This window comes from Streptomyces sp. NPDC001914, assembly GCF_042891215.1.
In the GTDB taxonomy this organism is placed as follows: domain Bacteria; phylum Actinomycetota; class Actinomycetes; order Streptomycetales; family Streptomycetaceae; genus Streptomyces.
Genome location: NZ_JBIASW010000017.1, coordinates 111,420 through 167,622, shown reverse-complemented (window position 1 = coordinate 167,622; position 56,203 = coordinate 111,420). Strand labels below are relative to the sequence as shown.

The following is a 56,203-nucleotide window of genomic DNA, read 5'->3' as shown; positions in this document are numbered from 1 at the left end:
TACGGAACGGCCAGGACCAGAGCGACAGCGGCGAACACCGGAGCAAAGCGGCGGGACAGGCGCACAAGGGGACCTCCTCGGCCGAACGGCTGCGGGGCGGGCGGTGCGTACTCCCAGCGTGCCGCGCGCGAGGTCCCGGCCGCCCGGCCGACTGGGCCGAACGGGGGACGCCCCGCTCCCCGCGCGATGCGGGAAACGGGGCGCCGGTGCCGTGCGTGAGCCTTTACGCGCCGATGGCGTGCAGACCGCCGTCCACGTGGATGATCTCGCCCGTGGTCTTCGGGAACCAGTCGCTCAGGAGCGCGACGACGCCCTTGCCGGCCGGCTCCGGGTCCTTCAGGTCCCACTCCAGCGGGGCGCGGGTGTCCCACACGGAGGCCAGCTCACCGAAGCCCGGGATGGACTTGGCGGCCATGGAGCCGATGGGGCCGGCGGAGATGAGGTTGCAGCGGATGTTCTGCTTGCCCAGGTCGCGGGCCATGTAGCGGCTGGTGGCCTCCAGGGCGGCCTTGGCCGGGCCCATCCAGTCGTACTGCGGCCACGCGTACTGCGCGTCGAAGGTGAGACCGACGACGGAGCCGCCGTTCTGCATCAGCGGCAGGCAGGCCATCGTCAGCGACTTCAGGGAGAACGCCGAGACGTGCATGGCGGTGGCGACCGACTCGAACGGCGTGTTCAGGAAGTTGCCGCCGAGGGCGTCCTGCGGCGCGAAGCCGATGGAGTGCACGACGCCGTCGAGGCCGCCCAGCTCCTCGCCCACGACGTCCGCGAGACGCCCCAGGTGCTCTTCGTTCGTGACGTCGAGCTCGATGACCTTGGTGGGCTTCGGCAGCTTCCTGGCGATGCGCTCGGTCAGCGTGGGCCGCGGGAACGCGGTCAGGATGATCTCGGCACCCTGCTCCTGGGCCAGCTTCGCGGTGTGGAAGGCGATGGAGGACTCCATCAGCACACCGGTGATCAGGACGCGCTTGCCCTCAAGAATTCCGCTCATGGTGATCAGTGACCCATTCCCAGTCCGCCGTCAACGGGGATGACGGCTCCAGTGATGTACGAGGCGTCGTCCGAGGCGAGGAACCGCACCGTCGCGGCGATCTCCTCCGGCTGCGCGTAACGGCCGAGCGGCACCTGAGACACGATGCCGGCGCGCTGCTCGTCGGTGAGCACCTTGGTCATGTCGGTGTCGACGAAGCCGGGCGCGACGACGTTGAACGTGATGTTGCGCGAGCCGAGCTCGCGGGCGAGCGAGCGCGCGAAGCCGACGAGGGCGGCCTTGGAGGCCGCGTAGTTGGCCTGGCCGGGACCGCCGAGGAGGCCGACGACCGAGGAGATCAGGACGACGCGGCCCTTCTTGGCACGCAGCATGCCGCGGTTGGCCCGCTTGACGACGCGGAAGGTGCCGGTGAGGTTGGTGTCGACGACCGAGGTGAAGTCCTCCTCGGACATCCGCATCAACAGCGTGTCCTTGGTGATGCCGGCGTTGGCGATCAGGACCTCGACCGGGCCGTGGGCGTCCTCGATCTCCTTGTAGGCCTGCTCCACCTGCTCGGTGTCGGTGATGTCGCACTTGACCGCCAGGCACCCCAATTCCGTCAGGGCGGCCGGCGGCTCACCGGACCGGTACGTGATCGCGACCTTGTCGCCTGCGTCGGCGAATGCCCGGGCGATGGCGAGGCCGATGCCCCGGTTGCCTCCGGTGACGAGAACCGAGCGGCTCAACGGATCACCCTTTCGTTAGCGGACTGAAACCCCTGCAATACAGGCGCCTTCCTCGAAAACCTATCGGTCCGCCCGGCCTCCGGGAGAATCGGGCACCGACAGTGGGTTCGGGTGACTGCTGTCGGGTCCCTACAGAAAGCCGGGGTGGCAGGGCCGGAAGACGGACGCCCCGCGGCCCGAGGACGCGCCCGGTCGCGGCAAAGGCGTGGCCGCCGGGCCCGCGGGCGCGACATGATCGGACCCGACGGGCCACGACAGCAGGGAGACCTCGGTGCCTCATTCCATCGACGAAGCCTTCACGGCGCTACCGCTGCGCGCACTCGCCGACGCCGCGCTCGCGCGGGCGCGGGCGCTGGGCGCCGACCACGCGGACTTCCGGTTCGAGCGGGTGCGCAGCGCTTCCTGGCGGCTGCGCGACGCCAAGCCGGCCGGATCGTCGGACACCACGGATCTCGGGTACGCGGTACGGGTCGTGCACGGCGGGACCTGGGGGTTCGCGTCGGGCGTGGACCTGACGATGGACGCGGCCGCGAAGGTCGCCTCGCAGGCCGTGGCGATGGCGAAGCTGTCGGCCCAGGTGATCAAGGCGGCGGGGTCCGACGAGCGGGTGGAGCTGGCCCGGGAGCCGGTGCACGCCGAGAAGACGTGGGTCTCCTCGTACGAGATCGATCCCTTCTCCGTGCCGGACGAGGAGAAGGCGGGGCTGCTGGCCGACTGGAGCGCGCGGCTGCTGGCGGCCGAGGGCGTCAACCACGTCGACGCGTCCCTGCTGACCGTGCACGAGAACAAGTTCTACGCGGACACCGCCGGGACGGTGACCACGCAGCAGCGGGTGCGGCTGCACCCGCAGCTCACCGCGGTGGCCGTCGACGACTCCAGCGGCGAGTTCGACTCGATGCGGACGATCGCGCCGCCGGTCGGGCGCGGCTGGGAGTACCTGCTGGGCACCGGCTGGGACTGGGACGCCGAGCTGGAGCGGATTCCGGGGCTGCTGGCGGAGAAGATGCGGGCGCCGAGCGTGGAGGCGGGGGTGTACGACCTCGTCGTGGACCCGTCCAACCTGTGGCTGACCATCCACGAGTCCATCGGGCACGCCACCGAGCTGGACCGCGCGCTCGGCTACGAGGCGGCGTACGCCGGGACCTCCTTCGCCACCTTCGACCAGCTCGGCAAGCTGAAGTACGGCTCCGACCTGATGAACGTGACCGGTGACCGCACCGCCGAGCACGGCCTGGCGACCGTCGGGTACGACGACGAGGGCGTCGAGGGCCAGTCCTGGGACCTGGTGAAGGACGGCACGCTCGTCGGCTACCAGCTCGACCGGCGGATCGCGGACCTGACCGGCTTCGAGCGCTCCAACGGCTGCGCGTACGCCGACTCCCCCCGGCACGTGCCCGTGCAGCGGATGGCCAACGTCTCGCTGCGGCCGGACCCGGGCGGCCTGTCCACCGAGGACCTGATCGGGGGCGTCGACCGGGGCATCTACGTCGTCGGCGACCGGTCCTGGTCCATCGACATGCAGCGCTACAACTTCCAGTTCACCGGCCAGCGCTTCTTCAAGATCGAGAACGGCCGGATCACGGGCCAGCTCCGTGATGTCGCGTACCAGGCGACGACCACCGACTTCTGGGGTTCGATGGCCGCCGTCGGAGGCCCCCAGACGTACGTCCTCGGCGGTGCCTTCAACTGCGGCAAGGCCCAGCCCGGCCAGGTCGCCGCGGTGTCGCACGGCTGCCCCTCCGCCCTCTTCAAGGGCGTCAACATCCTGAACACCACGTCGGAGGCCGGTCGATGAGCGCCCGTACGAACAAGCCGCACGAGATCGTCGAGCGGGCCCTCGAACTGTCCCGGGCCGACGGCTGTGTGGTGATCGCCGACGAGCAGTCCACCGCCAACCTGCGCTGGGCGGGCAACGCGCTCACCACGAACGGGGTCACCCGCGGGCGCACGCTCACCGTGATCGCCACCGTCGACGGCCGCGAGGGCACCTCGTCCGGTGTCGTCTCGCGCTCGGCCGTGACCGCCGACGAGCTGGAGCCCCTGGTGCGGGCGGCCGAGGCGGCGGCGCGCGGCGCCGGTCCCGCCGAGGACGGCCGGCCGCTGGTGACGGGCGTTCCGGAGTCCCCCGACTTCACGGACGCGCCCGCCGAGACGTCCTCCACCGTCTTCGCCGACTTCGCTCCGGCGCTCGGCGAGGCGTTCGCACGCGCGCGTGCGGGCGGCCGGGAGCTGTACGGATTCGCCAACCACGAGATGGTCTCCAGCTACCTCGGCACGTCGACGGGGCTGCGGCTGCGGCACGACCAGCCGAACGGCACGCTGGAGGTCAACGCCAAGTCCCCGGACCGTACGCGTTCGGCGTGGGCGGGGCGCTCGACGCGGGACTTCAAGGACGTCGACCCGGCCGCGATGGACGCGGAGCTCGCGGTGCGGCTCGGCTGGGCCGAGCGGCGCGTCGAGCTGCCGGCCGGGCGCTACGAGACCCTGCTGCCGCCGACCGCGGTCGCGGACCTGCTGATCTACCAGATGTGGTCGGCGGCGGCGCGGGACGCCGCCGAGGGCCGGACCGTCTTCAGCAAGCCGGGGGGCGGCACCCGGATCGGCGAGCGGCTGAGCGAGCTGCCGCTGACGCTGCGCAGCGACCCGAACGAGCCGGGCCTGGAGTCCGCCCCGTTCGTGCTCGCGCACTCCTCGGGCGACGACGCCTCGGTGTTCGACAACGGGCTGGCGCTGAAGGCCACGGACTGGATCCGGGAGGGCGAGCTGCGGCACCTGTCCACCACCCGGCACAGCGCGGACCTGACCGGGCTGCCGGTGACGCCGTCGATCGGGAACCTCATCCTCGACGGCGGCGAGGACCGTTCCCTGGAGGAGATGGTCGCCGCGACCGGGCGCGGTCTGCTGCTGACCTGCCTGTGGTACATCCGCGAGGTCGACCCGGCGACCCTGCTGCTGACCGGGCTCACCCGCGACGGCGTCTACCTGGTCGAGGACGGCGAGGTCGTGGGCGAGGTGAACAACTTCCGGTTCAACGAGTCGCCGGTGGGCCTGCTGGGACGGGCCACGGAGGCGGGGCGGACGGAGAAGACGCTGCCCCGCGAGTGGAGCGACTGGTTCACCCGCACCGCGATGCCCGCTCTGCGGGTGCCGGATTTCAATATGAGTTCTGTCAGCCAGGGCGTATAACCTCGTACCTGATTCACGAGACCACCCGAGGAGATACGAGAACCGTGACGGACATCGTCGACGAGCTGAAGTGGCGGGGCCTGTTCTCCCTGTCCACCGACGAAGATGCTTTGCGCAAGGCGCTCGCGGACGGTCCCGTCACGTTCTATTGCGGCTTCGACCCGACCGCGCCGAGCCTGCACGTCGGCCACCTGGTGCAGGTGCTCACGATGCGCCGGCTCCAGCAGGCGGGTCTGCGGCCGCTCGCCCTGGTGGGCGGGGCGACGGGCCAGATCGGCGACCCCCGCCCGACGGCCGAGCGCACGCTGAACGACCCGGAGACGGTCGCGAACTGGGTGACGCGGCTGCGTTCGCAGATCGAGCCGTTCCTGTCCTTCGAGGGCGAGAACCCCGCGGTCATGGTGAACAACCTGGACTGGACGGCCGGGCTGTCGGCCATCGAGTTCCTGCGGGACATCGGCAAGCACTTCCGCGTCAACAAGATGCTCACCAAGGACTCCGTGGCCCGGCGCCTGGAGTCCGAGGAAGGCATCAGCTACACGGAGTTCAGCTACCAGCTGCTCCAGGGCATGGACTTCCTGGAGCTGTACCGCCGGTACGGCTGCACCCTCCAGCAGGGCGGCAGCGACCAGTGGGGCAACCTCACGGCGGGCCTCGACCTGATCCACCGCCTGGAGCCGGCGGCGCACGTGCACGCGCTGGCGACGCCGCTGATGGTCAAGGCGGACGGCACCAAGTTCGGCAAGACCGAGGGCGGCGCCGTCTGGCTCGACCCCGAGATGACGACGCCGTACGCGTTCTACCAGTTCTGGCTGAACGTGGACGACCGTGACGTGTCGACGTACATGCGCATCCTGTCCTTCAGGTCCCCCGAGGAGCTCCAGGAGCTGGAGAAGCAGACGGAGGAGCGTCCGCAGGCCCGTGCCGCCCAGCGCGCGCTGGCCGAGGAGCTGACGACGCTCGTGCACGGCGCCGACCAGACGGCCGCCGTGATCGCCGCGTCCAAGGCCCTCTTCGGGCAGGGCGAGCTGACCGACCTGGACGAGCGCACGCTCGCCGCGGCCCTGTCCGAGGTGCCGCACATCCAGGTCGCCGAGGCGGGCCTGGTCGTGGACCTGTTCGCCGAGGTCGGTCTGGTGGCCAGCAAGTCGGCCGCCCGGCGCACGGTCAAGGAGGGCGGGGCGTACGTGAACAACGTGAAGGTCGGCGCCGAGGACGCGGTCCCGGCCAAGGAGGACCTGCTGCACGGGCGCTGGCTGGTGCTGCGCCGGGGCAAGAAGAGCCTGGCCGCGGTGGAGGTCACGGGCGGCTGAGCGTTCCGACGACAGCGAGGGCGCGGGCCGCTTCCCGATCGGGAGGCGGCCCGCGCCCTTCGTGCGTCCGGGGTCACGCCCGCTGCTGCATCTTCTTGTTCCCCCACAGGGCCATGTACGCCATGTCGCCCAGCGCCACGATGACGATCGCGGCGATCAGCTGGAACAGGTGACGGGTCCAGTCGATGCCGGACGTCGCCTCGACGCCGAAGGCCCGCGCGATCGCGTTGCCCACGATGGCTCCGAGGATGCCGAAGATGGTGGTCAGCCACAGAGGGCTGTGCTGCTTCCCCGGAATGATCGCCTTGGCGATCAGGCCCAGCACGAACCCGACGATGATCGCCCACAACCAGCCCATGTCCGCCTCCTCGTACCGCTCCCCGTGAACCGCTCCCCGTGAGCGGTACCGTCAGTCTCTGGCTGTCCGCCATACGGCGCATGTCGGGCGGAGCCGTACGCGCTACGGCGCACCGCGCCCGCCCGGACGGGACCTGCCCCGGTCTCGAAGGCGACGCAGACGCGGCGTACCGTGGAAGCAGTCCGGGCCCGCTTCCTCGACGGGTTCGTGACGGGTACGGACCGGGAGTCCGACACAGGCAGGTGGTGGAGCGTGATCAGGAAGCAGAGCAACGTCCAGGTCTTCCGGATCACGGGAGCCAGACAGAGCCTGGACGACGACGTGCGCGGCCGGCAGCGCCGCTATGTCATCTCGATGTCCGTCCGTACGGTGTCTGTGATCCTCGCCGCGACCCTGTGGAACGTCGAGCGGCCCGTCGCTCTGGTCGCTCTGGTCCTCGGGATCCTCCTCCCGTACATCGCGGTGGTCATCGCCAACGCCGGACGCGAGAACGCGCCCTCGCTCCCCTCGACGTTCGTCACCGCTCCGCTGCGTCCGATGATCGCGGCGCCCCGGCAGGACGGCGCCGAGGAGCCCGCCGCCGGGGACCCCGCGACCGGTCCCGAGGCGCGTTCGGGGGCCGAGCCGCGCAACCCGGCCTGAGGCCGGACCGGAGCCGGAACACGGGCGAACTCGCCCTGGGGCAAAGCCGGTTCAGCTCCGGACGGACGCCGGCGCATGCTCCGAAAACGGAATATCCCCGCGCGGGCAAGCTCAAGAAAAGCTCAGATCAATCATGTTGTTCCGGTGCCGGGCGACGGGTTACCCGTGACATACTTCGTACGCGCTCCGCATCCCCCGTCGGAGCGACAGACCGACGCCGGGCAGCTCCCCCCGTGGCTGCTCGGCGTCGCCTTTGCGGGGTCCAGGAGCCCGGTTCGCGGTCGGTTCGACCACCGCGCGGAGCGCTCGCCGCGAGGCCTCGGCTAGGGTCGGCAGGGTGATCTCGAACGCCCCCGGCTCCGGTCCCGGCTCCCCCGTCTGCTCGGCCAAGGCCTGCCGTGCGGACGCCGTGTGGGTCCTCGCCTGGAACAACCCGAAGCTGCACACGCCCGAGCGCCGCAAGACCTGGCTCGCGTGCGAGGAGCACCGCGAGCACCTGTCGTCGTTCCTCGGGGTGCGCGGGTTCCTGAAGGACGTCGTGCCCCTCGCCGAGTGGGAGGCCTCCCGGCCCGCGGAGCACGGGCAGGACTAGCCGATCCCGTCAGCCGCCGATCGCCGACATCGGGCGGTCGGGCTGCACGAACGACGGGTCGTCCAGGCCCGCTCCCGCCTTCTTGCCCCACATCGCGGCACGCCAGAGGCGGGCGATCTCCTCGTCGGGCGCCTCCGAGCGCAGGGCGCCGCGCAGATCGGTCTCCTCCGTGGCGAACAGGCAGGTGCGCACCTGGCCGTCGGCGGTGAGGCGGGTGCGGTCGCAGGCCGCGCAGAACGGGCGGGTGACCGAGGCGATCACCCCGACGCGGTGCGGGCCGCCGTCGACGATCCAGCGCTCGGCGGGTGCGGAGCCCCGCTCGCCGGAGCCCTCCTCGGTGAGCTCGAAGCGGGTGCGCAGCGAGGTGAGGATGTCGGCGGCGGTGACCATGCCGTCGCGCTTCCAGCCGTGCTGGGCGTCCAGGGGCATCTGCTCGATGAAGCGGAGTTCGTAGTCGTGCTCCATGGACCAGGCCAGCAGGTCCGGGGCTTCGTCGGCGTTCAGGCCCGGCATCAGCACCGAGTTGACCTTGACGGGGGTCAGGCCGGCGTCGCGGGCGGCTTCGAGGCCCTCGATGACGTCCTTGTGCCGGTCGCGGCGGGTGAGGGTCTTGAAGACGTCGGGCCGCAGGGTGTCCAGCGAGACGTTCACCCGGTCGAGGCCGGCGGCCCTCAGGGCGCTCGCGGTGCGCTTGAGGCCGATGCCGTTGGTCGTGAGGGACGTCTGCGGGCGGGGGTCGAGGGCCGTGACCCGCTCGACGATGCCGGGCAGCCCGGGGCGCAGCAGGGGTTCGCCGCCGGTGAAGCGGACCTCTTCGATGCCGAGGCGGGTGACCGCGATCCCGATCAGGCGGACGATCTCGTCGTCGGTGAGCAGGTCGGGCTTGGCGAGCCACTGCAGGCCCTCTTCGGGCATGCAGTAGGTGCAGCGGAGGTTGCACCGGTCCGTCAGTGAGACACGCAGGTCGGTGGCGACCCGGCCGTAGGTGTCGATGAGCACGTGGGCCCCCTCCCTCGTTGCCGATCTCTTTCTCCGATACCTGTGAGCCTACGTGACGGGGCGGGCGGGGACAGCGGCCCGATCCCACGAGAGACGGCGCGGGCCCGTCGTAGGGTCCTACCAGTGGTGATCCACCGGTGGTCCGCGACGGGCCCGCGCGATGCCGGAGCCGAGGGCCTGGCTAGTGGGCTCCGGTGCCGGTCAGGGCACGGACCTCCAGTTCGGCGAACTTGCCGGCGTCGGGTTCCTCCTTGGACAGGAGGGTGCCCAGCCAGCCCAGCAGGAAGCCGACCGGGATGGAGATGAGGCCCGGGTTCTCCAGCGGGAACCAGTGGAAGTCGACGTCGGGGAACATCGAGGTGGGCTTGCCCGAGACGACCGGGGAGAAGAGCACCAGGCCGACGGCCGTGACCAGGCCGCCGTAGATCGACCAGAGCGCGCCCGCGGTGGTGAACCTCTTCCAGAACAGGCTGTAGAGGATCGTCGGCAGGTTGGCGGAGGCGGCGACCGCGAAGGCGAGGGCGACCAGGCCGGCGACGTTGAGGTCGCGGGCGAGGGCTCCCAGCAGGATGGACACGGCGCCGATGCCGACGGTGGCGTAGCGGGCGGCCTTCATCTCCTGCTTCTCCGACGCCTGCCCCTTCTTGATCACGTTCGCGTAGATGTCGTGCGCGAAGGAGGAGGACGAGGCGAGCGTCAGTCCCGCGACGACCGCGAGGATCGTGGCGAAGGCGACGGCGGAGATGGTGGCGAGCAGGATCGCGCCCCAGTTGGAGTCCACGCCGCCGAGATGGAGGGCGAGCAGGGGTGCCGCCGTGTTGCCCGCCTTGTTGGAGGCGACGATCTCGTCCGGCTTGATCAGCGCGGCGGCGCCGAAGCCGAGGGCGAGGGTCATCAGGTAGAAGGCGCCGATGAGGCCGATCGCCCAGATGACCGACTTCCGCGCGGTCTTGGCGGTGGGCACGGTGTAGAAACGGATCAGGATGTGGGGCAGGCCCGCGGTGCCGAGGACCAGCGCCAGGCCGAGCGAGATGAAGTCGAGCTTGGTGGTCGAGGTGGCGCCGTACTTGAGTCCGGGTTCCAGGAAGGGCGAGCCCTTGCCGCTGTTCTGGGCCGCGCTGCCGAGCAGGTCGGAGATGTTGAAGTGGAACTTCAGCAGGACGAGGAAGGTGAGCAGCAGGGCGCCGGCGATGAGCAGGACCGCCTTGACCATCTGCACCCAGGTGGTGCCCTTCATGCCGCCGATGGTGACGTACACGATCATCAGGACGCCGACGAGCGCGACGATGCCGATCTTGCCGCCGTCACTGGTGATGCCGAGGAGCAGCGAGACGAGGACGCCCGCGCCCGCCATCTGGGCCAGCAGATAGAAGATCGACACGACGATGGTGGAGGTGCCCGCGGCGGTACGGACCGGGCGCTGGCGCATGCGGTAGGCGAGGACGTCGCCCATCGTGTAGCGGCCGGAGTTGCGCAGGGGTTCGGCGACCAGGAGCAGGGCCACCAGCCAGGCGACCAGGAAGCCGATGGAGTAGAGGAAGCCGTCGTAGCCGAAGAGGGCGATCGCGCCGGCGATGCCGAGGAAGGACGCGGCGGACATGTAGTCGCCGGAGACGGCGAGTCCGTTCTGGAAGCCGGTGAACTGGCGGCCGCCCGCGTAGAAGTCGGCGGCGTCCTTGGTCTGGCGGCCGGCCCAGACGGTGATGACGAGCGTCGCGGCGACGAACACCGCGAACAGGGTGATGATCAGCGGGCGGTGCTCGCTCGCCTCGCCCGCGGCCAGCACGGTCGTGTGCGCGGTGGTCTGTACGGGGCTCATGCGCCGCCCTCCATCCGGGACTTGATGGCGTCGGCCTTGGGGTCGAGTCGAGTGGCCGCGTGCCGCGAGTACCACCAGGCGATGAGGAAGGTGGTGAGGAACTGGGCGAGGCCGAGCACCAGGGCGACGTTGACGTTGCCGAACAGCTTGGTGCCCATGAAGTCGCCCGCGTAGTTGGAGAGCAGGACGAACAGCAGGTACCAGAGGATGAATCCGACGGTCAGCGGGAAGGCGAAGGAGCGGTGCGAGCTGCGCAGTTCACCGAATTCGGCGCTCTCCTGCATCTCGACGAACTTTTCTGTGGACGGGAGCTCGGCTCCGGTCCTCGCGGGCGGTGGTGCGTCGGTGGCCACGGTGTCTCCTCGCGTTGCGGGTGCGGTTACGACGGTGGACGGGGGCAGGTCGGGGCCCGCGGACGGGGACGGTTCGGGTACGGACATGGGACTTCGACCTCACATCGACGTGCGTCACGTGACGGAGCGCTGTCGATCGCGTCCGCTCCGTGATCAGGGCCGGGGGCTCGATCGTCCACGGGCTCCCTGTCCAAGGTCACGGCGCCACGCGTGGCGCGGTTCAACTCGCCCGGCTTCTTTCGGAAGTCGCCGCCGCACGCCTCCGGCTTCTTTCTGAAGTCGTCGCCGCAAGTCATTGCTGGCCCGGCCGGCGGGAGGATAGCTTCGGCCTGCACCATTCCGTCATGTACCTGCCCGAGCACCATCCGTGTTCGGGCAGCTCCGTTTTCCGGATGATGTGGAGATCCCATGGCTCATCTGCGTTCCAGACACCGTCTCGCCCTCGCCGTGCCGGTCGTTCTGTCGCTCACCGCCTCGCTCGGCTTCCTGCCGGGCGTCGCGACGGCCACACCTCTCAGCACGCCCGCGGCGACGACCGCGGACGGACCGAACCTCTCCTACGTGGTCAACACGGCGGCGGACCACCGGACGATCGCGTCGGTGAAGAAGGCCATCGCGGCGGCCGGCGGCAGTGTCGTGATCGCGTACGAGCAGATCGGCGTGATCGTCGTCCACTCCGCGAACCCGGACTTCGGCCGGCAGATGCGGGCGGTACGAGGAGTGCAGTCGGCCGGTGCCACCCGCACCTCGCCGCTGAAGGCCGCGGGCACGACGGACGAGGGCGCGGCGCAGGTGCTGTCCGCCGCCGAGGCCGCCAAGGTGGCGAAGAGCGCCGACGCGGGCCAGGAGCCTCTCGAGGCCGACCAGTGGGACCTGCGCGCGATAGGCGCCGACAAGGCGGCCACGGTCAACCCCGGCAGCAAGAAGGTGACCGTCGCGGTGATCGACGTCGGCGTCGACGACACGCACCCCGACATCGCGCCGAACTTCTCCGCCTCGCAGTCCGCGAACTGCGTGGGCGGCAAGCCGGACACCACGTACGGGTCCTGGCGTCCGGTGGACGCCGACCACTACCACGGTACGCATGTCGCGGGAGAGATCGCGGCGGCCCGCAACGGCGTCGGGGTCGCGGGGGTCGCGCCGGGTGTGAAGGTCTCCGGCATCACCGTCGCCGAGCCCGACTCCACCCAGCTCTTCTTCCCGGAGAGCGTCGTGTGCGCGTTCGTGTTCGCCGCCGACCACGGCGTCGAGATCACCAACAACAGCTACTACGTCGACCCGTGGCTGTACAACTGCCTCGACGACCCCGACCAGAAGGCCATCGTCGACGCCGTCAACCGCGCCCAGCTCTACGCCCAGCGGAAGGGCACGCTGAACGTCGCGGCGGCGGGCAACTCCAACGACGACCTCGACTCGGACGCGCTGACCGACGACTCCAGCCCCGACGACTCGACCGCCACGACGCGGACGGTCGACCCGCACAAGTGCTTCGACATTCCGACCCAGTTGCCCGGTGTCGTCACGGTCTCCTCGACCGGCGTCAAGGGCGCCAAGTCCTACTTCTCCAGCTACGGCAAGGGTGTCGTCGACGTCGCGGCGCCCGGCGGCGACCGCTACCAGATCCCTGACACGCCCTCGGGCAACGGCCGCATCCTCTCCACGCTGCCGAACAACACGTACGGCTTCCTCCAGGGCACCTCGATGGCGACCCCGCACGTCGCCGGAGTGGCCGCTCTGCTGAAGTCCAAGTACCCCTGGGCGACGCCCGCCCAGCTCCAGCTCCTCCTCAAGGTCCAGGCGGACAACCCGGGTTGCCCGGCCGAGCCGTACGACGGCAACGGCGACGGTGTCGTCGACGCGACCTGCGTGGGCGGCAAGCACGTGAACGGCTTCTACGGAGCCGGCATCGTCAACGCCCTGCGGGCCGTCAAGTAGCGCCTGCCGAAACCCCCGTGGCCCCGGCCGCCGCCTTGTGCGGCGGCCGGGGCCACGCGCCATCGGCCACGCGCCGTCGGCCACGCGCCGTCGGGGCCGCCTCCCGTGTTGATCGCGTCCACACCGCATAGTGCCGTCATGACGCATACACCGACCGCCGCTGTGTGGGACGAGCTGGGCGGAGACCCCACGCTGCTCTCCGGGATGTCGACCGTGGCACGGGCGGGGGCGCTGGAGGCCGTCCTGCCCGTACGTGAGCTGGCGCGGGCCTGCGTGGGTGCCTGCGCGCTGGCCGCCGCCGAGCTGGGGGCCCTGCGGGCGGGGCTCGCGCGGGTTCCGCGGGTGAGCGTGGACGACGGCGCCGTCGCCACCGCCTTCGTCAGCGAACGGCATCTGCGCGTGGACGGGCGCGCGCCGCTGAACTTCGCGCCGCTGTCCCGGTTCTGGCGGACCGCGGACGGCTGGGTGCGGACGCACGCGAACTATCCGCACCACCGGGCCCGGCTGCTGGCCGCGCTGGGCGCCGCGGACGGCGCGAGCCCGGAGGACGTGGCCGCCCTGCTCACCGGGCGCTCCGCGCGGGAGATCGAGGAGACCGTGTACGCGGCCGGCGGTCTGGCCGTCGCGCTGCGCACGCCGCAGGAGTGGGCGGCGCACGACCAGGGCCGCGCGCTGGCGGAACGCCCGCTGATCGAGTGGGGCGGGCCGGTCGGCGGCCGCGGGCGAGGGCTCGGTCCGCTGTCCGGCGGGGGGCCGCTGTCGCCCGCCGCCGGGGTGCGGGTGCTGGATCTGACGCGGGTCATCGCGGGTCCCGTCGCCACCCGCACGCTCGCCCTGCTGGGCGCCGACGTGCTGCGCGTGGACGGGCCGCGGCTGCCCGAGGACCCGGACGCCCACGCGGACACGGGCTTCGGCAAGCGGTCGGCGCTGCTGGACCTGGCGGCCGACCGCACCGCCTTCGACGAGCTGCTGGCGTCGGCGGACGTGGTCGTCACCGGATACCGGCCGGGCGCCCTGGACCGCTTCGGACTCTCCCCCGAGGCGCTGGCCGAGCGCCGTCCCGGCCTCGTGGTGGCCCAGGTGTCGGCGTGGGGCGCGTACGGGCCCTGGGGCGGGCGGCGGGGCTTCGACAGCCTGGTCCAGGTGGCCACCGGGATCGCGGTGACGGAGGGTTCGCCCGGACGGCCGGGCGCACTGCCGGCGCAGGCCCTCGACCACGGCACCGGGTACCTGCTGGCGGCGGCCGTCCTGCGCGCGCTGACCGAGCGGGAGCAACGAGGCCACGGCCGCGTCGTACGACTGGCCCTGGCCCGCACGGCCCTGTGGCTGACGAACGGGATCGGGCGGGAGCAAGTGCCGGAGGGCTCTGTGGGTGAGGCGTACGGGGGTCCTGACTTCTGGCTGTCGGAGCGGGACAGCCCCCTCGGCCGCCTCGTCCACGCCCTGCCGCCGGTCTCCTTCGCGGGCGGACCCGCCGACTGGTCACGCCCCCCGGGGCGCTGGGGGACGGACACGGCCCGCTGGAGCTGAGGGATCGCGGGCGCCGGGCGGAGCTGCCGGCGCCCGCGATCGCCGCGGGTCAGGAGGTGACGAGGACCTTCAGCGCGGTGCGCTCGTCCATCGCCTTGTAGCCCTCCGGCACGCCGTCCAGGCCGACGGTCATGTCGAAGACCGGCGACGGGTCGATGGTGCCGTCCAGGACGTCGGGCAGCAGCTCGGGGATGTACGCGCGCACCGGGGCGACCCCGCCGCGCAGGGCGATGTTCCGGTCGAACATGACGCCCAGGTCGAGGCCCGTTCCGCTGCCGTGGGGCACTCCGACGAAGCCGATCGCGCCGCCGTCGCGGGTGATGTTCACGGCCGTGCTCATGGACTGCTCGGTGCCGACCGCCTCGACGACGCAGTGCGCGCCCTGGCCGCCGGTCAGCTCGCGGACGGCCGCGATCGCCGCCTCGCCGCGCTCGGCGACGACGTCCGTGGCGCCGAAGCGGCGCGCGATGTCGGTGCGGACCTGGTGACGGCCGAGCGCGATGATCCGCTCCGCGCCGAGCCGCTTGGCCGCGAGCACGGCACACAGGCCGACGGCGCCGTCGCCCACGACGGCGACGGTCGAGCCCTTGCGGACACCGGCGCCCAGGGCCGCGTGGTGGCCGGTGCCGAGGACGTCGGAGAGCGTCAGCAGAGCGGACAGCAGGTGGTCGTCGGAGGCCGCCTCCTTGGGCAGCTGGACGAGGGTGCCGTCCGCGAAGGGGACGCGTACGGCCTCGCCCTGGCCGCCGTCGTAGCCGACGGAACCCCAGAAGCCGCCGTGCACGCACGAGGTGGTGAGCCCGTCCCGGCAGTAGTCGCACACGCCGTCGGACCACATGAACGGCGCCACGACCAGGTCGCCGCGCCGGACGCCGGTCACCGCGGAGCCCGTCTCCTCGACGACGCCGAGGAACTCGTGCCCGATCCGCTGGCCCGGCTGCCGGGCCGCCTCGCCGCGGTAGGCCCACAGGTCGCTGCCGCAGATGCAGGAACGCAGCACCCGCACGATCGCGTCGGTGGGCAGCTGCACCATGGGCTCGGGCACCTCCTCCACACGCATGTCGAACGGGGCGTGGATGGTGGTGGCGCGCATGGCGAGGATCCTTCTCGTCTGGAGCGTGGGTGAGATGCGCTCAGGGGGTGGTTGAGCGCATCTCACCGTACGCCGCCGCGGGCACGCGTCGCGCGCCGAGGGGGTCGAGCACGCCGCGTACCAGGAGAAACTGGGCCGCGATGTACGTGAGCATGATCCAGAAGGCAGCCTGCGGAAGCTGCGGCCAGTCGGCGACGCCGGTGGCGATCAGCGTGTCCGAGAGCATGAAGAGCGCGCCGCCGAGCGCCGCGACGGGCCCGAGGCGCGTGGCCCCGTACGCCATCGCGGTCAGCAGGAGGCTGTAGCCCGCGACGGGGACGCGCAGCCCGGCCGGCAGCCCGGGCCACAGCAGCACGACGAGGACGACGAGCGCGGTGGCGTAAGCGCCGGCGAGCCGCAGGTCCCGTACGCGTGCCGTCCGGCGGAAGAGCACGAGGTAGCAGACGTGTCCCGCCGCGAAGGAGGCCATGCCCGCGAGGAAGGCGGGGTCGGCGTCGGACATGAGCGCCAGGTCGCCGCACCAGCCGAGGAGCAGGGCCGCGAGGAGCAGCCGGGGTGCGCCGCGCACGCCCGCGTGGGCGGCGAGCAGCGGCATCAGGAGCGGCTTGGCGATCCGGTGCCCGGGGTCGAATCCGGCGAGCAGCGAGAGGAGGTCGGCGGCCGCCGCCAGCGCGAAGCAGACGAGCAGGACGCGCGCGGTGCGCGGGCTCACGCGACGGGCTCCGCGGCCGGGGCCTCGGCGGCGGCCGACGGCGCGGGCTGCCAGCCGGGCCCGCCGAGGAGCCGTCCGGCGCGCTCGCGCCAGTTCGCCGCCGCCCGCAGGTCGCGGGCGATGGCGGTGTACTCGTGGGTGGCCACGCGCAGCGGGTTGTACGTGGAGATGTTCTTGGTGAGCCCGTAGACGGGCCGTTCGGTCTCCGCGACGAACGATCCGAAGAGCCGGTCCCAGACGATGAGGATGCCGCCGAAGTTGCGGTCCAGGTAGCCGCCCTGGGAGGCGTGGTGGACGCGGTGGTGGGAGGGCGTGTTGAGGGCGAACTCGAACCACCGGGGCAGCTTGTCGATGCGCTCGGTGTGGATCCAGAACTGGTAGACGAGGCTCACCGACGAGCAGAACGCGAGCGCGGCCGGGTGCACCCCGAGCGCGACCATCGGGAGGTAGAACGGCCACGACGTCCAGCCGGTCCAGGGCTGGCGCAGCGCGGTGGTGAGGTTGAACTTCCTGCTGGAGTGGTGCACGACGTGGCAGGCCCACAGGAGGCGGATCACGTGGTGGCCGCGGTGGGACCAGTAGTAGAAGAAGTCCTGGGCGAGCAGCATCAGCGGGATCGTCCACCACAGGACGGGCACCCGCAGCGGCGTCAGTTCGTAGAGCGCCGTGTAGATCGCGACGATCGGGATCTTCCACAGGAAGTCGAAGAACAGGCTGCCCAGTCCCATGCCGAGGCTCGTCGCGGCGTCCTTCTTCTCGTATCCCGCGGCGTCCTCGTCCGGATGGATCCGGACGCTGATCATCTCGATCACGGCGAGGAGGATGAACGCGGGTATCGACCAGAGCACGACATCGGGCAGGTTCGGCATGGGTGAACCGTAGATGCGCTGGTGGGCCGCGTACAGAGGCTGTTACCAACAAGTATTACCGGCGGTACGCGCTTACTTCTCGGCGATCTCCGCCAAGTGCGGTCGCGCGGGGCGCCGTACGCGCTCACCACACGCGCACCGAGCCTCCCCTCGCGAACACCGGGCTCGTCGCGTCGGCGGGCGGGGTGTCCAGCGGTTCGGCGATCTCGGCCACCGTCGGGCCGGACTTGGCGGCGATCTCGTCGAGGTACGCCAGGTCGAAGCCGTAGACGCGGGCCGCGTTGCCGCCGACCATGGCGGCGACCTCGGCGCGTGGCAGCCCCGCGTAGGCGAACCGCAGTCCCTCCCGGGTGTAAGGGTGGGTGCCTTCGTCGTGCGGGTAGTCGCTGCCCCACATGATCTTGTCGAGGCCGATGCGGTCGCGCAGCGGCACCTCGTGCGGACGCATGAAACTGGCCCCGACGAAGCAGTTCTCGCGCCAGACCGCGGAGGGGCGCTCGCCCATAGTCGCGGCCAGTCCCGCGCCGAACTTCGACTCGGCCGTCGACGCCCGGCCCGCCGCCGCGACCAGCCGCCGGTGGTAGTAGTCGAGCATGTCGAGCACCCCGGGGATCCAGCCCGAGCCCTGCTCGGTCAGCACCAGTCTCAGACCGGGGTGCCGGCGGAACGCGCCGCCGAACACCAGGTGCCACAGCGCGCGGTGCGAGAACCAGGTCGTCTCCACCATGTAGACCGCGCGGGCGGCCGGTTCGTCCCCGAGCGGCGGCGAGGCGGAGCCCGCGTGGTGGTTCACCGGGACGCCCAGTTCGGCGCAGGCCGCCCAGATCGGGTCGTACGCCGACGAGTACAGCTCGGGCAGGCCCGAACCCGGGGGTGTGCCGGGCAGCAGCAGGCCGCCCTTGAGGCCCGCGGCCGCCGACCGGTGGATCTCCTCGACCGCCGCGTCGGCGTCGTTCAGGAGGATCTGGAAGACGCCCGCGCGCCGGCCGGGCGCCGCCGCGCAGAAGTCGGCGAGCCAGCGGTTGTGGGCCCGCAGCCCCGCCCAGCGCCGCTCGAACTCCGCCGCCGTCGGGGCCGGTGCCATGAGGGAGCCCGACGGGAAGAACGGCGGGATGGTGTTCGGGAAGACCACCTCCGCGACGACGCCGTCCTCCTCCAGTTCCGCGAGCCGCCGGGCGGAGTTCCAGTTCCGGTCGGCGGTGTCGGCGAGCAGGTCCTCGTAGGGGTTGACGTAGACGGCGGCCCAGGCGTCGAAGTCGTCGTGGTACCGGCGCTCCAGATACGGCTTGTAGTCGAGGAGATCGGCGCCCGCGTGACAGTCGGCGGAGATGACGGTGTAGCGGTCCTCGACGGCCGGGCGGTCTCCGGCGGCCGGGCGCTCCCCCGCGGACGTACGGTCCCCCGCGGACGTACGGTCCCCCGCGGACGTACGGTCCCCCGCGGTCGTACGCTCCTCGGCCGCCGTGCGGTCTCTGGCCGCCGTGCGCTTCCCGGCTGTCATGGGGTCACCCCCAGTACGGGGAAGTCGTGGTCCGTCAGCCAGTGGCGGCCCACCTCGCGCGAGCGCGCCCAGGACGCCTCGACCGCCGACTGGTCCTCGTCCTGGCCCAGTTCGGCCGGGGTCGGTCCGATCCGCCGGGCGATCGGGGCCAGTTCGCCGACGTCGAAGCCGAACACCTCGGCCGCCGAGAGGCCGAGCATGCGGCGGGTCTCCGCCACCGGGATGTCGTGGAAGGTCCTCGCCAGCCAGGCCCGGGTGTCGGGCCAGGTGCCCTCGGGGTGCGGGAAGTCGCTGCCCCAGAGGATGTTGTCGACGCCGATCTCGTAACGCTGGGCGAGTTCACGGCGCTTGGTGTTGGTCGCGCAGACGAAGACCTGCCGGTCCAGGTACTCGTGCGGGGGCCGCTTCAGCTCCGCGAAGGGCGACAGCTTCTTGCCGCCGTGCGCGCCCAGATACAGCCGGTCCATGAACCACAGCAGGTTGGGAAGCCACCAGCAGCCCGACTCGGCGACGCCGAACCGCAGCCCCGGGTGCCGTTCGAAGACCCCCGACCAGAGCAGGAACCACAGGGGGCGCGCGGGCCACCAGGTCACCTCGGAGACGTAGATCCCGAGGTGGTCGCCGTACTCGTGGCGCGGCGCCGCGCCGGAGTGGGTGAGCACGGGCATCGCGCACTCGGCGGCCGCCGCCCACACGGGGTCGTAACGGCGGTCGTGGTAGGGCTCCTTGTCGACCCACATGGAGGGGATCATCAGCGCGCCGAGACCCGACTCCTTGGCGCGGTACACCTCGGCGACGACCCGTCCGGTCTCGCCGGTGACCGGCAGCAGGGCGACCCCGCAGTGCCGTTCGGGGTGCTCGGAGACGAAGTCGGCGAGCCAGCGGTTGTGGGCCTGCGCGCCCGCCATGCCGAGTCCGGGGTCCTGGTCGCCGGACAGGCCGAGGCCCACGCCGAACGGGGCCGCGGTGCGGCTGTCCACGGCGTCCGCGTCGGGGAAGACGACCTCGGCCGCCACTCCGTCGCCGTCCAGCTCCTTCAGGCGCTGCGCGGTGTCCCAACCTCCGCGCAGACCTTCCTCGTTGTCCTGGAACCACTTGTCGGCGAACGCCTCGTTGCGGATGCCGAGGCGGTTCATCTCCTCACGGCGCCGGCCCTGGCCCGCGAGGAACTCGTCGAAGTCCCGGTGGAACCGGGAGTCCAGATAGGGCCGGTACTCCTCGGTGGGAAGCCCGGCATGGCAGTCGGAGGAGATGATCAGATACGGGTCCTGTTCGCTCACCGCGCCCCCTCAGTCGAGGATGAAACTTTCCAGGTACGACGGATCGGCCCTCTCGAGCATCGACCGCGACCGCGCCCGGATCTGCCGGTCGCTGTGCTCGCTCTCGGGCAGCAGCCAGAAGCGGCCCGCACGGATCCCCTCGGCGACGAGGTCGGCGACCTCCTCGACGGGGGTGAACCGCACCTCCTGGCCCGCCTCGTTCATCGCGGCCTCCCACTGGTCGAGGCTGCGGTACGGGGTCCTGCGGGGCCGCTCCTTCGCGTACCGCGCTGGCCGGTTGCGGTGCGACTCCCACAGACCCGTGCGCAGCATGTGCGGTCCCGGGAACAGCACGGAGGCACCCACGCGCGCGTGCTCCGCCTTCAGATGCGCGTACAGCGACTCGGTCATCGTCACCACGGCCGCCTTGGTGACGGCGTACACGGAGGCGGTGGGCAGCGGGGCGATCCCGCCGTCCCCGGACGAGGTGTTGACCACGTGGCCGGGCTCGCCGCCGGCGAGCATCCGGGGCACGAACGCCTGGACACCGTGGAAGACACCCCACACGTTGACGGCGAACGCCCACTTCCAGTCGTTCGGGTCGTGCTGCCACATCCGGCCCTCGGCGCCGGAGCCGACACCGGCGTTGTTGCACAGGACGTGCACCGCGCCGTACGTGGCGTACACGTCCTCGGCGAGCGCGAGGACCTCGGAGCGCTCCGAGACGTCGACCACGCGCGCCAGGACGTCGGCACCGTCCTCGCGCAGCTCCCCCGCGGCCTTGTCCAGCGCGCCCTCCTCGACGTCGGCGAGGACCACTCTCAGACCGTCCGCCGCGAACCGCCGGGCCATCGCGAGCCCGATGCCGCTCGCCGCGCCGGTGACGACGGCGATCTGTCCCGCGCGCAGCTCCATCAGACGCTCCCCTCGGGAGGACCGTCGAGGATCTGCCGCGGATCGTCGTAGCGCTGGTGGATGTACGGCAGCAGGGCCCGCGCGCTGACGCGTTCGGCGACCCTGCCCTTCTGGTCGGTGGTCTTCTCGCCGACGGTGATCTCCAGCAGCCTGCGTACGGGCAGATCGGCGACCGGGTCGTACATCGACTCGCGCAGGACGACGTCCCCGGTGACGCGCTCCAGCCTGCGGACCTTCTCGTCGCGTACGCAGTGCACGAGGACGGGGTCGGCGTCGAATCCCGAACCGTCCACCGCGGGGAGGAACTTGAAGTAGAAGTCGGTCTTCCGCGCGGGTTCGGGCAGCGGCAGGGACCCGCTCACCGCGCCGCGCACCTCGACGAAGGCGATGCCGTGCCGGGCGAGGACGGCCCGTACGACGAGCCCGTCGCGCTCGACGGTCACCTCGCCGAGCTTCTTGGGCTCCCCGAAGACCTCGCGGCCGCCGGTCAGGGCCCGCTCGTGGGTCATCGGCATGACGAGCGGATACCAGCCCTCGACGTCCTCGTGCGCGGCGGCGACGGCGAACGATCCGGCGCCCAGCGGGTATCCGGGCAGATCGACCTTGCTGATGTTCACCCGCACCAGCGGGCGCGCGGTGGGCTTCAGCGGGGGCGGCAGGACCGCCGCGACCGCGTCCGGATCGCTCTCCCAGAGGGCCACCACACCGGTCGACCAGATGTCCGGCAGCCGGGAGCCCGCGGCGCGCGCGGCCTCGATCTCCGCCTCGGTCCGCGCGCCGTACCTCACTCGTGCCATGTCCGTACCGCCCTTCGTAGGCGCTACCTGCTGGGGCGCGGAGCACGCTTGCACCGCACGGGTAAAAGGTCCATAGCCGTGCGCCGCCGGAAGCTCAACGACCCTTCGTGCGAACCCTGTTCGGAGGCGGGTCGGCCGCTCGCCGGGGCCCGTCCGGAACCGGAACGGCCGCTCGCGGAGGCCTGTCCGGGAACGTCCGCTCCCGGGGCCCGTCCGCGAGCCGAAGGCCCTGGCGCTCGGGAACCTTCCGCTGGACCGGCGCACGCACGCGGCCGTGCGCCCGCTGCCCGCCGCGCACCTCACCACGGCGACGGACGTGCTGCGGCTGCTGCAGGTCTGGCCGGGCCGCGAGGCCGACCTCCTCGAACCGCGCCGCCTGCTTTCTCTGCCCCGCCCGCTGCGCCGCGAACTGCTCGCCGTGCTCGACGGGTTCACGGCCGCGTCGCTGGTCGAGGACGTGCTGCGGCATCCGCTCGGCTGGAAGCGCGCCGCCGGGATCCTGCACCCGTACGAGCACCACGAGCGGCATTCGAAGGCCGCCCTCGCCCTCGCCGTGCTGCGTGCCACCGACACCTCGGCCACACCCCTGGGCGAGGCCCTGCTCCGCACCGCGGCCGCGTACCCGGAGGCGGTGCGGATCGACGGCACGCGAATCAGGCCGGAACAGGCCCTGCGGGACGGGGACTTCCCCGGCGCGCTCGGCCTGCTCGCACGGCGGCCGGGCGAACTGCTGCGCAGGCTCGACCACCTGCTGCGCCTGCACGACCGGGAGGAGCTGCCCGCCGGGTTCGCCGACACCCTGCGGCGGGTGCTCCCGGGGGCCGGTCCCGGTCCGCCGCCGGCGGCGCTCGGCCGGGAGGGCGACTCGCGCATCCACGTGCCCCTGCTGGTCGACCTGGAGCGCCGCACGTTCCTGTGGACGGACCTGCATCTGCCGGCCTCCGAGGGCTTCCACGGCGTGTACCGGCACGGCGCCGACCTCGGCCGCGTCGGCCGGGACCTGTTCCAGTACTTCACGACCGGCCGTACGTCGCTGTGGGACCTGGCGGTGTGGCACGCGGCGGCCCGTACGGAGGAGGCCGTGGTGGTCCGGCGGGCACGGTCGGGCGGCGAACTGTGGCACTACGCGCGCGGGAGGGCGAGAGCGCCCGGCCTTCGCCGCCCGCGTACGCGCCCTGGAGCGCACCGAGCGGCGGAGCCCGGCCGGGGACGCCGACGCGCTCGCCGCCGGGGAGGCCGCGAAGAGGCACGTCCTGCTCGCCCTGGTGCACGGCGGCGTCGCCCCCGAGGGCACGAGCGGATCGGTGTACCGGCTGCTGCCCGGACCGGTCGACGGCTGCGGTCGGACTCCGCTGACGGCGGGGGACCTGGTGGCGGCGCTGGGCTGAGCGCGTCAACACCGGTCCCGCCGGACCCGGTTGCGGGGCCCTGGCGCGCCCGGCCCGGTGGAGGGCCGACCGGGGTGTGTGATCCGGAAGGCGGGGGCTGGTATGTCAGTCGGGGCCCGTATCCTCATTGACCATGCTCGAAGACCTCACGACCGCAGCGTCCCCTGCCTCCTGGCCGGCCGCGTATCCGCAGGGATACGCGGTCGTCGACGTGGAGACCACAGGACTGGCCCGCGACGACCGGATAATCTCCGCCGCCGTCTACCGCCTGGACGCGCGCGGCGAGGTCGAGGACCACTGGTACACGATGGTCAACCCGGAGCGGGACCCGGGCCCGGTGTGGATCCACGGTCTGACGAGCGACATGCTCGAAGGCGCGCCGCTCTTCCGGGACGTGGCCGAGGAGTTCGCCGACCGGCTCGCGGGGCGCGTGCTGGTCGCGCACAACGCGGTCTTCGACTGGTCGATGATCGCGCGGGAGTACGCCCGTGCGGACCGTGAGGCACCGGTGCGTCAGCGCCTGTGCACCATCGCGCTCTCCAAGGAGCTGGGCCTGCCGCTGCCCAACCACAAGCTGGAGTCGCTGGCCGCGCACTTCGGTGTCGTGCAGCAGCGGGCGCACCACGCGCTGGACGACGCGCGCGTGCTGGCCGAGGCGTTCCGGCCGAGCCTCGCGGCCGCCGCGGAGGGCGGGGTGCGGCTGCCGCTCCTCGAATGCCTGCCGCTCAAGGAGTGGTCGGACAGCCCCGCGGCTCCGCGGATCGGACGGCAGTCCGGGGGGTACGGGTCCGGCGGCTACCCGTCGGGGAGTTGGCGTCCCTCCCGCAAGCGCCCCGCCTGCCCTTATCCGAACCCCGGGCGGTACACGGCGGACAAACCGCTCAAGCAGGGCATGCGGGTCGCGTTCTCCGGGGACACCTCCGTCGACCGCGAGCTGTTGGAGGACCGTGCCGTCGAGGCCGGGCTGCATGTCGCGACGAGCCTGTCCCGGCTCACCAGCCTGCTGGTGACCAACGACCCCGACTCCGGCACCTCAAAGGTGGCCAAAGCGCGGCAATTCGGTACACCCGTGGTCGACGAGGCCGCGTTCGGGCAGCTCCTGCGTGACGTCGAACCCGCATCGGAGGAGTGACGGGCGTACGGGTGATTGACGGACGACTCGCCCCGCGCCCGCTCGCCCCCACCGCCCCGGCACCCCACCCTGTGGCGCATGGCGAGATGCGAAGTATGCGGCAATGACTACGGAATGACCTTCGAGGTGCACGCGCAGGGCGCCGTGCACGTCTTCGACTGCTTCTCCTGCGCGATCCACCGGATGGCCCCGATCTGCGAGCACTGCCGTGTGCAGGTCATCGGCCAGGGCGTCGAGGTCGAGGGCCACTGGTACTGCGGCGCGCACTGCGCCCGCGCGGAGGGGAAGGCGGGGATCGTCGACAAGGTCTGAGCCCCGGCCCGTCCCCCCGGACGGGGCGGCGCGCGGCCCCCGACGGGACCCTCCCGTCGGGGGCCGAATCGTGCCGAGTACCGTCAATGGGGTGTACCGCTTCCTGTTGACCCGCCAGTGGGTGATCCTCACCCTCGTGGCCCTCGCGCTCATCCCGACGATGATCGAGCTGGGCTTCTGGCAGCTCCACCGGCACGAGCACAAGGTCGCCCTGAACAAGGTGATCTCCGACTCGCTCGCCGCGAAGCCGGTGCCCGTGGAGACGGCCACCACGCCGGGCCGGCAGATCCGGGACGACGACCTGTACCGCCGGGTGACCGCGAAGGGCCGCTTCGACACCGCGCACGAAGAGGTCGTCCGCCGCCGCACCAACGCGGACGGCGAGGTCGGCTACCACGTCCTGACCCCGTTCGTCCTGACCGACGGCCGCGTCCTCATGGTCAACCGGGGCTGGGTCCCGGCGGACGGCGCGCAGACCGCCTTCCCGAAGATCCCGGCCCCCGCCGCGGGCGAGATCACCGTCACCGGCCGGCTGATGGCCGACCAGACGACCGCCGACAGCGGCATCAAGAACGTCCGGGGCCTGCCCGACCGTCAGGTCATGCTGATCAGCAGCGAGCAGGAGGCACGGCGGCTCGGCAAGCAGGTCCTCGGCGGCTACATCGAGCAGACCGCGCCCGCGCCCCGGGGCGGCTCCCCCGAGCTGATCCCCGACCCCGAGCACAGCGACATCGGCCCGCACATGGCCTACGCGATCCAGTGGTGGCTCTTCTCCGCGGGCGTTCCCTTCGGCTGGGTCGTCCTGGTCCGCCGCGAGCGCCGCGACCGGGCGGAGGCCGCCGCCGCCGCGCAGAGCGCACCGGAGGCGGAACCGGCGGGCGTGTAGACCGGCGGGCCTGCAGACCGGCAGGTGTGCAGACCGGCAGGCTCGTAGACCGGCGGGGGTACGCCGCGGGGGCCCGCGGTTGCCCGTCCGGCCGCGCCCCGGAAGGCCACGCCACTCTGGCGGCCCGATTGACCGTCACCCCGGTCGGGAACCCGTCCAGCGTGCACCGACACATCGAGGACTACGCGCTCATCGGGGACGAACAGACCGCCGCTCTGGTGAGCCGCGACGGCTCCGTCGACTGGCTGTGCCTGCCCCGCTTCGACTCCGCGGCATGCTTCGCGGCCCTGCTGGGCGACGAGGACAACGGTCACTGGCGGATCGCGCCCGAGGGTGCGGGCGCGTGCACCCGGCGGGCCTACCGCCCGGACACCCTCGTGCTCGACACCGAGTGGGACACCGACGAGGGCTCGGTCCGGGTGACCGACCTGATGCCGCAGCGCGAGCACGCCCCCGACGTCGTACGCGTCGTCGAAGGCCTCAGCGGCCGGGTCCGGATGCGCAGCCTGCTGCGGCTGCGGTTCGACTACGGCTCGGTCGTGCCGTGGATGCGCCGCTCGGACGGCCACCGGGTCGCGGTCGCCGGGCCGGACTCGGTGTGGCTGCGCAGCGAGCCGCCCGTGCACACGTACGGCAAGGACTTCCGCACCCACTCGGAGTTCACCGTGGAAGCCGGCGACAAGGTCGCCTTCGTCCTGACCTGGCACCCCTCGCACCGGCCCCGGCCGCCCCTGTGCGATCCCTTCGAGGCACTGGAGACCAGCGTCCAGGACTGGAGGGCGTGGGCGGCGCGCTGCCGCTACGACGGGCCGCACCGGGACGCCGTCGTCCGCTCCCTGATCACCCTCAAGGCCCTCACCTACGCACCGACCGGCGGGATCGTCGCCGCTCCCACCACCTCACTGCCCGAGGAACTCGGCGGCGTCCGCAACTGGGACTACCGCTACTGCTGGCTGCGCGACTCCACCCTCACCCTCGGCGCGCTCCTGTCGGCCGGCTACCACGAGGAGGCCGAGGCCTGGCGCGACTGGCTGCTGCGCGCGGTCGCCGGCGACCCGGCGGCCCTGCAGATCATGTACGGCCTCTCGGGTGAACGCCGGCTGTCGGAGTACGAGATCCCCTGGCTGTCCGGCTACGCGGACTCCTCACCCGTCCGGGTCGGCAACAGCGCGGTCGAGCAGTTGCAGCTCGACGTGTACGGCGAGGTCATCGACTCGCTGTCGCTCGCCCGGCGCTCGGGCCTGCCGTCCCGGCCCCACATGTGGCGGGTGGAGTGCGCCATGATGGAGTTCCTCCGGGTGGCGTGGCGGCAGCCGGACGAGGGAATCTGGGAGGTCCGCGGCCCGCGCCGGCACTTCGTGTACTCGAAGGTGATGGCCTGGGTGGCCGCCGACCGCGCGGTACGCACCCTGGAGGACGACCCGAGCCTCGACGGCGACATCGAGGGCTGGCGGGCCATGCGCGACGAGGTGCACCGGGAGGTGTGCGAGCGCGGCTTCGACCCCGTCAGGAACACCTTCACGCAGTCCTACGGCTCGCCCGAACTGGACGCCTCCCTGCTGCTCATCCCGCGCGTGGGCTTCCTGCCGCCCGACGATCCGCGGGTGGTCGGCACGGTCGACGCGGTGCGCGCGGAACTCGCCCGCGACGGTTTCCTGGTGCGTCGCTACAGCACCACGACGACGGCCGACGTCGACGGGCTCCCCGGCGACGAGGGCACCTTCGTCGTCTGCTCGTTCTGGCTCGCGGACGCACTGCATCTGACGGGCCGTACGCGGGAGGCGCGCGAGCTGTTCGAGCGGCTGGTCGGTCTCACCAACGACCTGGGGCTGCTGTCCGAGGAGTACGACCCCGTCGCGGGCCGGCAGCTCGGCAACTTCCCGCAGGCCTTCAGCCACATCGGCCTGGTGGTGTCCGCCCTCAGTCTGTTCGGCGTCGACGAGACGGCCGACGGGACAGGTGGAGCGCCGGGAGCCGCGTCACCTGGATAGGGGAGGATGGGGCCATGGATCTTGGACTGAAGGATCGTGTGTACGTCGTCACGGGAGCCACCCGGGGCCTGGGCAACGCCGCCGCGCGCGAACTCGTCGCCGACGGCGCCAAGGTGGTCGTCACCGGACGCGACGAGAAGACTGCGGCCGACGCCGCCTCCGCGCTCGGCCCGAACGCGCTCGGCCCGAACGCGGTCGGCGTCGCGGCCGACAACGGCGCCGCCGGGACCCCGGCCCGGCTCGTCGCGAGCGCCCGTGAGCACTTCGGCGGCTTCGACGGCATCCTGATCAGCGTCGGCGGACCGCCGCCCGGGTTCGCCGCGGACAACACCGACGAACAGTGGACGGTGGCGTTCGAGTCGGTCTTCCTCGGTGCGGTGCGGCTGGCCCGTGCGGCCGCCGAGGAGCTCGGCGAGGGGGGTGTCATCGGCTTCGTGCTCTCCGGCTCGGTGCACGAGCCCATCCCCGGGCTCACCATCTCCAACGGTCTGCGTCCGGGCCTCGCCGGCTTCGCCAAGTCCCTCGCGAACGAGCTGGGTCCGCGCGGCATCCGCGTCGTGGGGCTGCTGCCGTCCCGCATCGACACGGACCGCGTCCGCCAGCTCGACGGTCTGTCCGCCGACCCCGAGGCCACCCGGGCGGCCAACGAGTCCCGCATCCCGCTGCGCCGCTACGGCGCCCCGGAGGAATTCGGCCGCACAGCCGCGTTCCTCCTCTCCCCCGCCGCGTCCTACCTGACAGGCATCATGCTCCCGGTGGACGGCGGAATGCGCTCCGGCTTCTAGAACCACCCCGGGCCCGGCACGAGGCACCCCGGGTTCCCGAAACCCCTGCCCGCCACGGCGGACCACCGAGCCGGACACACCAGAACTCAGGACGGGTACCGGACCCCGAGGGGCAGGCCGGAAGGCCGGACGGGTTCCAGCCCCCTGGCGAGGCGCGACGGGTCCGAACCGGGCACAGCGGGACGCCGGGCGGGCACCCCCGGCGAGGCGCGGCGGAAACGTCGCGCGGGTCCGGACCCCCGGCCGGGCACGGCGGGGCGCCGGGCTCGTACCGGGCCCCCGGCGGGACGCGGCGGGGCGCCGGGCTCGTTCCGGCACCCGGCGGGGCGCGGTGGAAACGCCGGGGTTGTTCCGGGGCCCCGGTGAGGCCCACGGCCTGTCAGGTCACTCGTTCTGCTGCGTGCTTCGCGGCGCGCAGTCGTACCTCCGCCGGGAGTGCGGCGAGGCCGGCCGAGTCCCGGGCGTGCGTCAGCGCCTCCGCGGTCAGCTGCCGCAGCGCCTGCCCGGGGTCGACGTGCGGTTCCAGCAGGAGCCGCACCCGCGCCTCGGGCAGGGTGCGCCGCCCGGTCAGGTGGACGCGGGCACGGCCGACGCCGCCCAGCCGGGCCGACTCGGCGGCCAGCACGCCCTCCAGGGCCCGCCCGCGCAGCAACGCGCCCGCGCCGTCACCGGTGTCGACGAGCACGTCGGCCAGCCGCCGGCGCCGCACGACGGCGACCAGCCACCACAGGGCGAGCAGCAGAAGCACCGCGAGCGCGGCGATGACGACGGGCCACCACCAGCCCTGGTCGCGCCACTTGGTCCGTTCGGCGGTGCTGAGCAGCACGTCGTGCCGCCCGTCGTGGATCCACCACGACGGCGGCCGTACGCCGAGTCCGACGGCGAGCACGGAGCCGCCGAGGACGAGCAGCACGAGCCCGATGAAGCCGATCAGCACGCGGTTGACGATCCGCAGCACGGACCTCACCCCTTCCGTCCGGGGCGCGCGACACGCACCGCGAGGGCGGGCGACCGGGACAGCCCCAGCCCCCTGATGCCGTCGGCGAGCGTGGTGTCGAGGTCGGCGCGCACGTCGTCCAGTTCACGGAAGTGCGACAACGCGCGGACGTCGACCTTCCGGCGCTTCACGCGCACACGGACCGACTGCACACCGGCGACCTCCATGGCCCGGTCGCGGAGCGCCATCGCGGCGGCGTCCCGGTGCAGTCCGGCCCGGACGTCGGCGTGGGTGCGCCGCATCGGCAGCACGTCCCGCAGTCCCGGTGTGGCCGCCAGGACGATCAGCCAGAGACCCACGGCGGCGGCGATCCCGGCGCCGACGAGCACCGCGGTGTCGTCCAGCGGCCGTTCGGCGAGCTGATCGGCCAGCCAGGTCCGCCAGCGCAGCGCGGACCGTCCGGCGCGCACGGCCACGACGTCGTACAGGAAGGCGCCCGCGGCGACGAGGAGCAGGAGCGCGAGGATGCCGGCGGGGACGCGGCGCGCGGACCAGAACCGGCCCTGGCGGCCGTCCTCGTCGCCGGCGTTGCCCAGCGGTTCGTAGGCGGCGGCGGAGGCCGACTGCCCGAGGGCTCCCGCTCCGTCCCCCGTCTCCGGCTGCTCCGTCTTCTCCAGTACGGGAATCTTGCGGGTGTCCTCGGAGCCCTGGGGCTCGCTCATTGCGTCCTCCCCTTCGCCGCGCCGGGCCCGGGCGTCAGATGCAGCCGCTCCACCTGGACGGCCACCTCGGGCACTTCCATCCCCGCCAACGCCTCTACCCGCTCGGCGACATGACGACGCACCTCGCCGCACTGGGCCCCGATGTCGGCGGGGTAGCCGAGTTCGAGGCTGACCCGGACCCGGGCGCTGTGCGTCGGGGTGCCGTCCGTCCCGCCGGAGCCGGACGCCTGGCGCCGTACGACGACCGTGGCGTGCGGGGGCACGGCGTCGGCGGGCAGGGGAGGCAGCGCCTCGCGCGCCGCCCGCGAAGCGATCTTCGCGACGACGCGGTCGGCGATCCGGGTGGCCCCGCGCTCGGGCGGCGGGACCCTCGCGAGGCCCGGCCCGGTCTCACCGAGCCGGTCGACATGACCTGGCACGCGTCACCGCCGCCGGTCGTCACGGGCACGGAAGAAGTCGCCGATGTCCATGTCCCCCTCCAGGAACCGTCCGACGACGAACCCGACGGCCCCCAGGGCGGCCACCAGGAGGAAGGCGCCGAAGCCGCCGAAGTACCCGGCGAAGGCCAGCGCCATTCCGGCGATCATGCCGATCACGGCCATGCTCATGATGCGCTCCTCAGCAGTCGGTGGCCGCGTGATCACTCATGGTGCGGTGGCCGGTCGTCCAGGGGTTCCGGCGGCCCGGGGGTCACTGGAGCCGGGACTCCGGCTCCTCTTCCTCTTCCTCGGGAAGCTTCACATCACTCACCGCGATGTTGACTTCCACCACTTCGAGCCCCGTCATGCGTTCGACGGCGGAGATGACGTTCTCGCGCACGGCATGCGCCACGTCGGAGATCGACACGCCGTAGTCGACGACGATCTCCAGGTCGAGCGCCGTCTGCAGCTCTCCGACCTCGGCCTTCACACCCCGCGTCACGGACTTGGTGGAACCGCCCGGCACCCGGTCCCGTACCGCTCCGAAGGTGCGGCTCAGCCCGCTGCCCATCGTGTGGACACCGACCACGTCACGGGCCGCGAGCCCCGCGATCTTCTCCACGACACCGTCGGCGATCGTGGTCCGTCCCCGCGTGGCGGGATCTCCGCCGCCCCGCCTGGTGGGCTTACGGGTCTGCTGGGGCTCCTTCTCGGTGTCAGGGCTGTCCGTCCGGTTCCGCTCGGTCATGTCGGTCATCGCCGTTACGTCCCTTTCGGTCGTCCTCCTGTGCTCACAGTAGGTCGGGTCGCGCGGTCCCGCGCCGTGGATGGGGCACGCTGGAGCAATGACGGCGGACCGGTGGACGCAAGTGGTACGGCAGCGGCTCGGGCTCGGCAGGCTCCTGCCGCTGGGACTCGCGCTCGACGGCGCGTGGATCACCGAGGAGGCGGCCGGGTCGGTGCTGCGGCGCGAGACGGCGGCCGTCGAGGGGGTGCGGCTCGGGGCGCTGCGGATCGCGCTCGCCGACCCGGACCGGGCCGGTACGCCGGCCGTGCCGCCCCCGCCCAGCGCGCTGCCGCCCGGTCCGCTGCGCGTCACCGCGGAGTTCCGGGCCTCGGCGGATCCCACGGCCCTGGGCGTCGAGCCCCTTCCGGCCGTCGCGGCCCGGCTGCGGCTCGCCGTGGTGTCCGCCGCGACACGGCTCCTGGGTCTCGACGTCGCGGAGGTGGACCTGCGGGTGACGGACCTGCTGGAGGACGAGGACGAGGTCTCCTCGGCGGGGCCGGCGGGCACGGACCGGGGCGAGCCGGTGGCCGTACGGGGCGACGGCGTGAGGCCGGCGCCCGCGCCGAGGGACCCCGAGGAGGCCGGGATCGCGGCGGCGGTTCTCGCCGTCCCGGGAGTCACCCGTCTGACGGACTCCCTGGGCCGTCCGGTCCACGTCGAGAGCACGCCGCCCGACACGGAACCCGCCCTGCCGCGCCGCCACATCCGCGTCGAGCTGGAGGTCGCCGGGGACGAACGCGCGGTGGACGTGGCACGGGCCGTCAGGGCCGCGGTCACCGAGGCCGTACGGGACACCCCGTCCGTGGCGGTACTGGTGACCGCCGTGAGCGAGGACACCGGCCCCGGCTGACCGCGACGAACGAGGGCTCCGGCCCGTCGGGCGGCTGTGACCCTCGTACGACGGGGTGTCCGGTCCGCACGGAGGCGTGCACGCCCGCACAGCGAGATGCCCCATCCGCGCGGCGAGGTGCAGCGCACGTACGGCAGGCACGCAGCCCGCACGGCAGGTGCCCCGCTCGTTCGGCGCGTCGGCCCGGCCGTGCGGTGGGGCACCCCGTCGTCCGGGGGCCTCGGGGCGGAGGGGCTAGTCGCCCACGCCGGCGAGGTCGCGGAGCCTGCGGGCCTGGGAGGCGCGTTCGGCGGTGCGCTGCTCCTCGTACGTCCGCTCCTGGGCCCCGCGCAGCAGCGCCTTCGTCTCGATCACGGCGTCCCTGGGCGCGGCCAGCAGCGCCGAGGCCAGGTCGCCGACCGCGGCGTCGAGCTGCTCGCCGGGCACGGCGAGGTTCGCGAGCCCGGTGCGCTCGGCCTCCTCGGCCAGGACGAAGCGGCCCGTGGCGCAGATCTCCAGCGCACGGGCGTACCCGACGAGGCCGACCAGCGGGTGCGTCCCCGTGAGGTCGGGCACCAGGCCGAGGCTGGTCTCGCGCATGGCGAACTGCACGTCGTCGGCGACGACGCGCAGGTCACAGGCGAGGGCGAGCTGGAACCCCGCACCGATGGCATGTCCCTGAACGGCGGCGATGGACACGATGTCGCTGCGCCGCCACCAGGTGAACGCCTCCTGGTACTCGGCGATGGTCGCGTCGAGTTCGGCTTCGGAGCCGCGCGCGAGGTCGATGAACGACGGTTCCCCGTCGAACCCCTCGGGCGTGAACGCCTGCCGGTCGAGCCCCGCGGAGAACGACTGCCCCTCGGCGCGCAGGACGACCACCCGGACGGAACCCGGCAGTGACCGCCCGGCCTGCGTCAAGGCCCGCCAGAGAGCAGGACTCTGGGCATTGCGCTTGGCCGGATTGGTCAGGGTCACCGTGGCGATCGCGTCGTCGACGGTGAGCCGTACGCCGTCCTTGTCGAGTACCGGGTCGAGATCCTTGTCGTGCGAAGCCATGGGCTGCCTCCGATGGGTGCGGTCGGATCAGACGCGCACCTCGCGAAGACACGAGGAACGCACCTAAGTGACTGCACAGTAACCACCCGGCCGGTCGCCCGACCGACCGGGTGGTCACCACCGAAGCCGATGGGGACGCCCGGCCTCAGGCCGAGGCGGCCTTCTTGCCCCGCGTCGCACCGCCACGCCCTCGGAGCGTGACACCCGACTCGCTGAGCATCCGGTGGACGAAGCCATACGAGCGGCCGGTCTCTTCGGCCAGCGCTCGAATGCTCGCACCGGAGTCGTACTTCTTCTTCAGGTCTGCCGCGAGCTTGTCGCGCGCGGCGCCGGTAACCCGGCTGCCCTTCTTCAGAGTCTCGGCCACCCGGTCCTCCTCATGGGAAGTGCGCTCTGGACTCTCATGATCACCCCTTTCGGGCGTCATGGCCACCCATTCGGCAAGGTCCGTAAGACAAGGTTTTGACGACAGGAGCCCGTCCCCACGAACGGAATCAGGGATTCCGCACGATGTCGCCGGTACCGCCGAACGGGTTCGTCCACGAAGTACCTGGTCAGCGACGCAAGACGGCCGAGCCCTTGGGAAATAAGGACTCGGCCGTGAAATCGATGTACGACACACCTCGGTACGAGGAGATCTCACACAGATGATGGATCACGGATCGGCCGAATGATCCATACGCAGTGGATCACTCCATCGATCGCGCGGCGCGGACCCCCTCCCGGAGGCCGCGCGGGGTCAGGCGAGGGCCACCAGGTCGGCGTAGTCGGCGCCCCACAGGTCCTCGACGCCGTCCGGCAGCAGGATGATCCGCTCCGGCTGGAGCGCCTCGACGGCACCCTCGTCGTGGGTGACGAGGACGACGGCACCCTTGTAGGTGCGCAGCGCGCCGAGGATCTCCTCGCGGCTGGCCGGGTCGAGGTTGTTCGTCGGCTCGTCGAGCAGCAGCACGTTCGCCGAGGAGACCACGAGGGTCGCGAGGGCGAGCCGGGTCTTCTCGCCGCCGGAGAGCACACCGGCCGGCTTGTCGACGTCGTCGCCGGAGAACAGGAACGAGCCGAGCGTCTTGCGGACCTCGACCAGGTCGAGGTCCGGGGCGGCGGAGCGCATGTTCTCCAGGACCGTGCGCTCGGGGTCCAGGGTCTCGTGCTCCTGCGCGTAGTAGCCGAGCTTGAGGCCGTGGCCCTCGACGACCTCGCCGGTGTCGGGCGCCTCGGCACCGCCGAGGAGCCGCAGGAGGGTCGTCTTGCCGGCGCCGTTCAGGCCGAGGATGACGACGCGGGAGCCCTTGTCGATGGCCAGGTCGACGTCGGTGAAGATCTCCAGCGAGCCGTACGACTTCGACAGGCCCTCGGCCATGAGCGGGGTCTTGCCGCAGGGCGCGGGCTCCGGGAAACGCAGCTTGGCGACCTTGTCGGAGACGCGGACGGACTCCAGGCCGGCGAGCAGCCGGTCGGCGCGCTTGGCCATGTTCTGCGCGGCGACCGTCTTGGTGGCCTTGGCGCGCATCTTGTCGGCCTGCGCGTTCAGCGCTGCGGCCTTCTTCTCCGCGTTCTGCCGCTCGCGCTTGCGGCGCTTCTCGTCCGCCTCGCGCTGCTGCTGGTACAGCTTCCAGCCCATGTTGTAGACGTCGATCGTGGAGCGGTTGGCGTCCAGGTAGAACACCTTGTTCACGACCGTCTCCACGAGGTCGACGTCGTGGGAGATCACGATGAAGCCGCCGCGGTAGGTCTTCAGGTAGTCGCGCAGCCAGACGATCGAGTCGGCGTCGAGGTGGTTCGTCGGCTCGTCGAGCAGCAGGGTGTCGGCGTCCGAGAAGAGGATGCGGGCCAGCTCGATACGGCGGCGCTGACCGCCGGAGAGCGTGTGCAGGGGCTGGCCGAGCACGCGGTCGGGCAGGTTGAGCGCGGCGGCGATCGTCGCGGCCTCGGCCTCGGCGGAGTACCCGCCCTTGGTGAGGAACTCCGTCTCCTGGCGCTCGTACTGCCGCAGGGCCTTCTCGCGGGTGGCTCCGGAGCCGTTGGCGATGCGCTGTTCGTTCTCGCGCATCTTGCGGATCAGCACGTCCAGGCCGCGGGCCGACAGGACGCGGTCGCGGGCGAGGACGTCGAGGTCTCCGGTGCGCGGGTCCTGCGGGAGGTAGCCGACCTCGCCGGAGCGGGCGACCGTTCCGGCGGCGGGCTGCCCCTCGCCCGCGAGGACCTTGGTGAGGGTCGTCTTGCCCGCGCCGTTGCGGCCGACCAGGCCGATGCGGTCGCCCTTCGTGATGCGGAAGGTGGCGGACTCGATGAGGATGCGGGCGCCGGCGCGCAGCTCGATACCGGAGGCGGAGATCACGGACAGACTCCAGAGCGATGGGGAGGTGGCGGGGTGGGCGGCTGAGGCGTTCCCGCCGTCTAATGCGCGAGGAGAATGGCCATGGGCCAAGTCTAACGGGGCGGTGCAACCACTTTTCCGGTGTGCGGTGTGACGCTCGCCCCCTTCCGGGACGCTCCGGCCGGTCCGGAGCGTCCCGGGCCGTCCGGCGGCCGGCCGGGACCGGGGTCGCCCGTTCGGACCGCGGGCCGGGGCCGGGTGTCGCGGAGCGTACGAGGATGGCGCCACGGAGGGACGGAAGTGGTGCTCATGCGGTTCGACGACGACGCCGATCTCGACACCTCAGAGGTGCAGGACGTACGCGGCAGTCGCATCCCCGGCGGCAGGGCGACCATCGGCGGTGGCCTCGCCGGTCTGATCGCCCTGGTCCTCGGGCTGCTCCTCGGGGTGGGTCCCGACCAGCTCGGGCTCACCTCGGACGGCGACCAGCCCGGGGCGAGCGCCTCCTCCCTGGCGCAGGTGCAGCAGACCTGCCGGAAGGGGCGGGACGCAAACGCCCAGGAGGACTGCCGGACCGTGGCGGTGGTCAACAGCGTCCAGGCCTACTGGGACAAGGAGTTCGCGCGCCGGGGCGGCACCTACACCCGGGCCCCGACGGTGTTCTTCAGCGGGCGGGTCAACACCGCCTGCGGCGCCGCGTCGTCGTCCGTCGGGCCCTTCTACTGTCCCGCCGACCGCAAGGTCTATCTGGACCTCGGCTTCTTCGACGATCTCCGGACGAAGTTCGGCTCCGGCGGCGGACCGTTCGCGCAGGCCTATGTGGTGGCGCACGAGTACGGGCACCACGTGCAGAACCTGACGGGCACGCTGGCCCGCTCGCAGGACGGCGTGAGCGGCGCGGACAGCAACTCGGTGAAGGTGGAGCTCCAGGCCGACTGCTACGCGGGGGTGTGGGCGCGGCACGCGACCACGACACCGTCCGCGTCGACGGGCAAGCCGTTGCTGACCTCGCTGACGGACGCCGACATCCGCGACGGCCTGGACGCGGCGGCGGCCGTCGGCGACGACCGGATCCAGCAGCGCTACCAGGGCCGGGTGACGCCGGAGACCTGGACGCACGGGTCGGCGAGACAACGGCAGCAGTGGTTCTACCAGGGCTTCACCAGCGGCGACATGGCGCAGTGCAACACCTTCCGGTGAGCGGGGCCGTGCCGGGGGCGCGAGCCGCGGGGCGTTGTCAGTGGCCGGTGCCAGACTGGGCAGCGGATCGGAATCCGGCAGTTTGTCACGGGACGGAGTGATCGGTATGGCTGGCACGAACGGGCGCCCGAGCATCTACCCATCGGTGCTGTACGCGGACGCGAAGGCGGCGATCAGGCAGCTCACGGAGGCTTTCGGCTTCACCGAGCTGGCCGTCTACGAGGGGGAGGACGGCTCGGTGATGCACGCCGAGCTGGTGCAGGGCAACGGCGCGGTGATGCTCGGCTCCAAGGGGCGCGGCGGCCGTTTCGACGAGGCGATGAAGAGCGCGGGCCCCTGCGGGGTGTACGTCGTCGTGGACGACGTGGACGCGCACCACCGGCGGGCCGTGGAGCACGGCGCGGAGATCCTGATGGCCCCGACCGACCAGGACTACGGCTCGCGGGACTACATGGCCCGCGATCTGGAGGGCAACATCTGGAGCTTCGGCACCTACGCCCCGGAGATCGGCGCGTAGGGCCGGCTCCCCGCCCCGGCCGGGGCGTTCAGCTCCCGCCGGTGTGCACCTGGAAGGCGGCCCGGCGTACGGCCTTGGCGAGCGCCGGGTCCGGGTGGGCGGCGGCGAGCGCGACCAGCACCTGCACGGTGCGCGGGTGTCCGACCGCGCGCACCTCGTCCAGGAGGGCGGGCACGGTGGGCTGCACCGCCGACTCCAGGTGACGGACGAGCAGCGGGGCCTCGCCGTGGTCGGCGACGGCGGCCGCGGTGTCGACCCACAGCCAGGTGGACTCGGCGCGGGTGAGGACCTCGTGGGCGTCCTCGGGGTCGTAGCCGTCGTGCTCGGCGAGCCACAGCAGGGCGTAGGGGCGCAGCGAGGGCTCCTCGGCCACGGCGCGCACGTCCGGCTCGGCGGGTGCGCCGACCACGCGCAGCGCCTCGAAGGCGAGGCCGCGGGTGAGGGCGTCCTCGCCGCGGGCCGCGCCGATGAGTTCGGTGACGGCGCCGCCGACCGGGCGGGCGGCGAGCCAGGCGCGGTACTCGGCGCGGGCGGCGTTGGGCCGGAGCTGGGCGCAGCCGCGGAGCATGTCCTCGGCGGACTGCTCGATGTTGCCGGCGGGGCTCTGCGCGGCGACGCAGATCTGCTCCAGCTTGACCCAGACCGCCCAGCTCCCGAGCGCGGTGAGGGTGGCCTGTCCCTCGCCGTAGGTCAGGGCGCCGACGGAGGCGAGGGCCTGGAGGGCCCATTCGAGGAGGGGGGCGAGGGGGGCGTCGGGGACCTCGGCGGGTTCCGGGGCGGGGTCGGTCGCGGGCTCGGGGCCGTAGGTGATCTCGCAGCGCTCGGTGCGCAGTTCCGTGACGCGCTGCCCGAGGAGGTCGAGCAGCTGGTCCACGGGGACGGGTCCGGCGGAGAGCTGGAGGAAGGAGAGCACCTGGGGCATCGCGGAGACGACCTCGGCGACGGCCGCGGGCTCGCGGTCCGCCGGCTCGGGGTAGGCGAGGGACCAGGCGTCGAAGAGGGCGACCCAGCCGCGCAGGACGGCGCTGTCGTCGCGGCTCCAGGCGCGCAGCCGCCATCCGGGGCGGGCGTCGTCGCCGTGCACCTCGATGAGGCCGGCCAGGCGTGCGGTGTCCCAGTCGGCGCGGACCTTGACCGGGGTCAGCCCGAGGTCCGTGGCGGCCCGCTCGGCGGTGGCGTCCGAGAGGGTGCCCTTGCCGTCGGGGTTCGCGGCGTCGCGCCCCGGGCGCAGGGCGGCGTCGGCCCAGCGCGCCACGCGGGCCGCGTCGGACAGGCCGGTGCGCGCCATGCGGGCGAGTTCCGCGGGCGGCGGTGTGCCTTCCGGCGGTCGCGGTGCGGGGCGGCGGGTGCGGCGCTGGGTCACCGCTCGGGGAGCGGTCGCGAGGGACCGCGGGCTGACGAGTCGGAGCCTGGAGTCGCGCGGGTTACGGGACGTCACGGGTGCAGTCTTGCGGTTGACAGTCCGAAAACCCAAACGGAATGCCCGCGCAGGCCACGGGCGCGATGGGAGCGGGCCCCTCCCGGGGTGCCCGGCGCACGGGAACGGGGGCCGCGCCGAGTTGTCCGGGACCCAACCGGAAGGCGGCCTCTCCAGCCGGCCGGGACGCTCACATCAGGGGGGTGAGGAACCGGCGCAGGGCTTCCTCGTAGGCCGCCGGGTCGGCGTTCCACATGGCGCCGTGCGGGGCGTTCGGGACGGTGTGCAGGGTGACGAGGTCGGGCCGGCTCGCGGCGAGGCGGCGGGAGGCGCCCCAGGGCGCGATGCCGTCGTCGGGGCCGTGCACCAGCAGCGTGGGCACCTTGACCTGGTCGGGGTGCGCGGCGTGCGCGATGCGGTCGCCGCGTACGCCGGTGCGGCCCTGGGCCGCGCGCACGGCGAGCGGCAGCAGGAAGCCCGGGGTGTGGCGGGCGCCGGCGAGGGCTCGCAGCGTGGTCTCCCAGTCGAGGACGGGTGAGTCCAGGACGAGCCCGGAGATGCGCTCGCGCAGCGCGGAGTGGGCGGCGGCGCGCAGGGCCATCGTGGCTCCGGTCGACCAGCCGTACAGGACGACCCGCTCGGCGCCGAACCGCACGGCGTACCGGATGGCCGCGTCGAGGTCGCGCCACTCGGTCTCGCCGAGGTGGTTCAGGCCGTCGGGCGGGCGGGGTGCGCCGAGGTCGCCCCGGTAGGCGAGGTCGAGGACGGGGAAGTGCCGGTCGTTCAGGAACCCCATCAGGTTCATGGGGTGTTCCCGGGTGGCGCCCAGGCCGTGCACGGTGATGACCCAGGTGTCGCGGACCGCGGGTACGAACCAGGCGGGAAGGGCGCCGAGTTCGCCGGGCACGTCGACGTCCGCGTGTTCGAGTCCGAGGGCGGACCCGGGGTCGCCGACGTACAGGTTGGGGGTCAGCCAGACCTTGTCGCCGGGCTCCAGGGACCCGTGCGTGACGCGTTCCAGGCTGCGTACGACGGTGTCCGCGGTGTGGGGCACGGAGTTCAGGAGGGGTCCGACGACCGCGTGGGAGCCGTCGCCGGCGAGGCCGTAGGTTCCCGGCCGCCGGGACGCGAGGGCCCGGGTGAGGGTGATTCCGCCCGACGTCGTGGCGTGCACGGTCAGCCGGGGTTCGGTGGGCAGAGGCTTGCCGGGCCTCGTCTTCAGCGCGGCGTCGCTGGCGAACCGGCCCGCCGCCACGGAGGCCGCGCCCGCGGCTATGGCTACGGTGACGGCCGCTGCCGTGGCTCTTAGGGTGCGCACCCGACCAGTTTCCCGGGGGACCGGGCCATCGGCCAGCGGGAGCGCGTGCGGGAGTGACGCGGCGCGCCCGCCGGACCTCCGTGCCGGGGCCCGGTGGGCGCGCCTCAGCCCTGCTGGCCGTAGCCCCGCAGCCGCTCCCCCGCCTCCTCCAGCTGGGCCGGGGAGAGCAGGGCGGGCGTGATTCCGGGGACCGAGGAGGAGAGGAGCCAGACGCGGCACATCCATTCGAGCTGGGCCGTGCGGTCGTACGCCTGGTCCAGCGAGGCTCCGTGGGCGATGGTGCCGTGGTTGCGCAGGAGGCAGGCGCTGCGGCCGCTCAGGGCCCGGAGGGTGTGCTCGGCCAGTTCCGGCGTGCCGTAGGCCGCGTAGGGGGCGACGCGGACCGGGCCGCCGAGGGCCGCCGCCATGTAGTGGACGAGCGGGAGTTCGGGGACGAGGAGCGAGACGGCCGTCGCGTGGGGCGCGTGCGTGTGGACCACGGCCCGCGCCTCGGTCGCGCGGTACACCGCGAGGTGCAGGGGCAGTTCGCTGGTCGGGCGCAGGGAACCGAGCACCTGCCGGCCGTCGAGGTCGACGCCGGTGATGTCGTCGTGCGTCAGCCGGTCGTAGGGGACGCCCGTGGGCGTGACCAGGACGGTGTCGCCGACGCGGACCGAGACGTTGCCGGACGTGCCGACGACCAGCCCGTCGGCGACCGTGCGCCGGGCCGTGGAGACCAGTTCGCCCCAGGCCCGCCGCAGAGCGTCCCGCCCGCCCTTCCCGTCCGGGGCGCGCTTCCCGTCGGTCCCGTCCGGCGCATGCTTCCCGTCGGGGGTGTCCTTCCCGCCGGTCTCGTCCGGCTCGTCCGGCTCGTCCGAGCCGCGGGGCTCGTCGGTCCCGTCCGGCACGTCCGAGCCTCGGGGCTCCTCGGGCCCTCCCGGAGTCCCTGTCCGCTCGTGCCCGTCCGGTGCGTCCTGGTGCCGCTCAGTCATGACGCGATCCTGCCAGCCGCCGTCTTCCGCGCACGGCGTGCGAGCCTGCTTCAGGCCGGACGCGGGAGGGACGGGACCCTCCAAGGCCTCACGGTTGTATGTGATTTACGTCACGTCACACCGATGGAACGTCGGCGTCACCCGAGGTCGGACAATTACCGCGGATCACACCCCGTGGTCGGCCTGCTACGACCCGGCAGCATCCGGACATCCCGGCGGGACGCCCTCTTCAGGCCTTCGGGCGGTGTGACGACGGCTACCACCTGCGGGTGACGGGGATCTCATCGTTCAAACCCACTCCGAACCGAACGGTTCACGTGCGGCGCGGAGCCCAAGTGGAGCACGGAATTCCGCATCCGTTCGAGCCCGCCGAAGTGCGCCTCGACACAAGCGGAATGGCAATCCACTGTTCGGGACACCAGGCCGCCCGACCCAGTTCACCTTCCGTTCACCCAGGTTGCCTACGTTCCACCTGCCACTGACGTCCAACAGAAGCCTGGGTAAATGGAACACATCACGCTCCTCCTCGGAATCGTGATCGTCACCGCTCTCGTGTTCGATTTCACGAACGGTTTCCACGACACCGCCAACGCGATGGCCACCACCATCTCGACCGGCGCGCTCAAGCCCAAGGTCGCGGTGGCCATGTCCGCCGCCCTCAACCTTGTCGGCGCCTTCCTCTCCGTCGAGGTCGCCAACACGATCTCCAAGGGCCTCGTCGACGAGACGGGCATCCGGCCAGAGGTGATCTTCGCCGCGCTCGTCGGCGCGATCCTCTGGAACCTGGTGACATGGCTCGTCGGACTTCCGTCCAGCTCCTCGCACGCCCTCATGGGCGGCCTGGTCGGCGCCACCATCGCCTCCGCCGGTACCGGCGCCGTGCACGGTGACGTCCTGGTCGGCAAGGTGCTTCTGCCCGCCGTCGCCGCCCCGATCGTCGCCGGACTGGCCGCCATGGTCGCCACCCGGCTGTCGTACAAGCTGAGCGGCGGCGCCGACACCAAGGCCACCAAGAAGGGCTACCGCGCCGGCCAGATCGCCTCCGCGGGCCTGGTCTCGCTGGCCCACGGCACCAACGACGCGCAGAAGACGATGGGCATCATCACCCTGGCCCTGGTCGCCGGTGGCGCCGTCGCTCCCGACTCCGACCCGCCGGTCTGGGTCATCCTGTCCGCCGGTCTCGCCATCGCGCTCGGCACCTACCTGGGCGGCTGGCGCATCATCCGCACGATGGGCAAGGGCCTGACCGACCTTCAGCCGCAGCAGGGCTTCGCCGCCCAGACCAGCGCGGCGACGGTCATCCTGGCCTCCTCGCACATCGGCTTCTCCCTCTCCACCACGCACTCGGTCTCCGGTTCCGTGATGGGCGCGGGTCTCGGCCGCAAGGGCGGTGTGGTCCGCTGGTCCACCGCCACCCGCATGGTCGTCGCCTGGGTCCTCACGCTGCCCGCCGCCGCCCTGGTCGGCGCGCTCGCCGAATGGGTGACCGGTTTCGGCGCCTGGGGCACCACGCTGGTCGCCGTCTTCCTGGTCGGTTCCAGCTTCGCGATCTGGCGCCGCTCGCGCCGCGAGGTCGTCGACCACAACAACGTGAACGACGTCGAGGAGCCCCCCGGCGTGGTGACGCAGGCCATCGCCGCCGTCACCCCGCCCCCGGCCGGCACCCTGTCCGAGGGCCTCACGGCCACCATCCCGGCTCCGGCCGAGCCCACGGTGAACCCGTCGGCGCCGTCCCGAGTGGCCTGAGAACCGAAGGAAGAAACAGCATGCACATCGACTGGTCAGCCCTCGGATCGGTCTTCGGGGTCAGCCTCGGAGTGACCGTGGCCCTCGTCGCCCTCTTCACCCTCGGCGTCGCCGGCCTCTCCAAGAAGGAGACCGCCCAGGGCGGTTCCGCGGTCGCGGCGGCCACCGGCGCGTACGTCTGCTTCGCGGCCTGCGCGGCGGCGGTGGCGTACGGCATCTCTCTGATCATCACCAAGTAGCCCGCCACGGGCGGCCCGGAACCGGGCCGCCCGTGGCGGAACCGCACGTGGGGTGCGGGACGGATCACCGTCCCGCACCCCACGCGTATGTGGGCCTGCGCACACTGTCCCTCCGCAGGTCAACAGCCAGTTGACGGCCGTTCGCACCCCGTGGTGGACTGCCGGAGCCAAGTACGGCGGCATGAGAGGAAGCCGGTGCGAATCCGGCGCGGTCCCGCCACTGTCATCGGGGAAGAAACTCCCCGGGAGCCAGGAACTCTCACCGCCGGTCTCGTCGAACCAGGGCGTGGACACCCTGAGTGAGGACATATCGCCATGCGCGGCTGCCCGTTGCCCGTTCCGCTGAGTACGAGGGTTCCGCTCCACCCCACGGCCGGCTGACCCCGTGCGTGCCGATCGCGTCTTCGCGTACGGCGCCGCCGCCGGCCTCCTCGGCGACCTGCTGCTCGGCGATCCCCGCCGAGGCCATCCGGTCGCCGCCTTCGGGCGGGCCGCCGCGGCCGTCGAACGGACACTGTGGCGGGACCACCGCGGGTGGGGCGCGCTGCACACGGCCGTCTGCGTCGGCGGCGCCACCGGGCTCGCCGCGCTCGCGAGCCGTGCCGTACGCCACTCACGTACCGCCTCCGTGGCCCTGACCGCCGCCGCCACCTGGGCCGTCGTCGGGGGTACCTCCCTCGACCGCGAGGCTCGGGCGATCGGCGGCGCGCTCGCGGCCGGTGACCTCGACGTGGCCCGGGAGCGGCTGCCGCATCTGTGCGGCCGCGACCCGCAGGCACTGGACGCCGACGGCGTCGCCCGCGCCGTCGTCGAGTCCGTCGCCGAGAACACCTCCGACGCCGTCGTGGGCGCGCTGGTCTGGGGCGCCGTCGGCGGTGTGCCCGGACTCGTCGCCTTCCGCGCCGTGAACACGCTCGACGCCATGGTCGGACACAAGTCCCCCCGCCACCGGCGCTACGGCTGGGCCTCCGCCCGGCTCGACGACCTCGCGGGCTGGCCCGGAGCCCGGCTGACCGCCGTCCTCGCGACCGTGGCCGGACCCGACCCGCGCGGCGCCGCGCGCGCCTGGCGCGCGGACGCCGGCAAGCATCCGAGCCCCAACGCCGGGCCCGTGGAGGCCTCGTTCGCGGGCGCGCTCGGCGTGCGGCTCGGCGGCACCCTCTCGTACGGCGGACGGGTCGAACACCGGCCCGTGCTCAACGGCGCGGGGCGTGCCGTCCACGTCCACGACATCGAACGGGCCGTACGGCTCTCCCGGCGCGTCGGCTGGCTCGCGCTCGGCGTGAGCGCCGCCGGACGGGTTCTTCTCACCGGGGCCGGACGGGCTTCATCCACCAGGAAGGGGCGCACCGCATGAGCGGCGGGCTGCTGATCGCCGGAACCACCTCCGACGCGGGCAAGAGCGTCGTGACCGCCGGGATCTGCCGGTGGCTGGCGCGCCAGGGCGTCAAGGTCGCGCCCTTCAAGGCGCAGAACATGTCGCTGAACTCGTTCGTGACGCGCGAGGGCGCCGAGATCGGGCGGGCGCAGGCCATGCAGGCGCAGGCCGCCCGCGTGGAGCCGACCGCGCTGATGAATCCCGTGCTGCTCAAGCCGGGCAGCGACCGCAGCAGCCAGGTCGTCCTGATGGGCAAGCCGGTGGGCGAGATGAGTGCCCGCGGGTTCTTCGGGACGACCGGGTCCGTGACGGACCCCTCGTCAGGTACCGCGCCGGCCGGGGACCGGCTGAGCGGGGGGCACCGGGAGGCACTCCTCGCCACCGTCCTCGACTGTCTGGCGCAGTTGCGGGGCACGTATGACGCGGTGATCTGTGAAGGGGCCGGCAGCCCGGCCGAGATCAATCTGCGGCGCACCGACATCGTGAACATGGGGGTGGCGCGGAACGCGGGGCTTCCCGTGCTCGTCGTCGGCGACATCGACCGGGGCGGGGTGTTCGCCTCGTTCTTCGGGACGGTGGCGCTGCTGTCGCCCGAGGACCAGGCGCTCGTCGCCGGATTCCTCGTCAACAAGTTCCGCGGGGACGTGAGCCTGCTGGAGCCGGGGCTCGACATGCTGCACGGCCTCACCGGGCGGCGCTCGTACGGCGTGCTGCCGTTCCGGCACGGGCTCGGCATCGACGAGGAGGACGGACTGCGGGTCTCGCTGCGCGGGGCCGTCCGTGAGTCGGCTGTCTCCTCCCCCGTCGGCGAGGACGTGCTGCGGGTCGCCGTCTGCGCGATCCCGCTGATGTCGAACTTCACCGACGTGGACGCGCTCGCCGCCGAACCGGGTGTCGTCGTGCGGTTCGTGGACCGGGCCGAGGAACTGGCCGACGCCGACCTCGTCGTCGTCCCCGGCACCCGGGGCACGGTCAACGCGCTCCGGTGGCTGCGCGAGCGCGGCCTCGCGGACGCCATCGCGCGCCGGGCCGCCGAGGGGCGGCCCGTCCTCGGCGTCTGCGGCGGCTACCAGCTGCTCGGCCAACACATCGAGGACGAGGTCGAATCCCGCGCCGGCCGGGTCGAGGGGCTCGGACTCCTGCCCGTCCGCGTGCGGTTCGCGCGGGAGAAGACGCTGGCGCGGCCGGTCGGCACGGCCCTCGGCGAGCGCGTCGAGGGGTACGAGATCCATCACGGCGTCGCCGAGGTGACCGGCGGCGAGCCGTTCATGTCCGACGGCGACGGACAGGGCCTGGACGGGTGCCGGGTCGGCTCCGTCTGGGGTACGCACTGGCACGGCTCCCTGGAGTCGGACGGTTTCCGGCGGGCCTTCCTGCGCGAGGTGGCCGCCGCCGCGGGCCGCCGCTTCGTGCCGGCCCCCGACACGTCGTTCGCGGCGCTGCGCGAGGAGCAGCTCGACCGGCTCGGCGACCTGATCGAGGAACACGCGGACACGGACGCGCTGTGGCGGCTCATCGAGTCCGGCGCGCCGCAAGGACTGCCCTTCATTCCACCGGGAGCACCCGCATGAGCACAGTGTTGTTGTTGTCGACCGCCGACACGGATCTGCTGGCGGCCCGCGCCAGTGGCGCCGCCTACCGGATCGGCAACCCGACCCGGGTCGACGTCACCGGTGAACTCCCGGCGCTCGTCGAGGGCGCGGACCTGGCCGTCGTGCGGCTGCTCGGCGGCAAGCGGGCCTGGGAGGACGGGCTGGCCTTCCTCAAGGCGTCCGGGATCCCGACCGTGCTGCTGGGCGGCGAATCCGTCCCGGACGCCGAGCTGATGGCCGAGTCGTCGGCGCCCGCGGGCGTGGTCGCCGAGGCGCTGCGCTATCTCGTCGAGGGCGGTCCGGCCAACCTCGGCGAGCTGGCCCGGTTCCTCTCCGACACCGTGCTGCTGACGGGCGAGGGCTTCGAGGAGCCGCACAGGACCGCGGAGTTCGGCGTCCACGGCGAGCGGGCGTTCGCCGAGGGCCGGCCGACGGTCGGTGTGCTGTTCTACCGGGCGCACGAGCTGTCCGGGAACACCGCGTTCGTGGACACCCTGTGCGACGCGATCGAGGCGCGTGGCGCCAACGCCCTCGCCGTGTACTGCGGTTCGCTGCGCGGGGCCGACCCTGGCCTGTACGAGATCCTCGGCCGGGCCGACGCGCTCGTGGCCACGGTCCTGGCGGCGGGCGGCACCCACGCCTCGCAGGCGTCCGCGGGCGGCGACGAGGAGGCCTGGGACATCGGGGCGCTCGCCGACCTCGACATCCCCGTCCTCCAGGGCCTGTGCCTGACCTCGTCGAAGGCCGCCTGGGACGCCTCGGACGCCGCCCTGTCCCCCATGGACGCGGCGATGCAGGTCGCCATCCCGGAGTTCGACGGCCGCCTCATCACCGTGCCGTTCTCGTTCAAGGAGCAGGGCCCCGACGACGTCCCGGTGTACGTCGCCGACCCCGAGCGGGCCGCCCGGGTCGCCGGAATCGCCCTGCGGCACGCGCGGTTGAAGCACAAGCCCAACGCGGAGAAGAAGCTCGGGATCGTCTTCACCGCCTACCCGACCAAGCACTCGCGCGTCGGCAACGCGGTCGGCCTCGACACTCCCGCCTCCGCCGTGCGGGTCCTCGACGCGCTCCGGGACGCGGGCTACGCGCTGACCGACTACCCGGACAACGGCGACGAGTTGATCCACCGGCTGATCGCGGCCGGCGGCCACGACGTCGAGTGGCTGACCGAGGAGCAGCTGGCCGCCGCCCCCGCGCGGGTGCCGCTCGCCGACTACCGGGCCTGGTTCGACACCCTCGACCCGGCGCTGCGCGAGGGCATGCTGGAGGCCTGGGGCGAGCCGCCTGGCTCCCTCTACGTCGACGGCGACGACATCGTGCTCGCCTGCCTGGAGTTCGGGAACGTCGTCGTGATGATCCAGCCGCCGCGCGGCTTCGGCGAGAACCCGATCGCGATCTACCACGACCCCGACATGCCGCCGTCGCACCACTACATGGCCGCCTACCGCTGGCTGGAGAGCAGTTTCGGCGCGGACGCCGTGGTGCACATGGGCAAACACGGCACGATGGAGTGGCTGCCGGGCAAGGGGCTCGGGCTCAGCGGCGGCTGCGCGCCGGACGCCGTCCTCGGCGAACTCCCGCTGGTCTACCCGTTCATCGTCAACGACCCCGGCGAGGGCACGCAGGCCAAGCGCCGCGGACACGCCACGGTCGTCGACCACCTCGTGCCGCCGATGGCCCGCGCCGACACCTACGGCGACCTCGCGAAGCTGGAACAGCTCCTCGACGAGTACGCGCTCGTGTCCGACCTGGACCCGGCGAAGGCCCCCGCGGTCCGCGCGCAGATCTGGACACTGGTCAAGGCGGCCGAGCTCCACCACGACCTGCATGTCGACGAGCAGCCGGACGACGGCGACTTCGACGAGTTCGTGATGCACATCGACGGCTATCTGTGCGAGATCAAGGATGTGCAGATCCGCGACGGTCTGCACATCCTGGGCGGCGGTCCGGAGGCCGAACCGAGGGTGAACCTCGTGCTCGCCGTGCTGCGCGCCTCGCAGGTGTGGGGCGGCGCCGCGAACGCGCTGCCCGGTCTGCGCGCCGCGCTCGCGGAGCACTTCGGCCTGGTGGAGAAGGAGCTGCTGGCCGAGCCGGGGGCTCCGGTGAAGGCGCCCGTCGAGCTGACGGACCTCGTGGAGGGCCCGGCCCGGACGGCGGCCGACGCGATCGACCTCCTGGAGCAGCTGTGCCGCCGGGCGGCCCTCGGCATGGAGGAGCGGGACTGGGACACGGCCGCCGTGCCGGCGCTCGTGCGCGGCCTTCTGGGAACCGAACTCCCGGACGCCGTGGCGGTGCTGGAGTTCGCGTGCCGCGAGGTCGTGCCGCGGCTGGCGCGCACGACGGACGAGATCGGGCACATCCTCAAGGCCCTTGACGGCGGTTACGTCCCGGCGGGACCGTCGGGCTCACCCACCCGCGGGCTCGTCAACGTCCTGCCGACCGGCCGCAACTTCTACTCGGTCGACCCCAAGGCCATTCCGTCCCGGCTCAGTTGGGAGGTCGGCCAGTCCCTCGCGGACTCGCTCGTGCAGCGTTACCTCCAGGACACCGGTGACTATCCGACGTCCGTCGGACTCACCGTGTGGGGCACGTCGGCCATGCGCACCCAGGGCGACGACATCGCGGAGATCCTCGCGCTGCTCGGCTGCCGCCCGGTGTGGGACGACGCCTCGCGCCGGGTCACCGGCTTCGAGATCGTCCCCCTGGACGAGCTGGGCCGTCCGCGCATCGACGTGACGGTCCGCATCTCCGGCTTCTTCCGGGACGCGTTCCCGCACGTGGTCGGTCTGATCGACGACGCGGTGCGCGCGGTCGCCGAGCTGGACGAGCCGGCGGACCGGAACTTCGTGCGCAGGCACGCCGACGAGGACACCGCCGAGCACGGCGACCGGCGGCGCGCGACGGCCCGTATCTTCGGCTCCAAGCCGGGCGCGTACGGCGCCGGTCTGCTGCCGCTGATCGACGCCCGCAACTGGCGCTCGGACGCCGATCTCGCCGAGGTGTACGCCGTCTGGGGCGGCTACGCCTACGGACGCGGGCTCGACGGGCGGGCGGCGCGCGGCGACATGGAGACGGCGTTCCGGCGGATCGCGGTGGCGGCGAAGAACGTCGACACCCGCGAGCACGACCTCGTCGACGCCGACGACTACTTCCAGTACCACGGCGGCATGGTCGCGATGGTCCGCCACCTCACCGGAGCCTCCCCCGAGGCGTACGTCGGCGACTCGGCCGTCCCCGACCAGGTGAAGACCCGCACGCTGGGCGAGGAGACGCACCGCGTCTTCCGGGCCCGGGTGGTCAACCCGCGCTGGATGGCCGCGATGCGCCGGCACGGCTACAAGGGCGCCTTCGAGATGGCGGCGACCGTGGACTACCTGTTCGGCTACGACGCCACCGCCGGGGTCGTGGACGACTGGATGTACGAGAAGCTCAGCGCGGAGTACGTCTTCGACGCGGAGAACCGGGACTTCATGAAGAAGTCCAACCCGTGGGCGCTGCGCGGGATCACCGAACGGCTGCTGGAGGCGGCGGACCGGGGGCTGTGGGCCGAGCCGGACGCGGACACGCTGGAGCGGCTGCGCGCCACCTATCTGGAGCTCGAAGGCGACCTGGAGGGCGACGACCAGTGAGTACCCCGTTTCCGTTCACAGCCGTCGTCGGCCAGGACGACCTGCGGCTTGCGCTGCTGCTGAACGCCGTCTCGCCCGCCGTGGGCGGTGTGCTGGTGCGCGGCGAGAAGGGCACTGCCAAGTCGACCGCGGTACGGGCCCTTTCGGCGCTGCTCCCGGAGGTGGCCGTCGTACCCGGGTGCCGGTTCTCCTGCGACCCGGCGGCCGCCGACCCGGCCTGCCCGGACGGGCCGCACGAGGCCGCCACCGGAGCGCAACGCCCCGCCCGGATGGTCGAGTTGCCCGTCGGTGCCTCCGAGGACCGGCTGGTCGGCGCCCTGGACATCGAACGGGCGCTCGCGGAGGGCGTGAAGGCCTTCGAACCGGGACTGCTGGCCGACGCGCACCGCGGCATCCTGTACGTCGACGAGGTCAACCTGCTCCACGACCACCTGGTCGACCTGCTGCTGGACGCGGCGGCGATGGGCGCCTCGTACGTGGAACGCGAGGGTGTCTCCGTACGCCATGCGGCGCGGTTCCTGCTCGTGGGGACCATGAACCCCGAAGAGGGCGAGCTGCGGCCGCAGTTGCTCGACCGGTTCGGGCTGACCGTCGAGGTGGCCGCCTCGCGCGAACCCGATCAGCGGGTCGAGGTCGTGCGGCGCAGGCTCGCCTACGACGACGACCCGGCCGGCTTCGCCGCGCGCTGGGCCGACGAGGAGGCCGCCGTGCGGGCGCGGATCGTGGCGGCCCGCGCGCTGCTGCCCTCCGTACGGCTCGGGGACGGGGCGCTGCGGCAGATCGCGGCGACCTGCGCGGCCTTCGAGGTGGACGGCATGCGCGCCGACATCGTGATGGCGAGGACGGCGACCGCGCTCGCCGCGTGGGCCGGGCGGAGCGAGGTGATCGCCGAGGACGTGCGGCAGGCGGCGCTGCTCGCGCTGCCGCACCGGCGGCGCCGCAACCCCTTCGACGCGCCCGGCCTGGACGAGGACAGGCTCGACGAGACGCTGGAGGAGTTCGGCGGCCCGGACGAGGACTCCTCCGGCGAGGGTCCCTCCGACGACGACCCGGACCCGGATCCGGACGGGCCGGGCGGGGGCGGGCAGCCTCCCCAGGACGGACCGGACGACGGCTCCCCCGCCGGTGACGTCCCGGCCCAGGGCGAGCCCTCGCAGGACGGGAAGGCACCGGCCGGACAGAGCGGCGAGCGGTCCCCCGTACGGGCCGGCGAGCCCTTTCGCACGAAGGCGCTGAGCGTGCCGGGACTGGGCGAGGGCGCGGCAGGGCGGCGTTCGCGGGCGCGCACGGAGCACGGCCGGACGATCGGGTCGCGGCGGCCCCGCGGGGCGCTCACCAAGCTGCACCTGGCGGCGACCGTGCTGGCGGCGGCCCCGCACCAGCGGGCGCGCGGGCGGTCGGGTCGCGGTCTTGTCGTGCGGCGGGACGATCTGCGGCAGGCGACGCGGGAGGGCCGTGAGGGCAACCTCGTGCTGTTCGTCGTGGACGCCTCCGGGTCGATGGCGGCGCGGCAGCGGATGGGCGCGGTCAAGGGCGCGGTGCTGTCGCTGCTGCTCGACGCCTATCAGCGGCGGGACAAGGTGGGTCTGGTGACCTTCCGCGGGTCGGCCGCCGAGGTCGCGCTGCCGCCGACCTCCTCGGTGGACGCGGCGGCGGCCCGGCTGGAGTCGCTGCCGACGGGCGGCCGCACTCCGCTCGCTGCCGGACTGCTGAAGGCGCACGAGGTGCTGCGGGTGGAACGGCTGCGGGACCCGGCGCGGCGCGCGCTCGTCGTGGTGGTGACGGACGGGCGCGCCACGGGCGGACCCGAGCCGGTGGCGCTGGCCGGTCGGGCGGCACGGCTGTTCGCGGCCGGACAGGTCGCCTCGGTGGTCGTCGACTGCGAGAGCGGACCGGTCAGGCTCGGCCTCGCGGGCCGGCTCGCGGGTGAACTGGGCGGGACCGCGGTGACGCTGGACGAGCTGCGGGCCGATTCCATCGCCGGTCTCGTCCGGGACGTACAGGGCGCGAAGGGTGCGCAGGGGACCATGAGGAGGGCCGCGTAGTGCCGCAGGGACAGCCGAGTGTCGTACCGGACGACGGCCTGACGACCCGTCAGCGCCGCAACCGTCCGCTGGTCGTCGTGCACACGGGGATCGGCAAGGGCAAGTCCACCGCCGCGTTCGGGCTCGCGCTGCGCGCCTGGAACCAGGGGTGGCCCATCGGGGTGTTCCAGTTCGTCAAGTCGGCGAAGTGGAAGGTCGGCGAGGAGAACGCGCTGCGCGTGCTCGGCGCCTCCGGCGAGGGCGGGTCCGTCGACTGGCACAAGATGGGCGAGGGCTGGTCCTGGGTCCAGCGCGACGCGCAGATGGACAACGAGGAGAAGGCCCGCGAGGGCTGGGAGCAGGTCAAGCGCGACCTGGCCGCCGAGACGTACAGGCTGTACGTGCTCGACGAGTTCGCGTACCCGATGCACTGGGGATGGATCGACACCGACGAGGTCGTCGCGGTGCTGCGGGACCGTCCCGGCACCCAGCACGTCGTGATCACCGGGCGCAACGCCCCGGAGAAGCTGGTCGAACTGGCCGATCTCGTGACCGACATGTCCAAGGTCAAGCATCCGATGGACGCCGGCCAGAAGGGCCAGAGGGGCATCGAGTGGTGACGTCCGTTCCCCGGCTGGTGGTCGCCGCGCCCTCCTCGGGCAGCGGCAAGACCACCGTCGCCACGGGGCTGATGGCGGCCTTCGCCGCGCGGGGGCTCGCCGTGTCCCCGCACAAGGTGGGGCCCGACTACATCGACCCCGGCTATCACGCGCTCGCCACCGGACGCGTGGGGCGCAATCTCGACGCGTACCTGTGCGGCGCCGGGCTGATCGGCCCGCTGTTCGCGCACGGGGCGCGCGGCTGCGACCTCGCGGTCGTCGAAGGCGTGATGGGGCTGTACGACGGGGCCGCGGGCGAGGGGGAGCTCGCGTCCACGGCCCATGTGGCGAAGCTGCTGCGCGCGCCGGTGGTGCTGGTGGTCGACGCCTCCTCGCAGTCCCGGTCCGTGGCCGCGCTGGTGCACGGTTTCGCGTCCTGGGACCCCGGGGTGCGGATCGGGGGCGTGATCCTGAACAAGGTCGCCTCGGACCGGCACGAGGAACTGCTGCGCGACGCGCTGGACTCCTCCGGGGTGCCGGTGCTCGGTGTGCTGCGGCGGGCGCCGCAGGTGGACACACCGTCGCGGCACCTCGGTCTCGTGCCGGTCGCCGAGCGGCGGGCGGAGGCGGTCGCGGCCGTCGCGGCGATGGCGGCGCAGGTCTCCGCCGGGTGCGACCTGGACGCGCTGGCGGCGCTGGCGCGCACTGCCGGTGCCTTGCCGGATGCGGCCTGGGACCCGGCCGAGGCCGTGGCCCCGCCCACCCACGACCACCCGACTCGCGCCACCGACGGGCAGGCGCCCGCGCGCGCCGTCCCCGGCGCCGAGGCGCTCACCGGCCACCCGACCCGCACGGCCGGGATGCAGGCGCCCGCGCGGGCCCTCCCCGGCGCCGAGGCGCTCACCGACCGCCCGACCCGCACGGCGGGGAAGCAGGCGCCACTGCCCGCCGTCGCCGGCGGGAAGGCCGTCCCTGGCCACCCGGATCGCCCGGACGGTCGGCGGGCGCCCGTGGTCGCCGTCGCCGGCGGGGAGGCGTTCACCTTCTCCTACGCCGAGCACACCGAACTGCTCGCCGCGGCCGGTGCCGAGGTCGTCCCCTTCGATCCGCTCCGCGACGAGCACCTGCCGGACGGGACCCGGGGTCTCGTCATCGGCGGCGGCTTCCCCGAGGTGTACGCGGCCGAGCTGTCCGCCAACGAACCGCTGCGCAAGGCCGTCGCCGCCCTCGCGGAGTCGGGCGCCCCCGTGGCCGCCGAGTGCGCCGGGCTGCTCTATCTGTGCCGGGAACTGGACGGACGGCCGATGTGCGGAGTGCTCGACGCGAGCGCCCGGATGGACGAACGGCTCACCCTCGGCTACCGCGACGCCGTGGCCCTCGGCGACAGCGTGCTCGCCGCGGCCGGCACCCGCATGCGCGGCCACGAGTTCCACCGCACGGTCGTGGAGCCCGGCGCCGGGACGTCCCCCGCCTGGGGGCTGCGCACCCCCGTACGCCGCGTCGAAGGCTTCGTCCGGGACGGCGTGCACGCGAGTTATCTCCACACGCACTGGGCATCCGAGCCCGGTGTGGCCCGTCGGTTCGTCGAGAGGTGCCTGACGTCATGAGCAGCAAGCTGATCGGGGTGGGGGTCGGCCCCGGCGATCCGGAGCTGGTGACCGTCAAGGGCGTCAACGCCCTGCGCGCCGCGGACGTGGTCGTCGTCCCCGTGATGGCTGCGCCGAACGGGGAGGACGGCGGCGAGCGGGGGCGGGCCGAGGCGACCGTCCTGCACTACGTGCCCGAGCAGAAGGTCGTCCGGGTGGTGTTCGCGCTCAACGAGCGCAGCGACCGGGAGCGGCGCGAGGCCGCCTGGGACGCCGCCGGCGAGCGGGTCGCCGGACTGCTCGGCCGGCACGGCACCGTCGCGTTCGCCACCATCGGCGACCCCAACGTGTACTCGACGTTCACCTATCTCGCCCACACGATCGGGCGGCTCGTGCCCGGCACGGTCGTGGAGACCGTGCCCGGCATCACCGCCATGCAGGACCTCGCCGCGCGCTCGGGGGCCGTTCTCACCGAGGGGACCGAGCCGCTCACGCTCGTCCCGGTGACCGCGGGGGCGGCCGTGCTCAAGGACGCGCTGAACGGGCCCGGCACGGTGGTCGCGTACAAGTTCGGCCGGCAGGCCGCCGAGGTGGCCGAGGCGCTGCGTGACAGCGGGCGGATCGAGGACGCCGTCTGGGGGTCGGCACTCGGCCTGGAGGACGAGTCGATCCGGTCCGCCGCGGAGCTCGACGGCGAGCCGCTGCCGTACCTCTCGACGCTCATCGCGCCCGCGCGCCGCGACGGGACGCGCGGCGGAAAGCTGTGACCCGCACCCGCCTGGCACGCCCGTCGGCCCCCGCGCCCGCGGGGCGTCCGACCGGCCCGGCGCACCGCCGGGGCTCAGCCGGCGAGGCCCACGACCAGCCAGATGAAGGCCACGCCCGCGACCGTGCACAGCAGGGTCGAGCGGGCGGGGTGCTCGTGGTGCGCCTCGGGGAGGATCTCGGCGGCGGCGAGGTAGAGGAGTACACCGCCGAACAGGCCGAGGTAGCCGCCGAGCAGCCGCTCGGGGATGGTGAAGAAGAGCGTCGAGGCGGCGCCGATCATCGGGGCCGCAGCGTCCGCGTACAGCATGAGCAGGGCCTTGCGGCGGGCGTTCCCGTACAGGCTCGTGATCGTGTACGTGTTGAAGCCGTCGGCGAAGTCGTGGGCGACGACCGCGAGGGACACCGCCAGCCCCATCCCGCCGCCGACCTGGAAGGCGGCGCCGATCGCCACGCCGTCCATCGCGCTGTGGCCGACCATCGCTGCGGCGGCCGTGAGGCCCACCTGGGGCACGCGTCCGTCGTGCTCCTCACCGCCGTGCGCGGCCTGACGGTGGGCGAGGAGCCGTTCGACCAGATGGGCCAGCAGGAAGCCGGCCACGAACAGCAGCAGCGCGGCCGGTACGCCGAACACCTCGGTGCCCGCCGCGTCCAGCGCCTCCGGCAGCAGATCGAGGCCGACCACGCCGAGCATCAGGCCACCGGCCAGGCCGAGCACCAGATGACGGCGGTCGGTCACCCGCTGCGCGGTCCAGCCGCCGACCAGCGTCATCAGGAACGCGCCGAGCGCGACGAGGACCGCCATAGGCCCTTGCTATCCGATGCACCCCCGTTCGCGCACATCGGGCGACGGCCCCGGCCCCGCCGAGGCGTTCCCCGCACAGCCGCTGTGCGGCACCCCTGATGTCCCGCAGTACTCGTAGGAGAGGACCGATTCCCATGGCCGATGCCCCCACCGGCAAAGTGACCTTCGTCGGTGCCGGCCCCGGCGCCGCCGACCTGCTGACCTTCCGCGCCGCGCGCGCCATCGCCGAGGCCGACGTCGTGATCTGGGCGGCGAGCCTGGTGCAGGCCGAGGTTCTCGGCCACGCGCGCGAGGGCGCCGAGATCCTCGACTCGGCGACGATGTCGCTGGAGGACGTCGTCGCCGTCTACGAACGGGCCCGCGCCGAGGGCCTGCGGGTGGCGCGGATCCACTCCGGTGACCCGGCCCTGTGGGGCGGCACGCAGGAGCAGGTCGACCGGTGCGCCGGGCTCGGCATCGAGACCGAGATCGTGCCGGGTGTCTCGTCCTTCTCCGCCGTCGCCGCGCTGGCCCAGCGCGAGCTGACGATCCCCGAGGTCGCGCAGTCCGTGATCCTCACCCGGCTCGGCGGCGGCAAGACGCCGATGCCGCCCGGCGAGGACGTGCGGGAGTTCGCGAAGCACGGCACGACGATGGCGCTGTTCCTGTCGGCGGCGCGCAGCGGACAGCTCGTACGGGAGCTGCTGGAGGGCGGCTACCCGACGACCACCCCCGTCGTGGTCGCCTACCAGGCGACCTGGCCGGAGGAGCTGATCGTGAAGTGCACGGTCGGCACGCTGGAGGACACCGTCAAGGAGCACAAGCTCTGGAAGCACACGCTCTTCCTGGTCGGCCCGGCCCTCGACGCGAGCGGCACCCGCTCGCACCTCTACCACCCCGGTCATTTCCACGGCTTCCGCAAGGCCGACCCCGAGGCGCGCGCCGAGCTGCGCGCCGCCCGCCGCAGCGGTGCGGGCCGTGCGCAGGACCCCGCGTCGTGAGCGTGGACGTCAGCGACACGGCGGGCCTGCCGGCCGGCCCGTCGGGCGCGGCGCAGGAGGCGGCGGCGGGAGTGTCCGCCGGTCCTGCGGACCGCTCCGGTGTGATCACCGTCGTCGGTACGGGCACGGGGGCGCCGCTGTCCCCGGAGGCCGAGGGTGTGCTCGCGAGGGCCGGGCTCGTCGTGGGTGCCCGGCGGCATCTGGCGGCGGCCCGGCCGCCGGAGCGGGCCGAGCGCCTGGTGCTCGGGCCGCTGGCACCCGCCCTGGACCGCATCGAGCGGTAC

General features: G+C 72.8%; 53 protein-coding genes and 1 riboswitch (2 of these 54 only partly in view). Of the genes, 27 read left to right on the top strand and 26 right to left on the bottom strand.

What is annotated here, in order from left to right:
- The 3 genes from ACFYYF_RS34615 to fabG form a co-directional block, all read right to left on the bottom strand.
- A protein-coding gene (locus tag ACFYYF_RS34615; protein ID WP_388781765.1) for a hypothetical protein crosses the window boundary here: on the bottom strand, positions 1-65 show its start. Its footprint begins 319 nt before the window's first position; the window shows 65 of its 384 coding nt (coding positions 1-65); its start codon is at positions 63-65; its stop codon lies beyond the left edge, outside the window.
- A 158-nt stretch (positions 66-223) separates the two neighbouring features.
- Positions 224-991 carry an enoyl-ACP reductase FabI gene (gene fabI, locus ACFYYF_RS34610; RefSeq protein ID WP_339128529.1) on the bottom strand — a complete coding sequence of 256 codons (768 nt, stop codon included), beginning with the start codon at positions 989-991 and terminating at the stop codon, positions 224-226.
- Between the two features lie 5 nt (positions 992-996).
- Positions 997-1,716 carry a 3-oxoacyl-[acyl-carrier-protein] reductase gene (gene fabG / locus ACFYYF_RS34605; RefSeq protein WP_361685624.1) on the bottom strand — a complete coding sequence of 240 codons (720 nt, stop codon included), beginning with the start codon at positions 1,714-1,716 and terminating at the stop codon, positions 997-999.
- Between the two features lie 271 nt (positions 1,717-1,987).
- On the opposite strand from fabG, the gene ACFYYF_RS34600 reads away from it, so the two are divergent.
- Genes ACFYYF_RS34600 through tyrS form a run of 3 tightly spaced genes read left to right on the top strand, consistent with a single transcriptional unit; the run spans position 1,988 to position 6,215 of the window.
- Entirely contained in the window at positions 1,988-3,511 is a 1,524-nt protein-coding gene (locus ACFYYF_RS34600; RefSeq protein ID WP_388781761.1) for a TldD/PmbA family protein, read from the top strand.
- On the top strand, positions 3,508-4,902 hold the full coding sequence (locus tag ACFYYF_RS34595; protein WP_388781758.1) for a metallopeptidase TldD-related protein: 1,395 nt from the start codon (positions 3,508-3,510) through the stop codon (positions 4,900-4,902). The genes ACFYYF_RS34600 and ACFYYF_RS34595 overlap by 4 nt, the downstream gene beginning before the upstream one ends.
- 44 nt (positions 4,903-4,946) lie before the next feature.
- Positions 4,947-6,215, top strand: coding sequence for a tyrosine--tRNA ligase (tyrS, locus tag ACFYYF_RS34590; protein WP_361685630.1), 1,269 nt, complete (start codon positions 4,947-4,949; stop codon positions 6,213-6,215).
- 73 nt (positions 6,216-6,288) lie between these two features.
- On the opposite strand, the gene ACFYYF_RS34585 is transcribed toward tyrS, so the two are convergent.
- Complete coding sequence (locus tag ACFYYF_RS34585) at positions 6,289-6,573, bottom strand: GlsB/YeaQ/YmgE family stress response membrane protein (protein ID WP_361685632.1); 285 nt, start codon at positions 6,571-6,573, stop codon at positions 6,289-6,291.
- A 252-nt stretch (positions 6,574-6,825) separates the two neighbouring features.
- Here ACFYYF_RS34585 and ACFYYF_RS34580 point away from each other — a divergent pair, with 252 nt between their 5' ends.
- The gene (locus tag ACFYYF_RS34580) at positions 6,826-7,215 is read left to right on the top strand and encodes a DUF3099 domain-containing protein (RefSeq protein ID WP_388781755.1); all 390 of its coding nucleotides are present in this window, start codon (positions 6,826-6,828) and stop codon (positions 7,213-7,215) included.
- A 337-nt stretch (positions 7,216-7,552) separates the two neighbouring features.
- Entirely contained in the window at positions 7,553-7,807 is a 255-nt protein-coding gene (locus tag ACFYYF_RS34575) for a hypothetical protein (RefSeq protein ID WP_388781752.1), read from the top strand.
- Positions 7,808-7,816: 9 nt separating this feature from the next.
- Here ACFYYF_RS34575 and moaA read toward each other — a convergent pair whose 3' ends face one another.
- From moaA to ACFYYF_RS34560, 3 genes are all read right to left on the bottom strand, one after another.
- A complete protein-coding gene (moaA, locus tag ACFYYF_RS34570) occupies positions 7,817-8,806 on the bottom strand; it encodes a GTP 3',8-cyclase MoaA (RefSeq protein WP_388781749.1) in 990 nt (329 codons plus the stop codon).
- 181 nt (positions 8,807-8,987) lie between these two features.
- Positions 8,988-10,625, bottom strand: coding sequence for a cation acetate symporter (locus ACFYYF_RS34565; RefSeq protein WP_361685640.1), 1,638 nt, complete (start codon positions 10,623-10,625; stop codon positions 8,988-8,990).
- Positions 10,622-10,978, bottom strand: coding sequence for a DUF485 domain-containing protein (locus tag ACFYYF_RS34560; protein WP_365487664.1), 357 nt, complete (start codon positions 10,976-10,978; stop codon positions 10,622-10,624). Before ACFYYF_RS34560 ends, ACFYYF_RS34565 begins: the two co-directional genes overlap by 4 nt.
- A gap of 408 nt (positions 10,979-11,386) precedes the next feature.
- Here ACFYYF_RS34560 and ACFYYF_RS34555 point away from each other — a divergent pair, with 408 nt between their 5' ends.
- Together ACFYYF_RS34555 and ACFYYF_RS34550 are read left to right on the top strand one after the other, a co-directional pair.
- The gene (locus ACFYYF_RS34555) at positions 11,387-12,913 is read left to right on the top strand and encodes a S8 family serine peptidase (RefSeq protein WP_388781744.1); all 1,527 of its coding nucleotides are present in this window, start codon (positions 11,387-11,389) and stop codon (positions 12,911-12,913) included.
- A 138-nt stretch (positions 12,914-13,051) separates the two neighbouring features.
- A complete protein-coding gene (locus ACFYYF_RS34550) occupies positions 13,052-14,443 on the top strand; it encodes a CoA transferase (protein WP_388781741.1) in 1,392 nt (463 codons plus the stop codon).
- Between the two features lie 49 nt (positions 14,444-14,492).
- Here the strand turns inward: ACFYYF_RS34550 and ACFYYF_RS34545 are convergent, their stop codons facing one another.
- From ACFYYF_RS34545 to ACFYYF_RS34515, 7 genes are all read right to left on the bottom strand, one after another.
- Positions 14,493-15,536, bottom strand: coding sequence for a zinc-dependent alcohol dehydrogenase family protein (locus ACFYYF_RS34545; protein ID WP_388781738.1), 1,044 nt, complete (start codon positions 15,534-15,536; stop codon positions 14,493-14,495).
- Positions 15,537-15,576: 40 nt separating this feature from the next.
- Complete coding sequence (locus ACFYYF_RS34540) at positions 15,577-16,248, bottom strand: lysoplasmalogenase (RefSeq protein ID WP_365487676.1); 672 nt, start codon at positions 16,246-16,248, stop codon at positions 15,577-15,579.
- Entirely contained in the window at positions 16,245-17,117 is an 873-nt protein-coding gene (locus ACFYYF_RS34535; RefSeq protein ID WP_388781736.1) for a sterol desaturase family protein, read from the bottom strand. The genes ACFYYF_RS34540 and ACFYYF_RS34535 overlap by 4 nt, the downstream gene beginning before the upstream one ends.
- 124 nt (positions 17,118-17,241) lie before the next feature.
- Complete coding sequence (locus ACFYYF_RS34530) at positions 17,242-18,618, bottom strand: amidohydrolase family protein (protein WP_388781734.1); 1,377 nt, start codon at positions 18,616-18,618, stop codon at positions 17,242-17,244.
- Positions 18,615-19,898, bottom strand: coding sequence for an amidohydrolase family protein (locus tag ACFYYF_RS34525; protein ID WP_388781732.1), 1,284 nt, complete (start codon positions 19,896-19,898; stop codon positions 18,615-18,617). The genes ACFYYF_RS34530 and ACFYYF_RS34525 overlap by 4 nt, the downstream gene beginning before the upstream one ends.
- 9 nt (positions 19,899-19,907) lie before the next feature.
- Positions 19,908-20,792 (bottom strand): SDR family NAD(P)-dependent oxidoreductase, encoded by an 885-nt coding sequence (locus ACFYYF_RS34520; RefSeq protein ID WP_388781730.1) that lies wholly within the window; start codon positions 20,790-20,792, stop codon positions 19,908-19,910.
- Positions 20,792-21,589: an acetoacetate decarboxylase family protein gene (locus ACFYYF_RS34515; protein ID WP_388781728.1), complete on the bottom strand. Its 798-nt coding sequence runs from the start codon at positions 21,587-21,589 to the stop codon at positions 20,792-20,794. Before ACFYYF_RS34515 ends, ACFYYF_RS34520 begins: the two co-directional genes overlap by 1 nt.
- Before the next feature lie 274 nt (positions 21,590-21,863).
- Here ACFYYF_RS34515 and ACFYYF_RS34510 point away from each other — a divergent pair, with 274 nt between their 5' ends.
- From ACFYYF_RS34510 to ACFYYF_RS34485, 6 genes are all read left to right on the top strand, one after another.
- Entirely contained in the window at positions 21,864-23,108 is a 1,245-nt protein-coding gene (locus tag ACFYYF_RS34510) for a hypothetical protein (RefSeq protein WP_388781725.1), read from the top strand.
- 2 nt (positions 23,109-23,110) lie between these two features.
- Positions 23,111-24,109, top strand: a complete 999-nt coding sequence (locus tag ACFYYF_RS34505) for a DEDDh family exonuclease (protein ID WP_388781722.1) — start codon at positions 23,111-23,113, stop codon at positions 24,107-24,109.
- Between the two features lie 78 nt (positions 24,110-24,187).
- A complete protein-coding gene (locus ACFYYF_RS34500; RefSeq protein ID WP_078943477.1) occupies positions 24,188-24,421 on the top strand; it encodes a hypothetical protein in 234 nt (77 codons plus the stop codon).
- 91 nt (positions 24,422-24,512) lie between these two features.
- Complete coding sequence (locus ACFYYF_RS34495; protein ID WP_388781719.1) at positions 24,513-25,307, top strand: SURF1 family protein; 795 nt, start codon at positions 24,513-24,515, stop codon at positions 25,305-25,307.
- A 161-nt stretch (positions 25,308-25,468) separates the two neighbouring features.
- Positions 25,469-27,298: a glycoside hydrolase family 15 protein gene (locus ACFYYF_RS34490; protein WP_388781717.1), complete on the top strand. Its 1,830-nt coding sequence runs from the start codon at positions 25,469-25,471 to the stop codon at positions 27,296-27,298.
- Positions 27,299-27,312: 14 nt separating this feature from the next.
- Positions 27,313-28,083 carry an SDR family oxidoreductase gene (locus tag ACFYYF_RS34485; protein ID WP_388781715.1) on the top strand — a complete coding sequence of 257 codons (771 nt, stop codon included), beginning with the start codon at positions 27,313-27,315 and terminating at the stop codon, positions 28,081-28,083.
- Positions 28,084-28,462: 379 nt separating this feature from the next.
- Here the strand turns inward: ACFYYF_RS34485 and amaP are convergent, their stop codons facing one another.
- From amaP to ACFYYF_RS34460, 5 genes are all read right to left on the bottom strand, one after another.
- Positions 28,463-29,050, bottom strand: coding sequence for an alkaline shock response membrane anchor protein AmaP (gene amaP / locus ACFYYF_RS34480; protein WP_361685676.1), 588 nt, complete (start codon positions 29,048-29,050; stop codon positions 28,463-28,465).
- Positions 29,047-29,742: a DUF6286 domain-containing protein gene (locus ACFYYF_RS34475; protein ID WP_388781712.1), complete on the bottom strand. Its 696-nt coding sequence runs from the start codon at positions 29,740-29,742 to the stop codon at positions 29,047-29,049. The genes amaP and ACFYYF_RS34475 overlap by 4 nt, the downstream gene beginning before the upstream one ends.
- Positions 29,739-30,161 carry an Asp23/Gls24 family envelope stress response protein gene (locus ACFYYF_RS34470; RefSeq protein WP_361685680.1) on the bottom strand — a complete coding sequence of 141 codons (423 nt, stop codon included), beginning with the start codon at positions 30,159-30,161 and terminating at the stop codon, positions 29,739-29,741. Before ACFYYF_RS34470 ends, ACFYYF_RS34475 begins: the two co-directional genes overlap by 4 nt.
- A 3-nt stretch (positions 30,162-30,164) precedes the next feature.
- Positions 30,165-30,350 carry a hypothetical protein gene (locus ACFYYF_RS34465; protein WP_361685682.1) on the bottom strand — a complete coding sequence of 62 codons (186 nt, stop codon included), beginning with the start codon at positions 30,348-30,350 and terminating at the stop codon, positions 30,165-30,167.
- A gap of 82 nt (positions 30,351-30,432) precedes the next feature.
- A complete protein-coding gene (locus ACFYYF_RS34460; protein ID WP_361685684.1) occupies positions 30,433-30,918 on the bottom strand; it encodes an Asp23/Gls24 family envelope stress response protein in 486 nt (161 codons plus the stop codon).
- Between the two features lie 88 nt (positions 30,919-31,006).
- Here ACFYYF_RS34460 and ACFYYF_RS34455 point away from each other — a divergent pair, with 88 nt between their 5' ends.
- Positions 31,007-31,798 carry a nucleopolyhedrovirus P10 family protein gene (locus ACFYYF_RS34455; protein ID WP_388781708.1) on the top strand — a complete coding sequence of 264 codons (792 nt, stop codon included), beginning with the start codon at positions 31,007-31,009 and terminating at the stop codon, positions 31,796-31,798.
- Between the two features lie 234 nt (positions 31,799-32,032).
- On the opposite strand, the gene ACFYYF_RS34450 is transcribed toward ACFYYF_RS34455, so the two are convergent.
- From ACFYYF_RS34450 to ACFYYF_RS34440, 3 genes are all read right to left on the bottom strand, one after another.
- Complete coding sequence (locus tag ACFYYF_RS34450; protein ID WP_388781705.1) at positions 32,033-32,836, bottom strand: enoyl-CoA hydratase/isomerase family protein; 804 nt, start codon at positions 32,834-32,836, stop codon at positions 32,033-32,035.
- Positions 32,837-32,981: 145 nt separating this feature from the next.
- Entirely contained in the window at positions 32,982-33,203 is a 222-nt protein-coding gene (locus tag ACFYYF_RS34445) for a helix-turn-helix domain-containing protein (protein WP_006123601.1), read from the bottom strand.
- Between the two features lie 372 nt (positions 33,204-33,575).
- On the bottom strand, positions 33,576-35,174 hold the full coding sequence (locus tag ACFYYF_RS34440; protein ID WP_361685691.1) for an ABC-F family ATP-binding cassette domain-containing protein: 1,599 nt from the start codon (positions 35,172-35,174) through the stop codon (positions 33,576-33,578).
- A gap of 288 nt (positions 35,175-35,462) precedes the next feature.
- Between ACFYYF_RS34440 and ACFYYF_RS34435 the strand changes: the two genes are divergently transcribed.
- Together ACFYYF_RS34435 and ACFYYF_RS34430 are read left to right on the top strand one after the other, a co-directional pair.
- Complete coding sequence (locus ACFYYF_RS34435; protein WP_388781816.1) at positions 35,463-36,353, top strand: neutral zinc metallopeptidase; 891 nt, start codon at positions 35,463-35,465, stop codon at positions 36,351-36,353.
- 106 nt (positions 36,354-36,459) lie between these two features.
- A complete protein-coding gene (locus ACFYYF_RS34430; protein WP_361685695.1) occupies positions 36,460-36,870 on the top strand; it encodes a VOC family protein in 411 nt (136 codons plus the stop codon).
- A gap of 28 nt (positions 36,871-36,898) precedes the next feature.
- Here ACFYYF_RS34430 and ACFYYF_RS34425 read toward each other — a convergent pair whose 3' ends face one another.
- From ACFYYF_RS34425 to ACFYYF_RS34415, 3 genes are all read right to left on the bottom strand, one after another.
- Positions 36,899-38,308 carry a hypothetical protein gene (locus tag ACFYYF_RS34425; protein ID WP_388781701.1) on the bottom strand — a complete coding sequence of 470 codons (1,410 nt, stop codon included), beginning with the start codon at positions 38,306-38,308 and terminating at the stop codon, positions 36,899-36,901.
- Positions 38,309-38,477: 169 nt separating this feature from the next.
- Positions 38,478-39,605 (bottom strand): alpha/beta fold hydrolase, encoded by a 1,128-nt coding sequence (locus tag ACFYYF_RS34420; RefSeq protein ID WP_361685699.1) that lies wholly within the window; start codon positions 39,603-39,605, stop codon positions 38,478-38,480.
- Positions 39,606-39,709: 104 nt separating this feature from the next.
- Positions 39,710-40,576, bottom strand: a complete 867-nt coding sequence (locus tag ACFYYF_RS34415) for a class II aldolase/adducin family protein (RefSeq protein WP_388781698.1) — start codon at positions 40,574-40,576, stop codon at positions 39,710-39,712.
- 504 nt (positions 40,577-41,080) lie between these two features.
- Here ACFYYF_RS34415 and ACFYYF_RS34410 point away from each other — a divergent pair.
- The 9 genes from ACFYYF_RS34410 (at position 41,081) to cobI (ending at position 54,136) form a co-directional block, all read left to right on the top strand.
- Positions 41,081-42,322, top strand: a complete 1,242-nt coding sequence (locus ACFYYF_RS34410) for an inorganic phosphate transporter (RefSeq protein WP_361685703.1) — start codon at positions 41,081-41,083, stop codon at positions 42,320-42,322.
- A gap of 20 nt (positions 42,323-42,342) precedes the next feature.
- Entirely contained in the window at positions 42,343-42,561 is a 219-nt protein-coding gene (locus ACFYYF_RS34405; RefSeq protein WP_361685705.1) for a hypothetical protein, read from the top strand.
- 136 nt (positions 42,562-42,697) lie between these two features.
- A riboswitch (cobalamin riboswitch) is annotated at positions 42,698-42,841 on the top strand.
- Between the two features lie 105 nt (positions 42,842-42,946).
- Entirely contained in the window at positions 42,947-43,918 is a 972-nt protein-coding gene (locus ACFYYF_RS34400; RefSeq protein ID WP_388781695.1) for a cobalamin biosynthesis protein, read from the top strand.
- A complete protein-coding gene (locus tag ACFYYF_RS34395) occupies positions 43,915-45,510 on the top strand; it encodes a cobyric acid synthase (protein WP_388781692.1) in 1,596 nt (531 codons plus the stop codon). The genes ACFYYF_RS34400 and ACFYYF_RS34395 overlap by 4 nt, the downstream gene beginning before the upstream one ends.
- On the top strand, positions 45,507-49,160 hold the full coding sequence (gene cobN / locus ACFYYF_RS34390) for a cobaltochelatase subunit CobN (protein ID WP_388781689.1): 3,654 nt from the start codon (positions 45,507-45,509) through the stop codon (positions 49,158-49,160). Before ACFYYF_RS34395 ends, cobN begins: the two co-directional genes overlap by 4 nt.
- Positions 49,157-51,205: a putative cobaltochelatase gene (locus ACFYYF_RS34385; RefSeq protein ID WP_388781686.1), complete on the top strand. Its 2,049-nt coding sequence runs from the start codon at positions 49,157-49,159 to the stop codon at positions 51,203-51,205. The genes cobN and ACFYYF_RS34385 overlap by 4 nt, the downstream gene beginning before the upstream one ends.
- Entirely contained in the window at positions 51,205-51,804 is a 600-nt protein-coding gene (cobO, locus tag ACFYYF_RS34380) for a cob(I)yrinic acid a,c-diamide adenosyltransferase (protein ID WP_365487758.1), read from the top strand. The genes ACFYYF_RS34385 and cobO overlap by 1 nt, the downstream gene beginning before the upstream one ends.
- Complete coding sequence (locus tag ACFYYF_RS34375; protein ID WP_388781683.1) at positions 51,801-53,390, top strand: cobyrinate a,c-diamide synthase; 1,590 nt, start codon at positions 51,801-51,803, stop codon at positions 53,388-53,390. Before cobO ends, ACFYYF_RS34375 begins: the two co-directional genes overlap by 4 nt.
- Positions 53,387-54,136 carry a precorrin-2 C(20)-methyltransferase gene (gene cobI / locus ACFYYF_RS34370; protein ID WP_361685719.1) on the top strand — a complete coding sequence of 250 codons (750 nt, stop codon included), beginning with the start codon at positions 53,387-53,389 and terminating at the stop codon, positions 54,134-54,136. The genes ACFYYF_RS34375 and cobI overlap by 4 nt, the downstream gene beginning before the upstream one ends.
- Before the next feature lie 74 nt (positions 54,137-54,210).
- Here the strand turns inward: cobI and ACFYYF_RS34365 are convergent, their stop codons facing one another.
- The gene (locus ACFYYF_RS34365; RefSeq protein ID WP_388781680.1) at positions 54,211-54,939 is read right to left on the bottom strand and encodes a ZIP family metal transporter; all 729 of its coding nucleotides are present in this window, start codon (positions 54,937-54,939) and stop codon (positions 54,211-54,213) included.
- Positions 54,940-55,073: 134 nt separating this feature from the next.
- On the opposite strand from ACFYYF_RS34365, the gene cobM reads away from it, so the two are divergent.
- Together cobM and cbiE are read left to right on the top strand one after the other, a co-directional pair.
- On the top strand, positions 55,074-55,919 hold the full coding sequence (gene cobM / locus ACFYYF_RS34360; RefSeq protein ID WP_388781678.1) for a precorrin-4 C(11)-methyltransferase: 846 nt from the start codon (positions 55,074-55,076) through the stop codon (positions 55,917-55,919).
- Between the two features lie 101 nt (positions 55,920-56,020).
- Positions 56,021-56,203, top strand: partial view of a precorrin-6y C5,15-methyltransferase (decarboxylating) subunit CbiE gene (gene cbiE / locus ACFYYF_RS34355; protein WP_388781813.1) — the 5' end (the start) only. It continues 1,086 nt past the right edge of the window; only the first 183 of its 1,269 coding nucleotides appear in the window; the start codon lies at positions 56,021-56,023; its stop codon lies off the right edge, out of view.

What these genes read in the sequence shown, in the direction of transcription:
- fabI (WP_339128529.1), bottom strand. Translation starts at nt 991, where the DNA reads ATGAGCGGAATTCTTGAGGGCAAGCGCGTCCTGATCACCGGTGTGCTG.
- ACFYYF_RS34595 (WP_388781758.1), top strand. Translation starts at nt 3,508, where the DNA reads ATGAGCGCCCGTACGAACAAGCCGCACGAGATCGTCGAGCGGGCCCTC.
- ACFYYF_RS34585 (WP_361685632.1), bottom strand. Translation starts at nt 6,573, where the DNA reads ATGGGCTGGTTGTGGGCGATCATCGTCGGGTTCGTGCTGGGCCTGATC.
- ACFYYF_RS34565 (WP_361685640.1), bottom strand. Translation starts at nt 10,625, where the DNA reads ATGAGCCCCGTACAGACCACCGCGCACACGACCGTGCTGGCCGCGGGC.
- ACFYYF_RS34555 (WP_388781744.1), top strand. Translation starts at nt 11,387, where the DNA reads ATGGCTCATCTGCGTTCCAGACACCGTCTCGCCCTCGCCGTGCCGGTC.
- ACFYYF_RS34550 (WP_388781741.1), top strand. Translation starts at nt 13,052, where the DNA reads ATGACGCATACACCGACCGCCGCTGTGTGGGACGAGCTGGGCGGAGAC.
- ACFYYF_RS34545 (WP_388781738.1), bottom strand. Translation starts at nt 15,536, where the DNA reads ATGCGCGCCACCACCATCCACGCCCCGTTCGACATGCGTGTGGAGGAG.
- ACFYYF_RS34535 (WP_388781736.1), bottom strand. Translation starts at nt 17,117, where the DNA reads ATGCCGAACCTGCCCGATGTCGTGCTCTGGTCGATACCCGCGTTCATC.
- ACFYYF_RS34530 (WP_388781734.1), bottom strand. Translation starts at nt 18,618, where the DNA reads ATGACAGCCGGGAAGCGCACGGCGGCCAGAGACCGCACGGCGGCCGAG.
- ACFYYF_RS34520 (WP_388781730.1), bottom strand. Translation starts at nt 20,792, where the DNA reads ATGGAGCTGCGCGCGGGACAGATCGCCGTCGTCACCGGCGCGGCGAGC.
- ACFYYF_RS34515 (WP_388781728.1), bottom strand. Translation starts at nt 21,589, where the DNA reads ATGGCACGAGTGAGGTACGGCGCGCGGACCGAGGCGGAGATCGAGGCC.
- ACFYYF_RS34505 (WP_388781722.1), top strand. Translation starts at nt 23,111, where the DNA reads ATGCTCGAAGACCTCACGACCGCAGCGTCCCCTGCCTCCTGGCCGGCC.
- ACFYYF_RS34500 (WP_078943477.1), top strand. Translation starts at nt 24,188, where the DNA reads ATGGCGAGATGCGAAGTATGCGGCAATGACTACGGAATGACCTTCGAG.
- ACFYYF_RS34485 (WP_388781715.1), top strand. Translation starts at nt 27,313, where the DNA reads ATGGATCTTGGACTGAAGGATCGTGTGTACGTCGTCACGGGAGCCACC.
- ACFYYF_RS34475 (WP_388781712.1), bottom strand. Translation starts at nt 29,742, where the DNA reads ATGAGCGAGCCCCAGGGCTCCGAGGACACCCGCAAGATTCCCGTACTG.
- ACFYYF_RS34465 (WP_361685682.1), bottom strand. Translation starts at nt 30,350, where the DNA reads ATGAGCATGGCCGTGATCGGCATGATCGCCGGAATGGCGCTGGCCTTC.
- ACFYYF_RS34460 (WP_361685684.1), bottom strand. Translation starts at nt 30,918, where the DNA reads ATGACCGACATGACCGAGCGGAACCGGACGGACAGCCCTGACACCGAG.
- ACFYYF_RS34455 (WP_388781708.1), top strand. Translation starts at nt 31,007, where the DNA reads ATGACGGCGGACCGGTGGACGCAAGTGGTACGGCAGCGGCTCGGGCTC.
- ACFYYF_RS34450 (WP_388781705.1), bottom strand. Translation starts at nt 32,836, where the DNA reads ATGGCTTCGCACGACAAGGATCTCGACCCGGTACTCGACAAGGACGGC.
- ACFYYF_RS34435 (WP_388781816.1), top strand. Translation starts at nt 35,463, where the DNA reads ATGCGGTTCGACGACGACGCCGATCTCGACACCTCAGAGGTGCAGGAC.
- ACFYYF_RS34430 (WP_361685695.1), top strand. Translation starts at nt 36,460, where the DNA reads ATGGCTGGCACGAACGGGCGCCCGAGCATCTACCCATCGGTGCTGTAC.
- ACFYYF_RS34415 (WP_388781698.1), bottom strand. Translation starts at nt 40,576, where the DNA reads ATGACTGAGCGGCACCAGGACGCACCGGACGGGCACGAGCGGACAGGG.
- ACFYYF_RS34410 (WP_361685703.1), top strand. Translation starts at nt 41,081, where the DNA reads ATGGAACACATCACGCTCCTCCTCGGAATCGTGATCGTCACCGCTCTC.
- ACFYYF_RS34405 (WP_361685705.1), top strand. Translation starts at nt 42,343, where the DNA reads ATGCACATCGACTGGTCAGCCCTCGGATCGGTCTTCGGGGTCAGCCTC.
- ACFYYF_RS34395 (WP_388781692.1), top strand. Translation starts at nt 43,915, where the DNA reads ATGAGCGGCGGGCTGCTGATCGCCGGAACCACCTCCGACGCGGGCAAG.
- cobN (WP_388781689.1), top strand. Translation starts at nt 45,507, where the DNA reads ATGAGCACAGTGTTGTTGTTGTCGACCGCCGACACGGATCTGCTGGCG.
- cobI (WP_361685719.1), top strand. Translation starts at nt 53,387, where the DNA reads ATGAGCAGCAAGCTGATCGGGGTGGGGGTCGGCCCCGGCGATCCGGAG.
- ACFYYF_RS34365 (WP_388781680.1), bottom strand. Translation starts at nt 54,939, where the DNA reads ATGGCGGTCCTCGTCGCGCTCGGCGCGTTCCTGATGACGCTGGTCGGC.
- cobM (WP_388781678.1), top strand. Translation starts at nt 55,074, where the DNA reads ATGGCCGATGCCCCCACCGGCAAAGTGACCTTCGTCGGTGCCGGCCCC.